Annotated in this window: 40 protein-coding genes; 27 read left to right on the top strand and 13 right to left on the bottom strand. The window is 66.0% G+C overall.

Annotated features, from left to right (window positions below):
- The 3 genes from Q4G50_RS08790 to Q4G50_RS08780 form a co-directional block, all read right to left on the bottom strand.
- The coding region (locus Q4G50_RS08790) for a (Fe-S)-binding protein (RefSeq protein WP_303377283.1) at positions 1 to 1,496 on the bottom strand (1,496 nt) is incomplete at its 3' end.
- A gap of 488 nt (positions 1,497 to 1,984) precedes the next feature.
- Positions 1,985 to 2,413, bottom strand: a complete 429-nt coding sequence (locus Q4G50_RS08785) for a pyrimidine dimer DNA glycosylase/endonuclease V (RefSeq protein WP_303377282.1) — start codon at positions 2,411 to 2,413, stop codon at positions 1,985 to 1,987.
- A gap of 479 nt (positions 2,414 to 2,892) precedes the next feature.
- A complete protein-coding gene (locus Q4G50_RS08780; RefSeq protein WP_303377281.1) occupies positions 2,893 to 4,293 on the bottom strand; it encodes an FAD-dependent oxidoreductase in 1,401 nt (466 codons plus the stop codon).
- 327 nt (positions 4,294 to 4,620) lie between these two features.
- Here Q4G50_RS08780 and Q4G50_RS08775 point away from each other — a divergent pair, with 327 nt between their 5' ends.
- Genes Q4G50_RS08775 through Q4G50_RS08745 form a run of 7 tightly spaced genes read left to right on the top strand, consistent with a single transcriptional unit; the run spans position 4,621 to position 11,032 of the window.
- Positions 4,621 to 6,294, top strand: a complete 1,674-nt coding sequence (locus tag Q4G50_RS08775; RefSeq protein ID WP_303377280.1) for a nitrite/sulfite reductase — start codon at positions 4,621 to 4,623, stop codon at positions 6,292 to 6,294.
- Entirely contained in the window at positions 6,291 to 6,539 is a 249-nt protein-coding gene (locus Q4G50_RS08770; RefSeq protein ID WP_303377279.1) for a hypothetical protein, read from the top strand. The genes Q4G50_RS08775 and Q4G50_RS08770 overlap by 4 nt, the downstream gene beginning before the upstream one ends.
- Positions 6,536 to 7,300, top strand: a complete 765-nt coding sequence (locus tag Q4G50_RS08765) for a phosphoadenylyl-sulfate reductase (protein WP_303377278.1) — start codon at positions 6,536 to 6,538, stop codon at positions 7,298 to 7,300. Before Q4G50_RS08770 ends, Q4G50_RS08765 begins: the two co-directional genes overlap by 4 nt.
- Positions 7,297 to 8,211, top strand: coding sequence for a sulfate adenylyltransferase subunit CysD (cysD, locus tag Q4G50_RS08760; RefSeq protein WP_303377277.1), 915 nt, complete (start codon positions 7,297 to 7,299; stop codon positions 8,209 to 8,211). The genes Q4G50_RS08765 and cysD overlap by 4 nt, the downstream gene beginning before the upstream one ends.
- Complete coding sequence (locus Q4G50_RS08755) at positions 8,211 to 9,479, top strand: sulfate adenylyltransferase subunit 1 (RefSeq protein ID WP_303377276.1); 1,269 nt, start codon at positions 8,211 to 8,213, stop codon at positions 9,477 to 9,479. The genes cysD and Q4G50_RS08755 overlap by 1 nt, the downstream gene beginning before the upstream one ends.
- Positions 9,479 to 10,114, top strand: a complete 636-nt coding sequence (locus Q4G50_RS08750; protein ID WP_303377275.1) for a sirohydrochlorin chelatase — start codon at positions 9,479 to 9,481, stop codon at positions 10,112 to 10,114. Before Q4G50_RS08755 ends, Q4G50_RS08750 begins: the two co-directional genes overlap by 1 nt.
- A gap of 9 nt (positions 10,115 to 10,123) precedes the next feature.
- On the top strand, positions 10,124 to 11,032 hold the full coding sequence (locus tag Q4G50_RS08745) for a sulfite exporter TauE/SafE family protein (RefSeq protein ID WP_303377274.1): 909 nt from the start codon (positions 10,124 to 10,126) through the stop codon (positions 11,030 to 11,032).
- Between the two features lies 1 nt (position 11,033).
- Here Q4G50_RS08745 and cobA read toward each other — a convergent pair whose 3' ends face one another.
- The gene (gene cobA / locus Q4G50_RS08740; protein ID WP_303377273.1) at positions 11,034 to 11,762 is read right to left on the bottom strand and encodes a uroporphyrinogen-III C-methyltransferase; all 729 of its coding nucleotides are present in this window, start codon (positions 11,760 to 11,762) and stop codon (positions 11,034 to 11,036) included.
- Positions 11,759 to 12,229 carry a hypothetical protein gene (locus Q4G50_RS08735; protein ID WP_303377272.1) on the bottom strand — a complete coding sequence of 157 codons (471 nt, stop codon included), beginning with the start codon at positions 12,227 to 12,229 and terminating at the stop codon, positions 11,759 to 11,761. The genes cobA and Q4G50_RS08735 overlap by 4 nt, the downstream gene beginning before the upstream one ends.
- A 124-nt stretch (positions 12,230 to 12,353) precedes the next feature.
- Between Q4G50_RS08735 and Q4G50_RS08730 the strand changes: the two genes are divergently transcribed.
- From Q4G50_RS08730 to Q4G50_RS08715, 4 genes are all read left to right on the top strand, one after another.
- Positions 12,354 to 13,952, top strand: a complete 1,599-nt coding sequence (locus tag Q4G50_RS08730; RefSeq protein WP_303377271.1) for an AbgT family transporter — start codon at positions 12,354 to 12,356, stop codon at positions 13,950 to 13,952.
- A gap of 16 nt (positions 13,953 to 13,968) precedes the next feature.
- Complete coding sequence (locus Q4G50_RS08725; protein ID WP_303377270.1) at positions 13,969 to 15,333, top strand: M20 family metallopeptidase; 1,365 nt, start codon at positions 13,969 to 13,971, stop codon at positions 15,331 to 15,333.
- 196 nt (positions 15,334 to 15,529) lie between these two features.
- Entirely contained in the window at positions 15,530 to 16,468 is a 939-nt protein-coding gene (locus Q4G50_RS08720; RefSeq protein WP_303377269.1) for a hypothetical protein, read from the top strand.
- Between the two features lie 11 nt (positions 16,469 to 16,479).
- The gene (locus Q4G50_RS08715; protein WP_303377268.1) at positions 16,480 to 17,058 is read left to right on the top strand and encodes a nucleosidase; all 579 of its coding nucleotides are present in this window, start codon (positions 16,480 to 16,482) and stop codon (positions 17,056 to 17,058) included.
- On the opposite strand, the gene Q4G50_RS08710 is transcribed toward Q4G50_RS08715, so the two are convergent.
- The 3 genes from Q4G50_RS08710 to Q4G50_RS08700 are packed head-to-tail and all read right to left on the bottom strand — an operon-like array spanning position 17,015 to position 22,428.
- Entirely contained in the window at positions 17,015 to 17,710 is a 696-nt protein-coding gene (locus tag Q4G50_RS08710) for an NAD(P)/FAD-dependent oxidoreductase (RefSeq protein WP_303377267.1), read from the bottom strand. The two genes, Q4G50_RS08715 and Q4G50_RS08710, sit on opposite strands and share 44 nt — an antisense overlap.
- Before the next feature lies 1 nt (position 17,711).
- On the bottom strand, positions 17,712 to 19,127 hold the full coding sequence (locus tag Q4G50_RS08705) for an AI-2E family transporter (protein WP_303377266.1): 1,416 nt from the start codon (positions 19,125 to 19,127) through the stop codon (positions 17,712 to 17,714).
- 34 nt (positions 19,128 to 19,161) lie between these two features.
- Complete coding sequence (locus tag Q4G50_RS08700; protein ID WP_303377265.1) at positions 19,162 to 22,428, bottom strand: bifunctional proline dehydrogenase/L-glutamate gamma-semialdehyde dehydrogenase; 3,267 nt, start codon at positions 22,426 to 22,428, stop codon at positions 19,162 to 19,164.
- Between the two features lie 365 nt (positions 22,429 to 22,793).
- Between Q4G50_RS08700 and Q4G50_RS08695 the strand changes: the two genes are divergently transcribed.
- The 7 genes from Q4G50_RS08695 to Q4G50_RS08665 all read left to right on the top strand — a co-directional run bounded on the left by Q4G50_RS08695 (position 22,794) and on the right by Q4G50_RS08665 (position 31,000).
- Positions 22,794 to 23,780, top strand: coding sequence for a hypothetical protein (locus Q4G50_RS08695; RefSeq protein ID WP_303377264.1), 987 nt, complete (start codon positions 22,794 to 22,796; stop codon positions 23,778 to 23,780).
- 37 nt (positions 23,781 to 23,817) lie between these two features.
- Complete coding sequence (locus tag Q4G50_RS08690) at positions 23,818 to 24,864, top strand: DUF4272 domain-containing protein (RefSeq protein ID WP_303377263.1); 1,047 nt, start codon at positions 23,818 to 23,820, stop codon at positions 24,862 to 24,864.
- 175 nt (positions 24,865 to 25,039) lie between these two features.
- On the top strand, positions 25,040 to 26,896 hold the full coding sequence (gene dnaK / locus Q4G50_RS08685) for a molecular chaperone DnaK (RefSeq protein WP_303377262.1): 1,857 nt from the start codon (positions 25,040 to 25,042) through the stop codon (positions 26,894 to 26,896).
- A complete protein-coding gene (grpE, locus tag Q4G50_RS08680; RefSeq protein ID WP_303377261.1) occupies positions 26,896 to 27,582 on the top strand; it encodes a nucleotide exchange factor GrpE in 687 nt (228 codons plus the stop codon). The genes dnaK and grpE overlap by 1 nt, the downstream gene beginning before the upstream one ends.
- Positions 27,583 to 27,721: 139 nt before the next feature.
- Positions 27,722 to 28,915, top strand: coding sequence for a molecular chaperone DnaJ (gene dnaJ, locus Q4G50_RS08675; protein WP_303377260.1), 1,194 nt, complete (start codon positions 27,722 to 27,724; stop codon positions 28,913 to 28,915).
- Between the two features lie 31 nt (positions 28,916 to 28,946).
- On the top strand, positions 28,947 to 29,345 hold the full coding sequence (locus tag Q4G50_RS08670; protein ID WP_303377284.1) for a heat shock protein transcriptional repressor HspR: 399 nt from the start codon (positions 28,947 to 28,949) through the stop codon (positions 29,343 to 29,345).
- 134 nt (positions 29,346 to 29,479) lie between these two features.
- The gene (locus Q4G50_RS08665) at positions 29,480 to 31,000 is read left to right on the top strand and encodes an aldehyde dehydrogenase family protein (protein ID WP_303377259.1); all 1,521 of its coding nucleotides are present in this window, start codon (positions 29,480 to 29,482) and stop codon (positions 30,998 to 31,000) included.
- Here the strand turns inward: Q4G50_RS08665 and Q4G50_RS08660 are convergent.
- Both Q4G50_RS08660 and Q4G50_RS08655 read right to left on the bottom strand, forming a co-directional pair.
- On the bottom strand, positions 30,970 to 32,130 hold the full coding sequence (locus Q4G50_RS08660) for an alpha/beta hydrolase (RefSeq protein WP_303377258.1): 1,161 nt from the start codon (positions 32,128 to 32,130) through the stop codon (positions 30,970 to 30,972). The genes Q4G50_RS08665 and Q4G50_RS08660 overlap by 31 nt on opposite strands.
- On the bottom strand, positions 32,130 to 32,369 hold the full coding sequence (locus tag Q4G50_RS08655; RefSeq protein ID WP_303377257.1) for a hypothetical protein: 240 nt from the start codon (positions 32,367 to 32,369) through the stop codon (positions 32,130 to 32,132). Before Q4G50_RS08655 ends, Q4G50_RS08660 begins: the two co-directional genes overlap by 1 nt.
- 91 nt (positions 32,370 to 32,460) lie before the next feature.
- Between Q4G50_RS08655 and Q4G50_RS08650 the strand changes: the two genes are divergently transcribed.
- Positions 32,461 to 33,264, top strand: a complete 804-nt coding sequence (locus Q4G50_RS08650; RefSeq protein ID WP_303377256.1) for a carbon-nitrogen hydrolase family protein — start codon at positions 32,461 to 32,463, stop codon at positions 33,262 to 33,264.
- Here Q4G50_RS08650 and Q4G50_RS08645 read toward each other — a convergent pair.
- Positions 33,247 to 34,416: an FAD-binding oxidoreductase gene (locus tag Q4G50_RS08645; protein ID WP_303377255.1), complete on the bottom strand. Its 1,170-nt coding sequence runs from the start codon at positions 34,414 to 34,416 to the stop codon at positions 33,247 to 33,249. The two genes, Q4G50_RS08650 and Q4G50_RS08645, sit on opposite strands and share 18 nt — an antisense overlap.
- Positions 34,417 to 34,521: 105 nt before the next feature.
- On the opposite strand from Q4G50_RS08645, the gene Q4G50_RS08640 reads away from it, so the two are divergent.
- Genes Q4G50_RS08640 through Q4G50_RS08625 form a run of 4 tightly spaced genes read left to right on the top strand, consistent with a single transcriptional unit; the run spans position 34,522 to position 37,551 of the window.
- Positions 34,522 to 35,328 carry an ABC transporter ATP-binding protein gene (locus Q4G50_RS08640; RefSeq protein ID WP_303377254.1) on the top strand — a complete coding sequence of 269 codons (807 nt, stop codon included), beginning with the start codon at positions 34,522 to 34,524 and terminating at the stop codon, positions 35,326 to 35,328.
- Complete coding sequence (locus tag Q4G50_RS08635) at positions 35,325 to 35,969, top strand: ABC transporter permease (RefSeq protein ID WP_303377253.1); 645 nt, start codon at positions 35,325 to 35,327, stop codon at positions 35,967 to 35,969. Before Q4G50_RS08640 ends, Q4G50_RS08635 begins: the two co-directional genes overlap by 4 nt.
- Positions 35,966 to 36,631: an ABC transporter permease gene (locus Q4G50_RS08630; protein ID WP_303377252.1), complete on the top strand. Its 666-nt coding sequence runs from the start codon at positions 35,966 to 35,968 to the stop codon at positions 36,629 to 36,631. Before Q4G50_RS08635 ends, Q4G50_RS08630 begins: the two co-directional genes overlap by 4 nt.
- Positions 36,628 to 37,551 carry an ABC transporter substrate-binding protein gene (locus tag Q4G50_RS08625; protein ID WP_303377251.1) on the top strand — a complete coding sequence of 308 codons (924 nt, stop codon included), beginning with the start codon at positions 36,628 to 36,630 and terminating at the stop codon, positions 37,549 to 37,551. The genes Q4G50_RS08630 and Q4G50_RS08625 overlap by 4 nt, the downstream gene beginning before the upstream one ends.
- A gap of 103 nt (positions 37,552 to 37,654) precedes the next feature.
- Here Q4G50_RS08625 and Q4G50_RS08620 read toward each other — a convergent pair whose 3' ends face one another.
- Both Q4G50_RS08620 and Q4G50_RS08615 read right to left on the bottom strand, forming a co-directional pair.
- A complete protein-coding gene (locus Q4G50_RS08620; RefSeq protein WP_303377250.1) occupies positions 37,655 to 38,722 on the bottom strand; it encodes an LLM class flavin-dependent oxidoreductase in 1,068 nt (355 codons plus the stop codon).
- Positions 38,719 to 39,873, bottom strand: a complete 1,155-nt coding sequence (locus tag Q4G50_RS08615) for an NAD(P)-binding domain-containing protein (protein WP_303377249.1) — start codon at positions 39,871 to 39,873, stop codon at positions 38,719 to 38,721. Before Q4G50_RS08615 ends, Q4G50_RS08620 begins: the two co-directional genes overlap by 4 nt.
- 150 nt (positions 39,874 to 40,023) lie before the next feature.
- On the opposite strand from Q4G50_RS08615, the gene adhP reads away from it, so the two are divergent.
- The 4 genes from adhP (at position 40,024) to Q4G50_RS08595 (ending at position 46,305) form a co-directional block, all read left to right on the top strand.
- A complete protein-coding gene (gene adhP / locus Q4G50_RS08610; RefSeq protein WP_303377248.1) occupies positions 40,024 to 41,055 on the top strand; it encodes an alcohol dehydrogenase AdhP in 1,032 nt (343 codons plus the stop codon).
- Between the two features lie 172 nt (positions 41,056 to 41,227).
- Positions 41,228 to 43,063 carry a hypothetical protein gene (locus Q4G50_RS08605; protein ID WP_303377247.1) on the top strand — a complete coding sequence of 612 codons (1,836 nt, stop codon included), beginning with the start codon at positions 41,228 to 41,230 and terminating at the stop codon, positions 43,061 to 43,063.
- Positions 43,064 to 43,100: 37 nt separating this feature from the next.
- Entirely contained in the window at positions 43,101 to 44,444 is a 1,344-nt protein-coding gene (locus tag Q4G50_RS08600) for a sodium/glutamate symporter (protein ID WP_303377246.1), read from the top strand.
- 127 nt (positions 44,445 to 44,571) lie between these two features.
- Positions 44,572 to 46,305, top strand: coding sequence for a hypothetical protein (locus tag Q4G50_RS08595; protein WP_303377245.1), 1,734 nt, complete (start codon positions 44,572 to 44,574; stop codon positions 46,303 to 46,305).
- Positions 46,306 to 46,536 lie beyond the last annotated feature (231 nt).

The raw sequence follows: 46,536 nt of genomic DNA, 5'->3' as shown, positions 1-46,536 counted from the left end.
TTACCCGCGCGGCGGGCGGGGTCACCGGTGCAGGTCTCGCCGGTGGACAGGACCGCGAATTTCACGCCCGCGGTATGCAGCAGCTCCACGACCGCGCGGGTGGTGCGCACCCCGTCCTCATCGAAGGCGCCAGCGCAGCCGACCCAGAAAAGGTACTCGGTGTCCGACAGGTCATCGATGTCATCACCGACGACGGGGATGGGGATGCCGTCGGCGCGCGCCGCATCCACCCAGGACGCGCGCTCGGCCTTGTTGCGACCCCACGGGTTGCCCTTGGACTCGAGGTTCTTGAACAGGCCGGTGAGCTCGGAGGGGAACTCCGAATCGGCGAGCACCCGGAAACGACGCAGGTCAGCGACGTGGTCGAGATGCTCAATGTCCACCGGGCACTGGTCGACGCAGGCACCGCAGTTGGTACAGGCCCACAGCACATCGTCGGAAATGACGTTGGCCATGCTCAGCACATCCTGCCCCGCGTGCGGGTTGAACGCCGCGTCGCGGATATCAGTCATGAGCAGCTTCGGGTTGAGCGGCTTGCCGGTGTTCCAGGCGGGGCACAGATCCTGGCAGCGACCGCAGTCGGTGCAGGTGGCGGTGTCGAGAAGCATCTTCCACGAGGCATCACCCAGCTTGCCGACGCCCAGCGTATCCTCCTCCTCCGTATTCTCCAGCGTGAGCATCTTCCCGCCCGAGGTCATCGGCTTGAGGCGGCCGGTGGCCTTGCGGCCGTCCGGGTTCGTCTGGAAGTAGATGTTGAAATAGGACAGGAAGCGGTGCCAGCCCACACCCCAGTCGAGGTTGCGGGCCATGAGCAGCAGGAACGCCATGCCGCCGAGCAGCTTGAGCAGCGCAAACCCCGACACCATCACCGGCGAGGCCGGCAGTAGGTTCGCCAGGTGCAGGGACACAAAGTCCGCCACCGGGTGGCCGCCCCCGAACGTGGCGATCTTGCCCGCCTTCACCAGCAGCATGCCCAGGCCCTCAAGCAGCACAATCGTCTCGATCGCGCGGGCCGCCGTGTGATTCGAGCCGAAGAAACGCGAAGCTCGGGAATCAGTTCCCTGCCGCAGCCGGATGACAATCAGCGCGACAATGCCAGCGATCGTGCCGACCGCCAGCACCTCCTCCACAAACCGGTACACACCCCACGACCCCAACCACGGCCACCCGCCCGCCGGATTGAACGTCTGGATGTACGCCTCAAACCACACCAGCACACCAAAGAGGAAACCGACCATGACCAGCCAGTGCGCCACATTGACCACCGGGCGACCCTTGAAATGCGTGTGCCCGAACACCTCGATGACCACGCGCGACAGACGCTGCCACGGGCTATTCGTTCGCCACCCGGCCGGCAGCGGCTGGCCTGTGCGCACAAAGCTGAACATCTTCCAGCCCGCGCGCAGAAACAGCAGCCACGCCGGAAGTGAGAGAACGAGGCCGATGACGCCCAACGCGATCGTGCTGGAGGAGGTGGCCTGATCAACCGGAATCATGTGCCTAGTCTAAAGGGAGGGGCTGACACGTCCTGCTTCGCCGCTTATCGACGCCGCGGTGCTCACCGTCTAGCCCGCAGCTCACACGGTGGATCGGTGGGGTGGGGGAGGGGTGAAAGAATTGTGTTAGCGGTGGCAGGAGCATCGAGTGGGTGATGAGTATAGAACATACTGTCGGGGCAGTGGCCGCAGCATGTTCGCTAACGGTCGTATCCTCCCGCGTACATACCAAGGACTGTTAAGGGAAAACTTTGACTCGCACTCGGCGGCAGAAGCGACTGGCGAAACTCCGGCAGGAGGAGAAGGCCCGTCTACCCGAATATGCGGAGTGTCCGACTCCGCTCAAGCGCAAGTACACCAATAGGGATGAAGCGGATCGCGCATTAGGGTTGGCGTGGCGGAAGCGGGGGTCATCACAGCTGCCTTTGCGGGTGTACAGGTGCGAGTGCGGGGCGTGGCATTTGACGAAGATGCCGAAGTAATGGGATCTACACCCGTTCCCAGTCCTCAACTGGGCCGGGGATGATCCGGAACAGCGGGTGCGGTTCTATTTCTTCGGGTGATGGTAGATCGACCACCCGCTCGGGAGCTCGCTGCACCAGCTTGTCCCGCAGATGGGCCAGCTCATGGGCGAGTTGCCCGTAGGTGACGTCGATAAGCGACACCTTGCCTCGGCGCAGAATCTTGCCCGCATCGAAGTTGTACCCACGAGCCACGGAATCCTCGTGGAGACCCTGCAGGTAGACACTGACGGCGAGGAGCGGATCCTCGTGAGCACGGAAACGGGTCAGCTGCGGATGATTCCGATAACCTCGAGTGTTTCCGGTGAGAACCTTCTGAGCGAGCAGTGTCTCCCGCCAGCACGCCACCAAACCCTTCTGATCCAGATAGCGGGGATGCAGCGACCACAATCTCATCCCGCGAGGTTACCTCACTGCGGGCGCGCTCCTCGGGAGGTTGGCGGGAGTCTCCCACTTCCCCTTGAAAGCACCTATCCCCGGCCGCTTTCATGAGCGGGGCCGGGGACAGGTGTCTTGGGGTGAGGAATAAAGAAGGCGGGCAGACTGTGGGTCTGCCCGCCTCCGGGAAACTACATTGCCGACATGATCCAGATGATCAGGGCGATGATCGCCAGGATGCCGACGATGGTCCAGATGAGTCCGCTTCCGCGCATGGTGTTTCTCCTTTTTATGTTTTGCTGTTGAACTTTCCGTACTTAAGGGTAACAGCCATCACATCAACAGTGCCGAATTTGAAGGGGTGCGCAGCGATAACAATTTGCTAACCTCGCCATTGTCGCAGGTCAGCGCGGCGCTAGAGGAAGAGTGAATCATGCAGATTCGCGCATGTGGCGGCTTGGGTGGGCGCCGATCAGCGTCCTTTCGGGCACATATCTCTACACGCGGGCCGGTGCCAGGTGGGCGTGCGAGACCATGTCCTCCCATTCGACGATCTTGCGGCGTTCGCGGCCTTCGATGCCGGATTCTTCGCCCAGGCGGCGCTCCTCGGCGTCCAGTCGGAGCCAGCCCTCCCAGGTGGTGACGGGGATGCCGCGGGCGTCGAGAAGCTGGAGAATGGCGTCGGCCGACTCGGTGGGTGCGGTGAGGTGACCGGCGGCGGCATCGGCCAGCAGAAGGTCGGTGGTCTCCTTGGCGTCGGACTTGGTGTTGCCGATCAGGCCGATCGGGCCGCGCTTGACCCAACCGGTGGTATACAGGCCGGAAACCGCGGTGCCAGCGTTGTGGAGAACGCGGCCGCCGTCATTGGGGATGACGTGCTCGGCGTGGTTGAACGGCACACCGGCGACCGGCTCGGAGCGGTAGCCGACGGCGCGGTAGATGGCCTGGACCGGCCAGTCAGTGAAGGTGCCAGTGCCGCGGACGTGGCCGGAGCCGTCGAGTTCCGTGCGTTCGGTACGCAGGCCGACGACGCGGCCTTCGTGGGTGAGGATCTCCACCGGCGATTCGAAAAGATGGATTTGGAGGGTATGCGGGGCGGGTTTCGGCTCACGGATGGCGTAGCCCTCGAGGATCTGGCAGACCAGATCCTGGGACTTGGAACTGCTGCGTGCCTGGATGCTGGCCTCGTCATAGTCGATGTCCTCCGGATCGACGACGACGTTGACGGTGGGGGAGTGGTCGAGCTCCTTGAGCTCCTGCGGGGTGAACTTTGCCTGGGCGGGGCCCCGGCGTCCGAAGACGTGGACCTCGGTGGCCTGGTTGGTGCGCAGCGTCTCGTAGACGTTCTCCGGGATCTCCGTGACGTTGAGTTCCTCGGCGGTCTTCGCCAGCACACGGGCGACGTCGAGGCCGACGTTGCCCACGCCGATGACGGCCACGGACTGTGCAGAGAGGTCCCATGTGCGGGGGAAGTCCGGGTTGCCGTCGTAGAAGCCCACGAAGTCGGCCGCGCCGTAGGAGCCTTCGGCGTCGGCACCCGGGATGTCCAGGTCCCGGTCCTGGTCGGCGCCGGTGGCGAACACGATGGCGTCGTAATGCTCCTGCAGCTCCTCGACCGTGACGTCCTTGCCGATCTCGATGTTGCCCAGGAAGCGGATCTCCGGGCGGTCGAGGACCTTGTGCAGCGAGGTGACGATGCCCTTGATGCGCGGATGATCAGGGGCGACACCGTAGCGGATGAGGCCGAAGGGGGCGGGCAGCCTTTCGATGAGGTCGATGTGGATCTCGCGACCGATCGATGTGGCGTTCTTCGACAGCAGATCGGAGGCGTAGATGCCGGCGGGGCCGGCGCCGATGACGGCGACGCGGAGGGCGGTCTCAGGGGTGGGATGGCTCATGGTGACCTTTCGGGTTGGTTCCTAGACTGACTGGTCTGTGAAACTAGCAGGGATCCGGAGAAATGCAACGAATCCGCTTTCTTTCATTCATCCCTGGCTTGGAGAAAAAGAGGAAAACAATTCAATTCAATGAATGAAAAGCGAACATAAATGCTGTTTGCAGCGCCGATGGGCTTTTCGTAGGTACCCCTTACAGGCGTGGCCGTTGTGGTGAACCAAGTTGTCTGCTTGACTGCCTGTCAATCGCTCTGAAGGGCGGAGTGCGGGACGTTGATAAGCGCACTGCTAACAAATTGAGTAGACAGATCGGTATATAGGGAGCATCTCATGACAACGGCCACCACCACGCGCCGCCAGCGGGTCCGCAAGCCGGAAGGCCAGTGGAAAATTGACGGCACCGCGCCCCTCAACCACGTCGAGGAGGTCAAACAGGACGGTGAGGTCCTCGACGTTTACCACCGCGTGATCGACATCTACTCGAAGCAGGGATTCGACTCGATCCCCGCCGACGACATCGCCCCCCGCTTCAAATGGCTCGGCCTGTACACCCAGCGCCGACAGGACCTCGGCGGGGAACTGACCGGCCAGGTGCCCGACGCCGAGCTCCAGGACAAGTACTTCATGATGCGCGTGCGTTTCGACGGCGGCCTGGTCACCCCCGAGCGTCTCCGCGCCGTCGGTGAGATCTCCCGCGACTACGCCCGCTCCACCGCCGACTTCACCGACCGCCAGAACATCCAGCTGCACTGGCTGCGGATCGAGGACATTCCGGCGATCTGGGAAAAGCTAGACACCGTGGGACTGAGCCCCCTGCTGGGCTGCGGCGACGTGCCGCGCATCATCCTCGGCTCCCCGGTGGCGGGCGTTGCCGCGGAGGAGATCATCGACGCCACCCCGGCCATCGAGCGCATTCAGCGCGAGCACCTGCCCAACCCCGAATTCCACAACCTGCCGCGCAAGTTCAAGTCCGCCATCTCCGGGCACTCGCGCCAGGACGTCACCCACGAAATCCAGGACGTCGCCTTCATCGGTTCCGTCCACCCAGAGCACGGACCCGGTTTCGAGTGCTTCGTCGGCGGTGGCCTGTCCACCAACCCGATGCTCGCGCAATCCCTCGGTGCGTGGATCCCGCTCGATGAGGTCCCGGACGTGTGGGCCGGTGTGGCCCGCATCTTCCGCGACTACGGTTATCGACGCCTGCGCAACCGGGCGCGGCTGAAGTTCCTCGTGGCGGAATGGGGAGTGGAGAAGTTCCGGGAGGTGCTGGAAACCGAGTACCTCGGGCACCAGCTTATCGACGGCCCGCACCAGCCCATCAACCCCGGTTACCGCGACCACATCGGCATCCACCCGCAGAAGGACGGCAAGTTCTATCTCGGCGTTAAACCCACCGTCGGTCACACGACAGGTGAGCAGCTCATCGCCATCGCCGATGTCGCCGAGCGCTTCGGCATCACCCGCATCCGCACCACCGCGGAAAAGGAGCTGCTCTTCCTCGACGTCGAACGCAGCGACTTAGCCGACCTGGCCGCTGCCCTCGACGAGACCGGCCTCTACTCGAAGCCCAGCGAATGGCGCCGCAACATCATCTCGTGCACCGGCCTGGAGTTCTGCAAACTGGCCCACGCCACCACCAAGTCCCGTGCCGTCGAGCTCGTCGACGAACTCGAGGAACGCATCGGCGACATCGATGTCCCCGTCCGCATCGCCCTCAACGGCTGCCCCAACTCCTGCGCCCGCACCCAGGTCGCGGACATCGGCTTCAAGGGGCAGACCGTCACTGACGCCGAGGGCAACCGCGTCGAAGGTTTCCAGGTCCACCTCGGCGGCTCCATGAACATCGGCGCCAACTTCGGCCGCAAGCTGCGCGGACACAAGGTCCTGGCCACCGAGGTCGGCGACTACGTCACCCGCGTGGTCACCCACTTCAAGGAGCAGCGCACCGCAGGTGAGACCTTCCAGGAATGGGTGCAGCGCGCCGCCGAGGAGGACCTGACGTGAGTTTCCGCCGTGCCCCCAACCCCAACCGCAACCACCCGCTGCACTGCCCGTACTGCGCCGGCGAGGAACTCTTCCCCGACGAAGCCGACGACTTCGCCTGGCTGTGCCGTGACTGCACCCGCGTCTTCTCCGTCCGCTACCACGGCCAGGACGACCCCGAGCACCGCCCCGCCCCCGCCCCCTCCACCAGCGAGGCTATCCAGGCCTCCCTGCACCGACACGGCCACCAGGAGGTGACCCGATGAACCTGCTCAACCTCGACGCCCGCGACCCGCAGCTCAGCCCACCAGGCCCCACCACCACCGGTGACCTGCCGGAGGAAGTGCGGGAGGAGAATGCGCGGCTCGTCGATAAGCATGCCGCGGAGCTGTACGACGCACCCGCCGCCACCATCCTCGCCTGGGCCCGGGAGCACGCGCCCGGCGCGATCGCGGTGACCCTGTCCATGGAGAACACCGTCCTCGCTGAACTCGCCGCGTGGCACCTGCCCGAGGCTGACCTGCTCTTCCTGGACACCGGCTACCACTTCCCGGAGACCCTCGACGTCGCGGCCGCCGTCGACGCCCGCTACCCGCAGACCCTGGTCACCGCCCGGCCGACGCTCACCCGCGGCGAGCAGGACGCGACCTACGGCGCGAACCTCTACCGGAACAATCCGGCCGCGTGCTGTCGCATGCGCAAGGTCGAACCCCTGGCCGTGAACCTCACCCCCTACGCGGGGTGGGTCACCGGGCTGCGGCGCGCCGACGGCCCGACGCGCGCCAACGCCCCGGCACTGAGCCTCGACGCGACCGGCCGCCTGAAAATCTCCCCGCTGGTCACCTGGTCGATGGAGGACACCGAACGGTTCATCGACGAACGCGACCTCATCATCCACCCCCTCACCCGGCAGGGCTACCCCTCCATCGGGTGCGCCACCTGCACACTCCCCGTCGCCGACGGGGAGGATCCCCGCGCCGGCCGTTGGGCCGGTCAGAACAAGACAGAATGCGGACTTCACTCATGACCACAGCCATTTCCACCCGACTCTCCCCACACCTGCAGGACCTGGAAAACGAGTCCATCCACATCCTCCGCGAGGTCGCGGGCCAGTTCGACAAGATCGGGCTGCTGTTCTCCGGGGGCAAGGACTCCGTCGTCGTCTTCGAACTCGCCCGCCGTGCCTTCGCTCCGGCGGCCGTCCCCTTCGAACTGCTCCACGTCGACACCGGCCACAACTTCCCCGAGGTGATCGACTTCCGCGACCGCCTCGTCGAGCGCACCGGTGCCCGGCTGCGCGTGGCCCACGTCCAGGACTGGATTGACCGCGGTGACCTCGTCGAACGCCCCGACGGCACGCGTAACCCGCTGCAGACCGTCCCGCTCGTGGAGACCATCGCCGAACAGGGGTACACGGCCGTGCTCGGCGGTGCCCGCCGCGATGAGGAACGCGCCCGCGCCAAGGAACGCGTCTTCTCCGTGCGTGACTCCTTCGGCGGCTGGGATCCGCGCCGCCAGCGACCCGAGCTGTGGCACCTCTACAACGGTGGCCACCTGCCGGGCGAGAACATCCGCGTGTTCCCCATCTCCAACTGGACGGAGGCCGACATCTGGGAGTACATCGGCGCCCGCGGCATCGAACTGCCCTCCATCTACTTCGCCCATGACCGCGAGGTTTTCGAGCGTGACGGCATGTGGCTGACCGCCGGCGACTGGGGCGAGCCCCGCTCCGGTGAGCAGCCCGAGATCCGGCGGGTGCGCTACCGCACCGTTGGCGACATGTCCTGCACCGGCGCGGTGCTCTCGGAGGCCTCCACCATCGACGAGGTCATCGCCGAGATCGCCACCTCCACCCTCACCGAACGCGGCGCCACCCGCGCCGACGACCGTCTCAGCGAGTCCGCCATGGAGGACCGCAAGAAGGAAGGCTACTTCTGATGACCACCGCCACCATCCTGCGCACCCGAGAAACGCTGCGCCTGTGCACCGCCGGCTCCGTCGACGACGGCAAGTCCACCCTCGTGGGCCGCCTCCTCCACGACACCCGCTCTGTCCTGGCCGACACCCTCGCCTCCGTGGAACGCACCTCCGCCGACCGCGGCTTCGCGGGTCTGGATCTCTCCCTGCTGGTCGACGGCCTGCGCGCCGAACGCGAACAGGGCATCACCATCGACGTCGCCTACCGCTACTTCGCCACCGACCGCCGTACCTTCATCCTCGCCGACACCCCCGGTCACGTGCAGTACACCCGCAACACCGTCACCGGTGTCTCCACGTCCCAGGTGGTTGTCCTGCTGGTCGACGCCCGCCACGGCGTCGTCGAGCAGACCCGCCGCCACCTCACCGTCGCGGCCCTGCTCGGAGTGCGCTCCGTTCTCCTGGCCGTCAACAAGATCGACCTCGTCGACTGGTCCGAGGAGGTCTTCCGGGGTATCGAGTCGGAGTTCCGCTCCCTGGCGGAAGACGTCGGTGTCGAGGACGCCCACGTCATCCCCGTCTCCGCTCTGCTCGGCGACAACGTCGTTGAACCCTCCTCCCACATGCCCTGGTACACCGGACCCACTGTCCTCGAGCTGCTCGAGAGCATCGACGTCCACCGCGGACGCGCCCATGACCTGGGCTTCCGCCTGCCCATCCAGTACGTCATCCGCGAGCACTCCACGGACTACCGCGGCTATGCCGGGCGTATCGACGCCGGCACCGTCGCCGTTGGCGACACCGTCCACCTCCCCGAGGGCCGAACCAGCACTATCACCCACATCGACACCGCCGACGGCCCGGTGGAGCAGGCCGCCACCGGGGACTCCGTGGTCCTGCGCCTGGCCGATGACATCGACCTCATTCGTGGCGACCTCATCGCCGGCGGGGACCGCCCGGAATCGGCCCGCTCCTTCGACGCCACCATCGTCGGCCTTTCTGAACGGAGCCTGCGCCCCGGGGATCCCGTGAAGGTGCGCTACGGCACTTCGCTCGTGCGCGGCCGGGTGACCTCGGTCGACCGGGTCCTCGATATCGACGGTCTCTCCGACGACATTGCCCCCGCCGCCTGCGGACTCAACGACATCGCCCACGTGCGTATCGACGTCGCCGCCGACCTCCCCGTCGAGCCCTACGCCGCCCGCGGCGCCGTCGGCTCCTTCCTGCTCATCAACCAGGCCAGCGGCGACACCCTCGCCGCCGGGCTGGTCGGCCACCGCCTGCGCTGATGACCGCCCTGCTCACCCTCTCCCACGGCTCCCGCCACCCGCGCGCCGCCGCCGGCATCGACCGACTCACCGCGGTCGCGGGGGAGAGGCTGGGCGTCACCGCCCGCGCCGCCCACCTGGAATTCAATTCCCCCTCGCTTATCGACGCCGCCGCCTCACTCGCCGCGGCAGGCCACCGTCGCGCCGTGGTCGTGCCGCTGCTGTTCACGGATGGCTTCCATGCGCGTCACGATGTTCCCGCTGCCCTGCAGGCGGCACAGGAGTTAAGCGGGCTCGACCTACTTCCGGCGCGCGGCCTGGGCACCGGCGAGGACATCGCAGAGGTCCTGGCGGCCCACACCCGCCCCGCGCCGGGTCGCAGCCTCACCCTCGCGCACGTCGGATCCTCCGATCCGACGGCGGAAGAGGCAGTAGGGGCGTTGGCCCAGCGTGTGGCCGCCCGCCTCGGACGGCAGGTGGGGGTGCGCCGGGCGACGGGTGACGTGACCTACGGGGAGACCCACCTCATCCCGCTGTTCGTCACCGAGGCCCTGCTCCTCGACCGCTTGCTCACCCCCGGCGTCAGCGCCGACCCGCCGCTCGGCGCCGCGCTGGCCGACATCGTCGCCGCGCGCTACCGCGCTGCCCTCACCTAGGACCCCACCATGACCACACTTTTGCTCATCGCCCTTGCGGGACTGGCCGCGCAACTTGTCGACGGTGGCCTCGGGATGGGCTTCGGCGTCACCTCCACCACCATCCTCATCGCCCTGGCCGGACTCGGTCCCGCGCAGGCCAGCGCCGTCGTGCACACTGCCGAACTGGGCACCACTCTGGCGTCCGGCTTCTCCCACTGGCGCTTCGGCAACGTCGACTGGAAAGTCGTCCGCCGCCTGGCCATCCCCGGTGCCATCGGCGCCTTCGCCGGCGCAACCGTGCTCTCCAATCTGTCGACGGAGGCCGCTGTCCCGCTCACCGCCACAATCCTCAGCCTCATCGGTGTCAACCTCGTGTGGCGTTTCTCCCGCGGCCGCGTCCGCCGCGGATCGGGGGGTGAGCACTCCCGGGGATTCCTCGGCGGGCTCGGCCTGTTCGGCGGTTTCATCGACGCCTCCGGCGGCGGTGGGTGGGGGCCGGTGACCACCTCGACCCTCCTGACGCTGGGGCGGACGGAGCCGCGCCGCATTGTCGGCACCGTCAATACGGCGGAGTTCCTGGTCACCGCGGCCGCCACCCTCGGATTTGTCTTCGGACTGTGGGATGATCTGGTGGCCAACCTCGCCGCGGTCGCGGCACTGCTGATCGGCGGCGTCATCGCCGCGCCGCTGGCTGCCTGGCTGGTCACCCGCACTAACCCGACGGTGCTCGGCGGGGTGGTGGGAACCCTGCTCGTGGCGATCAACCTGCCGAAGGTTCTGCCCGTCGGCGGGGTCGGGGTGCTCCTGGTGGTGCTCGTCGGTCTGGCACTGTCCTTCGTGGGGTACCGGCGTGCCGCCCAGGCGCGGGCCGCTCAAGGCGAGCCGGTCACGGGCTCGAGCAGTGAACCTCAGGGGCAGCAGGTGCGGGTGCGGTAACTCACAGCCCGGCGACGTCGCCGATGACGTAAACCGCCGGGGAGGAGATGCCATGCTCTTCCATCGTCCGGGCCAGGGTGCCCAGGGTGCAGCGGACGCTGCGCTGCTGATCGGTGGTGCCCTCCTGGATGACGGCGGCTGGGGTCAGCGGGGGCAGCCCGGCGTCGAGAAGCGCCTGCGTGATCGCGGCGACATGCTTGACACCCATGATCACAGATATCGTGCCTCCCGCCCGGGCCAGGGACGGCCAGTCGACGAGCGAATTGGGATGTCCCGGGGGCAGGTGGCCGGAGACAACCGTGAAGGAGTGGACCACGCCCCGCTGGGTGACGGGGATGCCCACCGCGGCGGGCACGGAGATCGCGCTGGTCACCCCGGGGATGACGGCGCAGGGGATCGCGTGTTCCCGGCAGGCCTCCACTTCCTCGTGGCCACGGCCGAAGACATAGGGGTCGCCGCCTTTAAGGCGCACGACATGGCGGCCGGCCTGGGCGTGCTCGATGAGGAGACGGTTGGTCTCCTCCTGCGCGACCTGGCGGCCGTAGGGGAGTTTAGAGACGTCGATGACGGTCTTGTCTGCGGTGTCGCAGAGTTGTCCGAGCTCGTCGGTGGGGCCGAGGTGGTCGGTGAGGATGACGTCAGCGTCCTGCAGGGCACGCATGCCGCGCAGGGTGATGAGGTCCCAGGCGCCGGGGCCACCGCCGACGAGGGTGACGTGGCCGGTGCTCACATGCACACCGGGACGCCGCGGGAGGACAGCTCGACTGCGGCCCAGTCGGTGCTTTCGGTGGCACCTGCGGTCCAGCCCTGCCAGGAGGTGACGGCGACGCCGCGGGCGTCGAGAAGCTCTAAGAGGCGCGGCGGGGTGTCCTGCGGGCGCTCGGGGAACACGGCGGCGGTGATCTCGGCGGAGGCGAGCGCCGCGGCGGGGGCCATGTCGGGGGTGACGACGGCGTCGTAAAGCTCGTGGAGCTCGTCGATGTGCACGTCGACGCCGACGCGCACGTTGCCAATCAGGCGCAGGCGCGGGGCCTGGTCGCCGACCGGTGTGGAGTGCAAGAGTCCGGCGGGGGCCGTGCGCGCGGTGATGAGGTCGACATAAACGGGCGCGGCGAGCAGGCTTTCGGCGAGGCACATGCCGGCAGCTCCGTCGCTGATGACTGCGATGCGCAGGGGCCGCTGGGTGGATGCGGGCATGGTCTCTTCCTTTCGCTAGACTGAACTGTCTACAAACAATAGTACAGAGCGGTCTATTTGGCAATGGGTGCATTCATCCAAAAGGTGCATGCGCTGGAATGTGACTTGTGCAACATTGGGAGGTATGACCACAAAGACCAGCGACAAGAAGCAGGGCGGGATCGGCGACCGGATACTTACCGGCATCGAGACCCTCGGCAACAAGCTGCCCGAGCCCTTCACCCTCTTCCTCGGGCTTTTCCTCATCACCGGCGTCGCCTCCACCATCATGGCGCTGCAGAACATCCAGGTCGCGGTGCCCGGCTCCGATGAGGACCTCATCATCCGCGGTCTGTTCACCGGCGAAGGCCTGACCTGGCTGACCACCACCATGGGCGCCAACTACATCGGCTTCCCACCCCTGGTCACTGTCCTGCCGATCCTGCTGGCCACCGGCGTCGCGGAACGCACAGGCATGCTCTCCGCGCTGATCCGTAAGCTCTTCGGCTCGGCGAAGAAATGGATCCTGCCTTACGCGGTCGGCATCGTCGGCGTCACGGCCTCAATCATGGCCGACGCCGCCTTCGTCGTCGTCCCGCCCCTGGCCGCCATGGTGTTCAAGGCCGCCGGCCGCCACCCCGTCGCCGGACTGCTCGGCGGTTTCGCGGCGGTGGGCGCCGGCTACTCCACCGCACTGGTCCCCACCAGCCTCGACGCGCTGTTCGCGGGCATCACCAACGCCGTCATGGAATCCCTGCCCGGGATCGCCACCACCGAGGTCAACCCGGTCTCCAACTACTACTTCAACATCGTCTCCGCCATCGCCCTCGGCCTCATCGCCGGTTTCGTCACCGACCGGGTCCTCGAACCGCGCATGGTCCGCCAGGAGATCCCCACAGAAGAAACGCTGGCCGACGGCGAAGACGCCGCCACCCGCGGCGACCGCGACGCCGAGGGCAACGAGCTCTCCGCCACCCTCAGTAAGCAGGAAACCAAGGGCCTGTGGGCCTCGCTGGTCGCCGCACTCTTCCTCACGGTGATATTCCTCTGGGCCTTCCTCATCCCCAACTCCCCGTGGCGCAATGAGGAAGGCGGCTTCCTCCCGCAGTCGCCGCTGCTGCAGTCGATCGTGTTCATCGTCTTCGCCTACTTCATGGTGCTCGGCATTGTCTACGGCCTGTTCGTGGGCACCGTGACATCCGTCGCCGACATCGTCGAGATGATGGGCCTGGCCCTCAAAGACATGATGAGCTTTTTGGTCCTGGCGTTCATCCTCGGCCAGTTCGTCGCCCTGTTCGCCTGGACCGGCATCGGCACGTGGACCGCAGTCAAGGGCGCGGCCTTCCTCGAATCCGTCGGGCTCACCGGCTTCGGCGCGATCCTCGCCTTCATCATCCTGGCGTCCCTGCTCAACCTGCTCATCATCTCCGGCTCCGCGATGTGGACCCTCATGGCCGCCGTCTTCGTGCCCATGTTCGCCCTCATCGGCTTCGAGCCCGCCTTCACGCAGGCCGCCTTCCGCGTCGGCGACTCCGCCACCCAGGTGATCACCCCGCTCAACCCCTACATGATCGTCATCCTCGGGCTGCTGCGCCGCTACGAACCCGACGCCGGCCTGGGCACCCTCATGTCCCGCCTGTTGCCGTACGTCATCCCGTTCTGGGTGGCCTGGGCTTCCCTCCTCGGCGTCTGGTACTTCCTTGACCTGCCGCTCGGCCCGGGCGCGCAGATCTTCCTCAACTAGGTAGCGTGGGATAACGATGACTTCTGGCGACACCACCACTCCGTCCACCGCTTTCCTCGACCACGCCGCCGCCGGCATCACCGCCCGCATGGCGGAGGTCGCCGAGGCTGCGACCACGGCCCAACCCCTGCTTCTCGACGCTTACCCCAGGCAAGATGAAGCGTGGAGGGCGGCGTCGATAAGCGCGGAAGCACTGGAGCCGACACTCACTGACCTGCTGTGCAACCTGCACGCCCACCCCGAGCTGGCCTTTGAGGAGGTGCACGCGCAGGCGACGCTGAGCGCGGTACTGGAGGCACGCGGTTGTCGCGTCGAGCAGGGCTCCCATGATGTCGGCACCGCGCTGCGCACCGAATGGACCTCGCTGGGGTATCGCGCGGGTGCGCACCGCACCGTCGCGATCATGGCCGAATACGACGCCCTGCCCGGCATCGGCCACGCCTGCGGACACAACATCATCGCCGCCGCCGGTGTCGGCGGCTTCCTCGCGGCCATCGACGCCGCGCAGGCCGCCGGTATCGACGGCCGCCTCGTGCTCCTCGGCACGCCCGCCGAAGAGGGGCACTCCGGCAAGGAATACATGATCCGCGGGGGCATGCTCGACGACATCGACATCGCCATCATGGTCCACCCCTTCGGCTACGACATCTCCAGCCACTACTGGCTCGGCCGCCGCACCCTGCACGCCACCTTCCGCGGCGTGGCGGCGCATGCCAGCTCCCAGCCATTCATGGGACGCAACGCCCTCGACGCCGCGACGCTCGCCTACCAGGCGATGGGCCTGCTGCGGCAGCAGATGGCGCCCTCGGACCGGCTGCACGCCGTGATCACCGACGGCGGGCAACGCCCCAGCGTCATCCCCGAACAAGCATCGCTGGACATCTACGTGCGCTCCCTGCTCACCGACTCGCTCGTCGACCTATCCGCGCGTGTCGACGACATCCTCGACGGCGCCGCCCTCATGACCGGCTGCCAGGTGGACAAGACCTGGGACGTACATCCCGCGACGTTGCCCATCCGCAACAACGAGGTGCTCGCCGAACGGTGGACGCGCACGCAGGCGCTGCGCGGGCGCATGGTGGTGCCGGCGGGCGTGGTGCCGGATTCCTTGGCGGCGTCGACCGACTTCGGCAACGTCTCGCAACTGGTGCCGGGCATCCACCCGATGGTGAAGGTCTCGCCGCCCGACGTCGCGCTGCACACCGCGGCGTTTGCCTCGTGGGCGGCGGGTGAGGAGGCCACCCGCGCGGCCGTGGATTCGGCCGCCGGGTTGGCGCAGGTCGCCGTCGATGTGCTTGCCGACGACGTGCTCGCCGCCGCGGCCGTCGCCGAGTTCGAGGCGGCCGGCGGGCGTTTCAGCGTGGCGGAGGAGCTGGGGTAGGGCTCGCCGGGGCCGAACCTCAGTTCTTACAGGGGCTAAGAGTACTTCTGGGTGGTTTGAACCACCGGTAAGTACGCATAGCCCCTGAAAGAGCTGTGACATAATTCCTGCCCCGGATTTTTCCCGAGCGGAGGGAACCTTTGATGCCTTGAGGCAGTCCAATAACTGTGGAACAACGGCACAGGAGGGCAGGGACATGGGGGACATCGGGGCGGGGTTGGCGCGCTGCACCAGACGAAGCGACGGGCTGCTGTTGCGCAACGAGCAGAAACACCTGCCAGACGCGTCAGCGGTACTGCGCGCGCTGGAGAGACAGAAGGTCATCGTGCGACTCGAGCGGGGTGTATACGTCGAGGCGGCGACATATGAGGAATTAAAGCCATGGGAGCGCTTTGACCTGCAGGCGAAGGCGCTGGGGATGGCATCGGGGCGCGTGTTGGCCGGGTACTCTGCCGCTGCGGCCTGGGGGTTGTGGCGGTACAGCGTGGTACCCCGCCAGCAGATGCTGTACCGGCGCAACGGCGGGCGCCCCCGGCGGGGGATCAAAGAGATACACCACAACCTTTCCGACGCGGAGGTTACCGGCACCCACTTCAATGCCACCACGATTGAGCGCACCATCGCTGACCTCACCCGGATCCACGGCTTCGGGGCCGGGTTTGTGGCTGCTTGTAGTGCGCTTAGGCAGAAACTGGTCACCCGTGAGGAGCTGGCGGCCTACGACACCACCGGCAAAGAGGGCCTGGCGCATTGGGCGCTCATCGTGGAGACAGCGACGGATGCGGTGGAGTCGGCGCTGGAGGCGGCGTTCCTGGCGCAGACGGTGCTCTTCGGGGACTTCACGCTCATCCCACAGGTGAGTGTGCGGGGCAAGAACGGGAAGGTCTACGTGGTGGACTTCCAGGTCGAGGGGACGGACAAGCTCATGGAGCTGGACGGGCGAGGGAAGTACGGGGACTCCGCGCAGGAGCAGGAGTTCAACCTGCAGAAGGAGAAGGAAAGATCCGACAACTTACCCACCCAGCCCGACCGTTTCGGGTGGAAGGAGGTAATCAGCCTGCAGGCGTACCGGACGATGCTGCACCGGCTGGGATTGTGGCACCGCTGGGATCTGCCGCAGATCCACCGTGAGTAGGATCGGGGCCCATGAGTGTTCTCTTTGTCGCCGCCGTGTCCGAGGAAGCCGCCCACCTGCCGGAGGGGGCGGATCTGCTGGTGACCGGCATCGGCACCCTGCCCGCCGCAATCACGCTCACCGAGGAACTGTGCGCGCGCCGGGCCGCGGGACAGCTGCCGGAGCGCATCATCAACGTGGGCACCTGTGGCGCGCTGCGGGATGAGATCCCCAACGGCGTCTACGAGATCGACCGCGTGCACAAGCACGACTTCAACGTGGAGTTCACCTCGGACATCGCCTTCGATGCTTTCCCGCGCGTGATCACCCCCCAGGTCACGGGCCTGTTCCCGACCGGGCAGCTGGCCACCGGTGACACCTTCGTCGAGGACTCCGCCACCCGCGAGCGCATCGCACAGGTCGCCGGCCTGGTGGACATGGAGGGTTACGCCCTGGCCGCCGTCGCCCACCGTTTCGACGTGCCCATCACCCTGCTCAAGCAGATCAGCGACCGCGCAGATGAGGACACCGCCCCCGAGTGGGCCGAGGCCGTGGAGGGTAGTGCGGTCAAGCTAGCAGATGCCGTCGAGCGGCTGCTTGCTGCTCTGTGACCCACGGGCGTAACTGCGCCTCGACCTCGTCCAGGGTTAATCCCTCCGTCAGGCCGCGTGCCACCTCGAACCCCATGACCAGCGCCACCGTCGTGCCGTAGCCGGTGGTGGCTCCGCAGGCGGCGGCCGCATCGCCGATGAGCATGACATTGCCGTGCGACCAGCGGGGGAGCACGATCTGGCAGATCTCGTCGACGCGCCAGGGATCCCCACCCGGGGACCCACCGGTGGGGAAGATGACCGGCCCGGTGAGAGGATCACCGCGGTAGAGGGCCAAGGAGCGGCCGGTGGGCACACGCCCGTCCAGGCCGAGACGCCCGCGGGTGGGGGAATCGATGCCGTCGGCGCCGAGCACCACATCCCAGCCCTCGTGGGGCACCGTTTCGGCACACACCCCGAAGTCGATCTCCCCAACATCCCGGGCCAGCAGGCGCACGAGGTCGCCGCGCCAGATCTCGACCGGACCGTCCGCTGTGGGGACGTCGATAAGCGATGCCAGCACCTGCTGCCCGCGCACCCCCACCCGCACCGAAAAGCCGGAGGTCCGCAGGCGCGGCGCTTCTTCGACTAGCCGGACATGCCAACCAAAACGGCGCAGGACCAGCGCGGCGGTGAGGCCGGCGGGTCCTGCGCCGATGATGAGCGCTCGCACGCTAAGAGGGGTCCGAGTTATTGACCATCCGCCAACGGGGCTTCTCGTTGTGCTCGGCGTTGCTCTCGACATCCTCATCCACGGTGCCGGCGTTCTTGCGGCGCCCCAGCGTCGGGGTCATGGTGACCAGGCGCTCGCGCACCGCGGTGAACGCCTCCCAGGAAGTGAGGTTGGAGCCCTTGGCGGTGGCGATCTCGATGTCATCGATGGTGATCTCGCCGGCGCGCAGGGCCACCAGCTCGGAGTGGTAGCGGAACCACACGGCGGCGACCGCGGCGATCGGCACGGCGAGGAACGCGCCGACGATGCCGAAGAGCGTTGAACCCAGGGTCACGGACAGCAGCACCACCGCGGCGTGCAGGTTCATCGCCTTGGACTGCAGCACCGGCTGGAGGATGTTGCCCTCGATCTGCTGCACCGCGATGATGAGCAGCAACACCAGCAGCGCGTTAGTCACACCGTTACTCACCAGCGCGATGATCACCGCCAGCGCACCCGCGGTGAACGCACCGACGATCGGGATGAAGCCGGCGAAGAACGTGATCACGGCCAGCACGAACGCCAGGGGCACGCCGAGGAGGACGAGGCCGATGCCGATGAAGACGGCGTCGACAAGCGAGACAATCGCCTGGGTACGGATGAAACCGGCCAGCGTATTCCACGAACGGGTCATCACCTCAGTGAGGTGCCAGCCGGCGTTCGAGCCGGTGAAACCGCGCATCCACGGCAGGAAACGGTCGCCGTCCTTGAGGAAGAAGAAGGTGAGCACGAGCATGACCACCATCGTCACCACAACCGACGTCGCCGCCCCCAGGCCCGTGAACACGCCCGAGGCGATCTGCGAGGAACGTTCCTGCAGGAAGCCGGTGATGTCGTTGAGCACCTGGTCGAACTGCGAGGTATCGACGTTGAGCGGCGGGCCCTGCACCCAGTCCGACAACTGGTTCATCCCGTCCTGCGCCTGCTTCACCAGCGCCGCACCCTGATCGCGCACGATGGGCGCCATCGCCGCGAAGATGCCGCCAATGAGCGCGAAGAAACCGACGAGCGTGACCACCGTGGCCAATGCCGCCGGGAACTTCAGCTTGTCGCGCAGGAACTTCACCGGCGGCCACAGCACGGTACACACCAGCAGCGCCAGCAGAATCGGCAGCAGTCCGGCCCACACGTAGCCGAGGATCCTGCCCAGGATGAACGCCGCCACCACAAAGATGATGAAGCGCAGCGCCCACCCGGCGGCCCACCGACCGTCACGGCCGATGAAGACCGCCCGGTCGGTGACTTCCGGGGCGTCGTTGGGTGAGTTGGCGTCGCGGGGTTCGTCGGACAGCTCGGCGTAGTCCGAGACCATCTCGGTCAGGTCGCGGGGGTCGGTGCCCTCGGGGCCCGGTTTCTGGGGATCAATAGGTGTGCTCATCAGAACTTCATTGTGCCCCAAAAACCTTCATTTATCACTGCCGGATGCTGCCCACTTTCCGCAGGACGCCGAAACGGTGCAGCGTCACCGATAGTGCCTGCTCGCGGAGGAAGGGCAGGAGTTCGCGGCGGCCGTCGGCCAGCACGGGGGCATCGAGGATGACGGCGCCGACTTCTGCGGCCTTCTCGTAGAGGTCCTCCGGCACCTCGCCGAGCGCCCGGATGCGGCCGCCGGGAACGAATGTCACATCCTCGCTTATCGACGTCCCCGCCCGCTCCGCCGCCAGCTTCAAACGCCAGATATCGCGCTCGTTTGCGCCCTTACCGATGTACACCGGCAGCGGCTCCGGCAACGGCCGGTAGCGCAGAATATTCGCCTCCGCGGCCAGCCCGGTGAGATCGTGCTCGCGGCTGAACTCCTCGCGCCACGCCGACTCATCGAGCTCCGCGGCGGCGCGCAGCCAAGGGTCGGCGGGGGCCTGCGCCAGCAGCTTCTCGACGCCCGCGCTCAACTGCACCTGCCCGTGGTCAAGATCACCGTCTACCCACGTGCCGAACTGCGCGACGTAGTTCGGGCCACCCGCCTTCGCGCCTGATCCGATGACCGAATCCTTCCAGCCGCCGAAGGGCTGGCGCTGGACGATCGCGCCGGTGATGCCGCGGTTGACATAAGCGTTGCCGACCTCGACGTGCTCGACCCAGTAGTCGACCTCGTCGTCGTCAAGCGAGTGGATACCGCCGGTCAGGCCGAAGCCCGTATCGTTTTGCCACTCCACCGCCTCCTCCAGGCTGGAGGCGTACATGATGCCCATCACCGGACCGAAGCACTCCGTGCGGTGGAACCACGAACCGGGGCGGACATTATCGCGGATGCCCGGGCTCCAGAACTTCCCCTCCTCATCGAGCATCTCAGGCTTGAGCAGCCAGGACTCGCCGTTATCCAGGGTGCTCAGGCCCCGCTCCAGCTTCTCGCCGGGCGCTTCGATCAACCCGTTCATCGTCGTGGAGATGTCGGTGCCGGGGCCGACGCGGAGGGTGGAGACGGCGTCGACAAGCTGTTCACGGATCCGCCGCGACTCGCCCGCCTGTCCGACGAGAATGAGCAGCGAACTGGCCGAACACTTCTGGCCCGAGTGCCCGAACGCCGAGTGGTAGATATCCGCCACCGCCAGATCCGGATCGGCGGACGGGGTGACGATGATAGCGTTCTTGCCTGAGGTCTCCGCACTGATATTCATCCGCGGATTCCAGGAGCGGAACAACTTCGCCGTCTCCGAGGCGCCCGTGAGAATGACGTGATCAACACCCTCATGCGAGATGAGGCGCTGACCAGCATCACCCTCATCTGCACGGAGGAACTGCACCAGATCGGTGTCGATGCCGTGGCGCACCAGGCCCCGGTGCACCGCCTGCACCATCACCTCCGCACACGCCACCGTCTGCGGCGCCGGCTTGATGATCACCGCCGAACCCGCCGCCAACGCCGCCGTCACACCACCCGTCGGGATCGCGACGGGGAAGTTCCACGGCGGCACCACCACCGTCAGGGCGTGCGGGGTGAAGGCGCTGCGGGCTCGGTCGAGATTGCGGGCCTGCTCGCCGTAGTAGGCGGCGAAATCGATGGCCTCCGAGATCTCGGGATCCGACTGATCCACCGTCTTGCCAGCCTCATGCGCCATGATGGTGATCAGCTCACCGCGTGCCTTCGCCAACTCATCCGCGATCGACTCCAGCACCTCCGCGCGCTCATGACCTGTGCGCCCCGCCCACTCGGGGGCCAGCTCGCGGGCGCGGGCCACAGCTGCGTCGATGGCCGTCGGGTCGCTGACCTCCTCAGCCTCCACGGAGTGGGGCTCCGCGGCCAAACGCTCCAACGCCCACTCCCGGTTGGCGCGCAGCGCCGGGTCCGTGTCCGGCTCGTTCTCAAAACGGCCCTGCACCGTGCGACCGGTCTCCGTCAGGCGATTCTGTGTGCGGCGCGGGGTGGTGGAAACGGGGTTGCGGACGGCGTCGATAAGCCACTGCTCCTGCGTTGACATCCCCTCGCCCGGGGCGAACAACGCGTGGAGGAAATTCTCCTCCGCCGCATTCTCCTCCAGGCGGCGGACCAGGTAGGACACCGCCACATCGAAATCCTCCCGGTGCACCACCGGGGTGTACAAAATCATCCGGCCGACGACCTCACGCACCGCCTTCTGCTGGGCAGGCGCCATACCCTGCAACATCTCCGCGTCAATCTGCTCGGTTACCCCGCGGGCCTGCGCCAACTCCCACGCCAGCGCCACCGTGTACAGGTTGTGGCTAGCCACGCCGATCCGCACATGCGGCGCGTGCTCCGGGGTGAGGATGTAATCCAGTAAGTGCACATAATTCGCGTCCACCTCCGGCTTCGACAAATACGGGGCCTGCTCCCAGCCGTGCAGCTCCGCCTCCACCTTCTCCATCGAGAGGTTCGCACCCTTGACCAGGCGGATCTTGATCGGCGTGGAACGGGTGGCGGCGAACTCCGCGAGCTCGACCAGAGCGTCATAACTATCCGGGAGGTAGGCCTGCAGGACGATGCCGGCCTCCAGGTCTGCGAACTCCTCCTCGCTGAGCAGTTCCGTGAACAGACGGATGGTCAGACGGAGATCCTGGTACTCCTCCATGTCCAGGTTGATGAAGGTCCCCTCCGCGGCGGCCGCCCGATACATCGGACGCAACTGCTCCTTGAGCCGCACGAGGTTGCCCTCCAGGTCCCACGGATTCAGTTGCGCGACCAGGCTCGAAGCCTTCACAGAGACATAGGTGACCTTCGGGTTGTTGATCAGCGCGAGGGTGCGCTCCGCGCGGCGGGCGGCTTCCTCATCACCCAGCACCGCCTCACCGAGCAAGTTGAGATTGAGCTGAACACCGTCTTCAGCGGCCTGATCGAGGAGTTTGTCCAGGGCTTTGCCGTCGGCGTCGAGCACCAGGTGGCCGACCATCTGACGCATCCGAGCCCGCGCCACCGGCATGACGATGCCGGGCAACTTCGGGCCGACAATCCCACCGAGCTGCAGAGCGGTCTGGTTGAAACGCCCCAGGAAATCCGGGGGCGTATCGAGCTTGCGCAGGGCGTTCGCCGCAGTGGCGTTATCCTCCGGGCGGGCCACCCGGTCGACGAAATCCATGGTGAAGGTGACACCGGCCGGGTCGCGGACCAGATCAGCGAGGCGTTCGGTGGCGGAGGTGCCGTCGGAATCGGAGGTGGCGGCGAGCCACTCCTGGGCGCGGGCGATGGCGGGATCGAGTACCTGCTCGACCGGGACATGCTGGGGCATCAGTGTTTCCTTTGCGGGGTGGGGTGGGCTGGGTCGGGTGTGGACTCAGCCGACCACCGGCGGGCGGTCACTGATGTGCCGGGTCCGGGTGCGTTGCGGGTTCACGTCGCGGGCCCTTTCTTATTCGGCGGGGATCGTACCGCGGGGTGGTGCGGCGTACATTCCCGCGAGGAATGTGATGGTAATTACTCTCCCGGCCAGTATAGGGATGGTTGGGGTGGAGGGGGTTGTCACAACGGTTCTTAAAGATCTTCAGGGCCCGAATCCGACCTGGGCTTTTAGAGGAGCCGGAAAATCTTCAAGAACCGTTATGACAGCCCCGCTCTTGCCCGGCGGGTCAGACCGATCCGTGGGAGACTGCCCTCATGAATCAGGTCGGGGGGCCGGTCATCAGCGTCGAGGGCATGACAGCCGCACAACGACGCCGGTTGTACCGGGAGTGGAAACAAGGCATCTACGTACGGATCGAGCGGGGGTTGTTCATGCTGCGTGAGGAATACGAGGACCTGGAGCCAGACGAGGAGGTGGAACTCCGCATCGTCGCTGCCGCTCACGTGGCCGGAAAATCCGTGGTTGTGGGGCGTTCGGCAGCCCTACTATGGGGGTTTCCTATCGTGGATTCTCCCCTCGCAGTGACTAGGCGCCCGGTCGAAGTCGCCGCGGAGCGAGCACGCACTAGGAATACCGCCAAGGTGATCCACCGCCCGCTAGCCGGGCATCACGTCACCGCGATCGAGGAGAAGGCCACCGAGTTCGGCACCGTCCGCGTCACGGACGCCCTGACCACCGCGCTCGACCTGGCGCGGTGGGGGAATGTGCAGGAAGCGGTGCGGGCCTTGGATTACGGCCTGCAGGAGGAGTTGTTCACGCCGACGGATATCCGAACCCGTGTGGCGGAGATAACGGGGGTCCATGGGATTGCCAAGATCCGGCAGGCGGCGTTATTGGCGTCGTTGGGTTCGGAGAGCCCGCGGGAAACTGATCTCAAACTGCTTTTTCATGAGCTGGGCGTGGGGGTGCCGTGGCAGCAGGCTGATATTTCTTCACGGAGTGGTCTGTGGATTGGCCGGGTGGATTTCTTCTTCCCGGAGTTGTGTCTGGTCATCGAGTATGACGGCCGCGAGAAATATGTCCTCGACGCTGCGAATCCGGACGCGACGCGGGCAAAGGAGCACCGCCAGGGTGAGGAGTACCGCATCAACGGGCTCACGACGCTGTATATCTGTGATGAGACGTTGCGCAATGGCACGGCCGCTCGACTTATCAGTGAGCACATCGAGCAGCTGCGCGGAGTGGCTGTCCCTTATCCGGATCACCTGTGGACGGGGCTGTGTCTGGCCTGGGAGTGCTGAGCGTGCCGCGATCAGGAGGTTCTGGTTGCATGGGTGCATGGATGTCCTCGTGTTCTCCACCGTGCCGATGCCGGTCGCCGTGTCGGGTGAGGTGTTTACCTCCCCGCAGGATCTGGGGGTGTTCATTGAGGAGGCGCTGCGTGACCTGGCGGAGGCTGGGTTGACGGTGACAGGGCCTGACGTGGTGCGGGTACACCCGCTGGCGCGGCATATTTCTCGGTCGCAGGTGGTGTACCGCTTTTATCGTGATGAGGAATATTCGGCGCGGCAGTTGACGGAGTTTGCTGGGTGGGGGCAGTTTTGTGTGTTTCGGGTAGGAAATGGGCCGTTCCGCAACATAGATGGGGAGAATTTGGCGGCTCCGGGCAAGGGGGTGAAGGTGCCGGTGCATCCGGTGGCGTATCACCGGCGGCAGAAGAATCTGCGCACATTGCGGCAGTCGGGTCTGGTGCTGGATGAGGAGATCCCGGTGGTTCCGGCGGAGGAGGAGGTGCGGTTGCGGGAGCATGTGCAGGTGGTGCATCGGCTGGCGGCGTTGCGTGTGCTGGTGGGCGCCGCGCGGCAGGTGAGCGCTGGGGCTGTGCCGCAGGCGGATGATCTGGTGGCGGCCCGGGAGCTTATCGACGCCTCCCTCACCCCACGTGAGCGTGACTTCCTGGGGGATGTCGGGGTGGCGCGGGCGCAGGCTTTTGAGGCGGGTGGGCGGGTGGAGTTGGCGGATTCGCTGCGGGCGGAGGCGGAGCTGTTTGCTCGTTCGGCGTGGGCGGTGGAGGCGTTGGCGTGGGTGGTGGGGTTGGTGGATTTGCCGCCGCAGCGTACGAGGGCGTGGGATTTTGCCGAGCGGGTGTTCGTGGAGGCTGCGCCGACTGTCTTGGAGGGGGAGACTGCGGCGACGTTGTTGGTGCGCTCGCCGGGATTGCGGGGGCGTACGCAGGTGTTGGAGGCTTTCGACCTGGTGCACATCCTGCACCATGGGTGGGATGACGACGGTCAGGTGGCCGTCATTGCTGCCCAGTGGACGAAGGCGTTGGCGTGGGTCATTGCGCCGTGGAGTGCGTGGGGAGAGGCGGAAAGGCTGCTCTGAGCTGGGAAAAGAAAAATAGTTGAGCCGGGTGGGAACAACTCTAGAAGGTCGCCCGTTGTAAGGGATGTCAGGTTGAGTGCTCCAGGCTCAAGGCTTCTGGTACGTTGGTCTCCAGAAGTTGAGTTGATGGCAGTCAACTTAAAGAAATCCCGCATAACAGGAGGAAATGAACAATATGGGACGCGCAGTAGGAATTGACCTCGGCACCACCAACTCTGTGGTGTCGGTGCTGGAGGGTGGCGAGGCCACTGTTATCGCCAACTCGGAGGGTTCGCGGACGACCCCGTCCGTGGTTGCCTTCGCCAAGAACGGTGAGATTCTGGTTGGTCAGCCGGCCAAGAACCAGGCCGTGACCAACGTTGATCGCACCATCCGCTCCGTCAAGCGCCACATGGGCACTGACTGGTCGGTGGAGATCGACGATAAGAAGTACACCGCGCAGGAGATCTCCGCTCGTACCCTGATGAAGCTGAAGCGTGACGCTGAGGCCTACCTGGGTGAGGACATCACTGACGCCGTCATTACCGTCCCCGCCTACTTTGAGGACGCTCAGCGTCAGGCCACCAAGGAGGCCGGCCAGATTGCAGGTCTCAACGTCCTGCGTATCGTCAACGAGCCGACCGCCGCTGCTCTGGCCTACGGCCTTGAGAAGGGCGACAAGGAGCAGACCATTCTGGTCTTTGACCTGGGTGGCGGTACCTTCGACGTCTCTCTGCTGGAGATCGGCGACGGTGTCGTCGAGGTCCGCGCGACCGCCGGTGACAACCAGCTGGGTGGCGATGACTGGGATCAGCGTGTCGTCGACTGGCTGGTGGAGAAGTTCCAGGCCTCCAACGGCATTGACCTGACCAAGGACAAGATGGCCCTGCAGCGTCTGCGCGAGGCCGCTGAGAAGGCCAAGATCGAGCTGTCCTCCTCCCAGCAGGCCAACATCAACCTGCCGTACATCACCGTTGACTCGGACAAGAACCCGCTATTCCTCGATGAGACCCTGTCCCGCACCGAGTTCCAGCGCATCACCCAGGATCTGCTGGACCGTACCAAGGAGCCGTTCAACCAGGTCGTCAAGGACTCCGGTATGTCCATCTCCGAGGTTGACCACGTCGTTCTCGTCGGTGGTTCCACCCGTATGCCGGCCGTGACCGAGCTGGTCAAGGAGCTCACCGGAGGCCGCGAGCCGAACAAGGGCGTCAACCCGGATGAGGTCGTCGCCGTCGGTGCTGCCCTGCAGGCCGGTGTCCTGCGCGGTGAGGTCAAGGACGTGCTGCTCCTCGACGTCACCCCGCTGTCCCTGGGCATTGAGACCAAGGGTGGCGTGATGACCAAGCTCATCGAGCGCAACACCACCATCCCGACCAAGCGCTCCGAGACCTTCACCACCGCCGAGGACAACCAGCCCTCCGTGCAGATCCAGGTCTTCCAGGGTGAGCGTGAGATGGCGTCCGCCAACAAGCTGCTCGGCTCCTTCGAGCTGGGTGGCATCGCCCCGGCCCCGCGTGGCGTGCCGCAGATCGAGGTCACCTTCGACATCGACGCCAACGGCATCGTCCACGTCACCGCCAAGGACAAGGGCACCGGCAAGGAGAACACGATCAAGATCCAGGACGGCTCCGGCCTGTCCCAGGAGGAGATCGACCGCATGATCAAGGATGCGGAGGTCCACGCCGAGGAGGACAAGAAGCGCCGCGAGGAGCAGGAGACCCGCAACAACGCGGAGTCCATGGTCTACCAGACCCGCAAGTTCCTGGAGGAGAACTCCGACAAGGTCTCCGAGGACATCAAGACCAAGGTCGAGGATGCTGCCAAGGAGGTCGAGGAGGCTCTCAAGGGCGAGGACCTGGAGGCGATCAAGTCGGCCGTCGAGAAGCTGTCGACCGAGTCCCAGGAGATGGGTAAGGCCATCTACGAGGCCGAGGCCAACGCCGGTGCCACCCAGGCACAGGCTGGCGAGGAGGCTGCTGACGACAACGTCGTCGACGCCGAGGTCGTCGAGGACGAGGCTCCGGACACTGACGGTGAGGAGAAGAAGTAATGACCCATCCCAACCAGATGCCTGACAACCCGGGCGATCCGGAGCACACCGACCCGGAGGCCACCTCGGCCGACCGCGCGGAAGCCGCCGCCGAGGAGGCCGCCCGTACCCAGGACGAGGATCCTGAAGCCACCGTCGAGGAGGAGCCTGTCCCAGCGGAGGCCATCGACCCGGAACTGGAGGCAGAGATCGAGGAGGCATTGGCCGACATCGATCCGGATGCCGACGGTGACGGGGAGGTCTCCGACGTGGAGGCGCAGCTGGCTGAGCGCACCGAAGATCTGCAGCGCGTGAGCGCGGAGTACGCCAACTACCGGCGGCGTACTGAGCGTGACCGCCAGGGCATCATCGACACCGCCAAGGCGTCGGTGCTGGCCAAGCTGCTGCCAATCCTCGATGACCTCGATCTGGCCCGTCAGCACGGTGATCTGCAGGAGGGCCCGCTCAAGGCCTTCGCCGACAAGTTCACTGACACGGTCACCGGCCTGAAGCTCATCCCCTTCGGCGAAGAAGGTGAAGCTTTCGACCCGGAGATCCACGAGGCTGTCCAGGATCTGTCCTCCGGCGAGGACAAGGCGCTGGGTACCGTCCTGCGCCGCGGTTACCGCGTGGGCGACAAGGTCGTCCGCAACGCGATGGTCATCATCGCTGATCCGGCCACCGGGGCAGCTGAGGCCACCGAGTAGCGGGGAGCTTCCCCGCCCACCTGCACCGCCGTCCGAGACGCATCTTCAGTCGCCCTCGGGCGGCGGTGCTCCCTTTTAGTTAGCGATAAAACATAATTAGAAACAACAACTTTCTCATCCTGAAAGGAGGAGATGCCCAGTGAGCGTGCAACGAGAATGGGCAGACAAGAATTACTACGCGGATCTGGGGGTCTCCTCGTCCGCCACTGCCGACGACATCAAGAAGGCCTACCGAAAGCTGGCGCGCGAGAATCACCCCGATAAGAACCCGGGTGACAAGGCTGCCGAGGACCGTTTCAAGAAGGCCGCTGAGGCCTATGACGTGCTCGGTGACGAGGATAAGCGCAAGGAATACGACCAGCTGAAGGCGATGCTCCGCTCCGGCGGCGGCTTCGGAGGCTTCGGCGGAGGCGGAGGTGCCGGGTTCCCCGGCGGGTTTCGCCAGGCGCAGGAAGGATTCGACGCCTCGGACATCTTCGGACGAGGATCCGGTGGAGGATTTTCTGCGGACGGCGGTCTGGGCGATATCTTCGGTGGCATTTTCAACCGCGGCGGCGCTCCTCGCCACGCAGCTCGGCCGACGCGGGGAGCGGATGTCGAGACCGAAATCACCCTTGACTTCCGTGAAGCGGCCAAGGGCACGACGATCCCGCTCCAGCTGACCGGCGACGCACCATGTAACACCTGCCACGGTTCCGGCTCGAAGTCCGGTAACCCCGAGACCTGTGCACAGTGCCAGGGTTCCGGTTTCACCTCGGAGAACCGCGGTGCTTTCGGGTTCAGCGCGCCGTGCACCGGATGCGGTGGCACGGGCCAGGTGATCACCGACCCGTGTGGCACTTGCCATGGTTCCGGCACGGTCAGGCGCACCCGCTCCCTGACGGTGCGCATCCCGGCCGGTGTCATCGACGGCCAGAAGGTGCGCCTCGCCGGGCAGGGTGAGGCGGGCCCGCAGGGCAAGCCGGCGGGAGACCTGTTCGTCACCGTCCACGTGCGTGACGACGCGGTGTTCACCCGTTCCGGTGATGATCTCGAGGTCACCGTTCCCGTCTCCTTTGCCGAGCTGGCGCTCGGTGACACCATCACAGTGCCCACCCTCGATGCGCCGGTGCGCGTCAAGGTACCCGCAGGCACCCCTAATGGCCGGACCCTCCGGATCCGGGGCCGTGGCGTGCCCAAGACCGGCAGCAATGCCGGTGACCTGATGGTGACGGTGGAGGTGGCCGTGCCGAAGGATCTCGACGCTGCCGCCACCAGCGCCCTGCGTGAATATGCGCAGGCCGAGAAGAACTCCGGTTTCAACCCGCGTGCCGGGTGGGCCGGCAACAAGTGACGCGTAACAAGGCGGTGCGCGAACCATGACCATGAGAAAGGACAAATCATCGACGGATGACCTGGGAGAGGTGTTCGTCATCTCGGTGGCCGCCGAACTCGCCGGGATGCATGCGCAGACCCTGCGTACCTACGATCGGATGGGGTTGGTGTCGCCGGAACGCACCCGCGGTGGCGGGCGCCGCTACTCCCGCAAGGACATCTCCCTGCTGCGGCGCATCCAGCAGCTCAGTCAAGAGGAGGGTGTCAACCTCGCCGGGATCAAGGCGATCATTGAACTGACCGAAGAGGTCGACCGCCTGCGCGCCGAGGTGGAACAGCTGCGTGAGCGCAGTGAACAGCAGCCCCGGCCGCGGGGTGAACTTGTCCATGTACCACGTTCGACAGCGTTGGTGATGTGGGAGCCGCGGCGGCGGACGCGACGTCGATAAGTAGGGCCGCCCGGTCCCCTGAACAGGGGGAACGGGCGGTTTTGTGATTGCACAGAAGAAAGTTCACAAAAGTGGCACGGGTCACTGTATGGTGTGGTGCAGACCACTTAAACCATCAGTGAAAGGGCATGACCATGACTGTGTATGCGAACCCGGGTACCGAAGGCTCGATCGTCAACTACCGCGAGCGCTACGACAACTTCATCGGCGGCGAATGGGTCGCCCCGGTCGACGGTGAGTACATGGACAACATCACCCCGGTGACCGGCGAGGTCTTCTGCCAGGTCGCGCGCGGTAAGGCCGCCGACATGGAGCTCGCCCTCGACGCCGCCCACAAGGCTGCCCCCGCCTGGGGCCGCACCTCCCCGGCGGAGCGCGCGCTCATTCTCCACCGCATCGCCGACCGGATGGAGGAGCACCTCGAGGAAATCGCCGTCGCCGAGACCTGGGACAACGGCAAGGCCGTCCGTGAGACCCTCGCCGCCGACATCCCGCTGGCCATCGACCACTTCCGCTACTTCGCCGGCGCCACCCGCGCCCAGGAGGGGCGTCTGTCCCAGATCGACCACGACACCGTGGCGTACCACTTCCACGAGCCGCTGGGTGTGGTCGGCCAGATTATCCCGTGGAACTTCCCCATCCTCATGGCCACCTGGAAGATTGCGCCGGCCCTGGCGGCTGGCAACGCGATCGTCCTCAAGCCGGCGGAGCAGACCCCAGCCTCCCTGCTCTACCTCGTGGAGATCATCCAGGATCTGCTGCCGGCGGGTGTGCTCAACATCGTCAACGGGCTCGGCGAGGAGGCGGGCGTCGCACTGTCGACCTCGGATCGCATCGCCAAGATCGCGTTCACCGGCTCCACCGCGGTGGGCAAGATCATCAACAAGGCCGCAGCCGAGAAGATCATCCCCGTCACCCTCGAGCTGGGCGGCAAGTCCCCGTCCATCTTCTTCGGCGACATCATGGATGAGGATGACGCTTTCCTGGACAAGTGCCTCGAGGGCTTCGCCATGTTCGCCCTCAACCAGGGTGAGATCTGCACCTGCCCCTCGCGTGCGCTGGTCCACGAGTCCATCGCCGATGAGTTCCTGGCCAAGGGCATCGAGCGCGTGAAGAAGATCAAGCAGGGCAATCCGCTGGACACCGACACCCAGATGGGCGCGCAGGCCTCGCAGGAGCAGATGGACAAGATCTCCGAGTACCTGGAGATCGGCCCGAAGGAGGGCGCGGAAACCCTCACCGGCGGCAACATCAACAAGATCGAGGGCCTGGACAACGGCTTCTACATCGAGCCGACGGTGTTCAAGGGCACCAACGACATGCGCATCTTCCAGGAGGAGATCTTCGGTCCCGTGCTCTCCGTGGTCACGTTCAAGGACTTCGATGAGGCCATCAAGATCGCCAACGACACCAACTACGGCCTCGGCGCCGGTGTGTGGTCGCGCCACGGGCGTACCGCCTACCGCGCCGGCCGCGAGATCCACGCCGGTCGTGTCTGGGTGAACCAGTACCATAACTACCCTGCTCACGCGGCTTTCGGCGGCTACAAGGAGTCCGGTATCGGCCGTGAGAACCACCTCATGATGCTCGCCCACTACCAGCAGACCAAGAACCTCCTGGTCTCCTACTCCGACAACGCGCTCGGCTTCTTCTGAGCCCAGCCCTGCAGGACACCCAGCAGTAGGGGATCCTCCCAGTAGCTGCTGTGGGTGCCCTCCGGGTCCCCGGACAGCACTCGCGCCCCGAACCCCGGGGCCGCGGGGTCCGGGCCATGCACCCCTCCGACCAGTTTCACCGGGTCGGAGGGGTTCGTCATGGCGTGGATCTGCGGATCATCGCCGAGCAAGGTCAGCTGCGCCGCCTTATCGACGCCCACCCCCGGGCTCCCCACGAACACCAGCCGATCCGCGTACATGCCCTCCCCCCGCGCCGCGGCCTGTGCGGCAACCATCCCACCGTAGGAGTAGCCGAGCACGATACGGCGCTGGCGGGGGAAACGGCGGGTGAGTTCTTTCTGGAAGGCCTGCAGCTCGCCGCCCGCCGCCCGGGCCGGTTCCTGGGCCAGCGCGTGGGCCACGCCGGGCGGGGCCGGATAACCCAACCACACCACTGCCGCCCCACCGGTGGCGGCCGAAATGGTGCGGGCGCGGTCCAAGTGCACGGGCAGGCGCTCGGCTGCGGAGGAACCGGTGCCCAGCACGAGGGTGGTCACCGATTCGGCGTGCTCGAGATCACCGACGGCGGCGACGAGGCGGTGCCCGTCAACCTCCAGCAGTTGCACGTCAGGGGGTAAATCTAAGCCGGATTCCAGGCGGTTGCGTTGGTCGAGAGCAGCTAGCCCTAGGTCCGGGTCGGCGGACCAGCGGCGGGGTGTGTCCACCGGGATCTCAGTGCACAACAAGTCAATGCTGCGAGCGCAGGTGGCATCCAGCACATCCCCCAAGCCCCTTAAGTCGCGCATGAGCAGGGCCAGCGCACCCGCCGCAGCCGGGTGTTGTCTGGCCAGCAGCGCAGCCCGGGAAGCCGCCGCGTCCAATTCCTCCTGCAGGGCGGCGGTCACCGACAGCACGTGCGCGACCCGCAGCATCTGCTCCGGGGGCCGGGAAAGGGGGGTCGCCAGCCGATGCAGTCGGCCCACGGCCGCGGTGGCTGCGGGCCCGGAAAACCCCGTCCCCTCCAGGGCGTCGAAGGAACGGGCCAGCCAGGAATGCTGCTCGCTGAGCCAGGCGGCATGGTTGGTGAGCTGGTGGGAGAGGCGGCGGAGGGAGGTGACGTCGAGAAGCATCAGAACAACCCCCGATCAACCTCGACGACGCGCTCGGCGAAGCGCCGCACGTCCCGGGCGTGATCAAGTAACGCGGACTCGGCGCGCTGATGCGCGTCGGACCAGCTCAGGCCGGCGCGTTCCAGCGCAGCGGCGGTGCGCGAACCGGGGGCCAGGGACGGGGTGGATGGGGAGGTGGTGCGGGCGAGGAGGGTTAGCAGGTGATCGGCGATGGAGGGGGACAGGTGCAGGTGGTCCATGGCGCCAGTGTCCGGCCAAGTGGCGGATTAGTCGAACGCGGGGTGCGCCAACCTGTGGATAACTACCAGTTATCCACATAGTGTGGGTGCCATGAAGATCGCAGCCGTGCAGATAACCAGCGGACCGGATATCCTGAACAATTTGGCACTTGCCAAGCAGAAGATGCGCGAGGCCGCCGAGCAAGGCGCGCGCCTGATCGTATTCCCCGAGGCCACGAGCCAGGCTTTCGAATCTGGGCGCCTCGATAAACACGCCCAGGAGCTCGACGGGGAGTTCGCCACCGGGCTTCGCGACGCCGCACGCGAGCTCGGCGTCACCGTCGTCGCCGGCATGTTCCGGCCCGCCGACACTGTCGAGCGCGAGGGCAAGAAGATCAACCGCGTGTACAACACTGCGCTGATCACCGGCCCGGAGCACCACGAGGGCTACGACAAGATCAACACCTTCGACGCCTACTCCTATCAGGAATCCGACACCGTCAAACCCGGTGAGGACCTGGTGACCTTTGACGTTGACGGCGTCACCGTCGGTGTGGCCACCTGCTACGACATCCGCTTCCCCGAGCAGTTCCGTGACCTGGCGCGCCAGGGCGCGCAGGTCATCGTCGTGCCCACCAGCTGGATGGACGGCCCCGGAAAACTCGAACAGTGGCGCATCCTCACCGCCGCACGCGCTCTGGACTCCACCGCGTGGATCGTCGCCGCCGGCCAGGCCCGCCCCGGCGGTGCCGAAGACGGCGGTGAACCCAGCGGACCGACCGGCATCGGGCATTCGTGCGTGGTGGGGCCGACGGGGCGTCGAGAAGCAGAAGCCGGCTACGAACCAGAAATCCTCACCTACGATCTCGACATGGAAGAAGTCGACAAAGCCCGGAAATCACTGCCCGTCCTGTGACGGCCACTGATCGGCGCGCGCCCACACCTCCGTCTGGATGAGCTCGGGCGGGGTCCCACCCGCCACCAGAGTGCGCACCGAATTCTCCACCTGCTGCGCATTACCCACCACCAGCACATCCCGGTCCGCCCACGCGCCATACGAAGACACCAACTGGCACACGGACGCCGTCTCCTGCTGGTGCAGACCGAAAGGCGCGCGGGAATGCTCCGTCGCGCCGACCCACCACGGGTCCTTCTCGTGCTGGACCACCGGCACCACGGACAGCCAGTGGCTAAAGATTGCCAGGTTCCACAGTCCCATGAGGTCATAGAGCTCACCCGGGTACTCCGCCGCGAAAAATAGGTGCACGCGGGGACGATGCTCCCACGTGAGCATGTCGTAGAGCATCGCCCGCAGCGGCGCCAACCCCGTGCCGTGGGCGATCATGAGGACATCCCGCTCACCCGTCAGCTGCAGCGTGCCGCGCGGCTGGCCGAACAACCAATAGTCCCCGGGCTTCGGGGTAGCCATGAGCTGAGAAATATCCGAACCCTCCAGCATGCGGATATGGAACTCCACCTGCCCGAACTCATTACTCGGCAGCGCGGGGGAGAACATCCGCCACACACCCGGCAGATAAGACGTGGTCACCGGCAGGTGCTGGCCGGCGCGGTAAGGGATAGGTACGCCAGCCTCCAGGCGGACGACGGAGAGGTGGCGGGTGCGGCGCTGCACCTCCAGGACCTCCGCCGAAAATGCCGGGGCCAGCCCCTGATGATCCGCATCCTGGGCGGCAGCCGCCATCACCGTGCACACTGTCTCGAGCACCTGGGCGGCAGCATCAGCCTGCGGGAAATCCAGGGAGTGCAGGCCATGAGAAAGCGCAACCGCGAAAGCAGGGTAAATCTCTGCCGGGAAACCGTGGCGACGATGATCCCGACCGAGGCCCTGCAACCGATCGAGAACTTCCTGGGGCACCTCACCCGTGGCGGGGGTACGCTCCAGAACCCAGGCACACGCAGCGGCGAGCTCCAGGTGCGTGTGGAGCAAAGAGATGGGAAAGACCTGCCGGGACTCAAGAACATCCTGGTAAAGACGCTGTTGGACGGCATCCCGGAACTCTGTGCTGCGTTCGCGGAGGGCGGTGCCAGTCTCGGTCAGGGTCTGCATGGACTCTATTGTGCCCGGCTGGGGATGGAGGTGGTCAAGGGGGAGGGGGCTGAAGCGTGGCTAGAATTGCATGAACATGTCCCCGACCCGGCAAGGTGCCCCGCGATGATCGAGTTCGACCGCGTCTCCCGCACCTACCCGGGCAGCTCCCACCCGGCGGTCGCCGACTTTACCCACCACGTCGAATCCGGTTCCACCACCGTCTTCGTCGGGCCTTCCGGATGCGGGAAGACGACTCTGCTGCGGATGGTCAACCGCATGGTGCCTGCCGACAGCGGCACCGTCCGCGTACGCGGAAAAGACGTCAGCCAGGTTGATCCGGTGCAGCTGCGGCGTTCCATCGGTTACGTCATGCAGCACTCCGGGCTTCTGCCGCACCGCACGGTGCTGGACAACGTGGCTGCCATCGCCCAGTTGAACGGCACGCGCAGGAAGGAGGCCCGGGAGCGCGCCGCCGAGATGCTTCGGCTCGTCGGCCTCGACCCGGCGCTGGGCGGGCGTTACCCGGCGGAATTGTCTGGCGGGCAGGCCCAGCGCGTCGGCGTGGCCCGCGGCCTGGTCGCCGACCCGGACATTCTCCTCATGGATGAGCCCTTCGGCGCCGTCGACCCCGTCGTGCGCCGCGGCCTGCAGGAGGAGATCCTCTCCCTGCAGGAACGCATGGCGAAAACCATCCTCATGGTCACCCACGACATCGACGAGGCCTTCCTCCTCGGCGACACCGTCGTCCTCCTCGGCGAGCAGGCCCGGATCGAACAGGTCGGGGCGCCGGAGGAGTTTCTTACTAGCCCCGCCAACGAGCAGGTCCGCGAGTTCACGGGGGCAAAGGGACGGCGGTTGCGCGTCGAGAAGCGGGACGGGTGCCAGGTCGTCGTGGACAGCAGTGGCCGGGTACGCGGGGTGTTGGAATGAGGTGGAATTGGGTCGTCGACAATGCCGGGCGGATCGGGGATCTCGCGTGGGCGCACTTTTCGCTGTCGTGGCCGGCGATTGTGGCGTCGTTTGTCATCGCCTTGCCGATCGGCTGGTTCGCGCACCGGCACTGCTGGGCGCGCGAGGTGATCGTGGTGCTCACCGGTCTGCTGTATGTCATTCCTTCGCTGGCGTTATTCGTGGTCATGCCGCTTTTTCTGGGAACGTCGATCCTTTCTCCGCTCAACGTCATCGTCGCCATGACACTTTATGGCCTGGCGCTGCAGGTCCGCGCCACGGCGGACGCCTTCGGCACCGTGCCCGGTGATGTGCGGCAGGCAGCGATCGCCACAGGCTATCCGGCGTGGAAACGCGTGCTCAGCGTTGAGCTGCCCCTGGCTGGACCAGCGCTACTGGCTGGCATCCGGGTTGTCTCGGCGTCGACGATCTCGCTCGTCTCCGTCGGCGCGCTCATCGGTGTCGCCTCGCTGGGCACGCTGTTTACTGAAGGCTTCCAGCGTTCGTTCCCGACGCAGATCATCGTCGGCCTCGTCGGCACCGTCGTCCTCGCCATGCTTATCGACGCCGCACTCGTCCTCGCAGGCCGCCTCCTCATGCCGTGGGCCCGGAGGGTGGGATGAATCAACTGCAGCCCATGTGGGCGTTCCTCGCCGATGCGCAGCGGTGGCCGCTTATTCTCTCCCGCACCCTGGACCACCTCGGCTATACGGCACTGGCGGTGGGGTTATCCTTGCTCATCGCTTTGCCGTTGGGCCTGTGGGTGGGGCATACGCGGCGGGGTGCGGACGTGGTGTTGTCCCTCGCCGGTGCGTTGCGTGCGTTGCCGTCGTTGGGCCTGCTCACGTGGCTTACCGTGTCCATGTCGATGGGTGTGCGCCTACCGTTGGTTCCCGCGACGATTGTGCTCATCATTCTCGCTGTTCCCCCCTTGCTGGCGGGCATCGTCGCCGGAATGGTCGCCGTACCCCGCCAGGTCGTGGACTCCGCGCGGGCCACCGGATACAGCGAGGCGCAGATCCTGCGGCGCGTCGAGGTCCCGCTGGCTCTGCCCGTCATGATCGGTGGCCTGCGCTCGTGTGTGGTCCAGGTGCTGGCGACCGCCACTATCGTCGCCTACATCGGGTTGTCCGGCCTGGGCCGCTATCTCATCGACGGCCTGGCCCTCCGCGATTACCCGCAGATGCTGGCCGGGGCGGTGCTGGTCACCGCGCTGGCTCTCATCGTCGATCTCATCCTGGCCCTTGTGCAGAAATCACTCCAACCGAAAGGACAAATCATATGAAACTGAGACTCACCACCACCCTGTTCGCTGTCGCCGCCCTCGCGCTCAGCTCCTGCTCCTCCGCGGATGACCCCTTGGCGACCACGCCGGAGGCAGATACCGAAACCATCACCATCGGCACCGCCAACTTCCCCGAATCGGAGATCATCGGGCAGATCTGGGCCGCCGCCCTCGAGGACGCCGGATTCGACGTCGAGGTCAACTCCGGCATCGGCTCCCGCGAGGTCTACCTCCAGGCCCTCGAAGAGGGCAGCATCGACCTCGTTCCCGAGTACTCCGGCAACCTCGCCCAGTACTACGGGGCGGAGCTCGAGGCGGGGACTGCGACCTCGCAAGCCCTCGCCGCTCTCCAGGAAGTTCTCCCGGAGGGCCTTGTCGCCGGAGACATCGCCGAGGGTGAGTCTAAGGACTCCTACCGTGTCACCCGGGAGCTCGCCGAGGAGTACGGGCTGGAAACTCTCGGTGACCTGGATAAACTCGAGCAGGTACGCATCGCCGCTAACCCGGAGTTCGCCGAGCGCCCCTATGGTCCGCCTGGCCTGGCCTCGGTCTACGGCGTGGACGCAGACAAGGTCTCCGTGGTCCCGATTTCTGATGGCGGTGGACCGCTCACCATCGCCGCCGTGGTGGAGGGAGCGGCTGAGGTCGCCGATATCTACACCACCTCCCCGCTTCTCGACGCCGCCGGCAACGAGGTCGACCTTGTCACCCTCGAGGATCCCGAGCGGCTCATCCTCCCCCAGAACGTCCTGCCGCTCATGCGCGCCGATGCCATCCCCCGGGAGGCGATCAACGCTATTAACGGTATCTCGGCGGAGCTGAGCACCGAGGTGCTCGTCGATCTCAACCTGCGGAACATCGGCGAAGAGAAGGCCGAGCCCCCGGCCATTGCCCGCGACTTCGTCAACGAGCACGCCTAGGCCCCTCCCCTCGGTGTTCCCACGCACATAAGGGCGGGCCCTTTAATGCGACCTGCGGAAACGTAGCGCGGTGGATAAAGGTACGTGGGAACACCGAGGGGGTTTAGGCCACCGGGTAACCCTCCACGCGTCCCTTGGTGGCCGGGATCCAACCCAGTGCCGGGGCGACGTGCTCGGCGAAGGACTGCAGGATCGACAGGTTGACCTCCACGCCCATCTGGTTCGGAATGGTCAGCATCAGTGTGTCGGCGGCCATGATGGCGGCATCGGCACGCAACTGCTCGATGAGTACGTCCGGCTCGGCGGCGTAGGTGCGGCCGAAGGTGACGGGCGTGCCTTCGCCGAGGGAGCCGATCTGGTCGCGGCCGGTGGCCTGCATGCCGAACATCTGGCGGGACTGGTCATCCACGATGGGAAACACCGAGCGGGAGACGGACACGCGCGGGGTCCAATCGTGTCCGGCCTCGACCCATTCGGCGCGGTAACGAGCGATCTGCTCGGCCTGGAGGTCACCGAGGGAGGAGCCGTCGGCCTCGGAGACGAGGGTGGAGCTCATGAGGTTGACGCCGTCGCGGGCGGCCTGCTCGGCGGTGGCGTGGGAGCCGGCACCCCACCAGACGTGGCGGCGCAGCCCGGGGGAGTGGGGGAACACCGGCAGTGGGGTGCCGGGTTGGTACATGCGCGGGTACTGCTCTTCCGCGGGGGCGGCCTCGGTGACGGCGTAGCCGTCGATGGCGTTGAGAAACTGCTCGAACTTGGCGCGGGCTATATCCGAACCGTTGGGATGTTCGGCGTGATAGCCGAAGGCTTCCCAGCCGCGCTGGGCGGGTTCCGGTGATCCGCGGGAGACGCCGAGGGCGAGGCGGGCGTCGGAAAGCAGGTTGAGTGCGGCGGCCTCTTCGGCGAGGTGCAGCGGATTCTCGTAGCGCATGTCGAGGACGCCGGTGCCTACCTCGATGTGTTTGGTGGCGCCGACGATCGCGCCGAGCAGCGGCATGGGGGAGGCACCTTGCGGGGCGAAGTGGTGGACGCGGAAGTAGGCGCCATTGACGCCGATCTCGTCGGCGGCGACGGCCAGCTCAAGCGCCTGCTGGAGGGTGGCGGCGGCGTCGGGGCCGGGCTGGTTGCCGATGGCGTAGTGGCCGAAGCTTAAGAATCCGAAGGCTTTCACGAGGCTGAGTCTACTTTCTGTTTCAGGAGGTGGGCGGCACGGCGTCCGGCGAGACGGCCCGCCCGGGTGGCGCCGACGGTGGAGGCGGTGGAGCCGTAGCCGACGAGGAGGACGCGATTGTCGGCTGCGGGGGTGACTTCGTCGAGCATCCGGATCCCGCCTGCCGCGCCGCGCAGTTTCAGGGGTGCGAGGTGGCGCAGCGCGGGGCGGAAGCCGGTGTTCCAGAAGATGACGTCGACGTCTATCTCCGTGCCCACCGGCAGCGGGTCCCAGGATTCCGGGACCTGGAGTCCATTGCTTTTCGACGGCCCGTAACCCGCCGCCGCTTCACTTTTCGGCGGTCCGAACACGACGCCGTTTTCTGTGATGCGATCGAACATGCCCCGGGAGATTAAGGTGCCGTCGGCGACCCCCTCGAGGTAGGCGGGGATCTGTGGGATGCCGGTGGTGCGCACCACGGAGGCGGGGCGCTGCCCTGCGAAGGTGCGCTCCCGGACGGCATCCTCGACGGCCAGGCCCCAGCCGGCGTCGAACTCCCGCCTGGTGAAGTTCGGTGGGCGGTGGGTGGCCCAGATCGTGTCGGTGACGGGGGCGAGTTCGAGGAGGAACTGCACGGCGGACAGCCCGCCGCCGACGACCAGCGTGCGCTGGCCGGCGAAGTCCTCTTTCCGCACGTAGTCCTTCGTGTGCAGCTGGCGGCCGCGGAAATTCTCGATGCCGGGGACGTAGGGGATGAAAGGGTTGTCCCAGGTGCCGGTGGCGTTGAGGACGAGGTCGGCGGTGAAGACGCGGTCGTCGATAAGCGTGACGGTGAGGGGGAAGCCGGGCGTGACACGGCGGACCGGGGCGGGGCGCAGTACCTGCATGTCGAAGGTGTCTTCGTAGGTGCCGTAGTAGTCGGCGACGAGGTGCGAGGCCGGGGTGTGCGGGTCGGGGCGGTCCATGGGCAGGCCGGGGAGGTCGGCGATGCCGTGGGCGGTGCCGAGGGTGAGGGAGTCCCAGCGGTGGCGCCAAGCGCCGCCGGGGCCATCGTTGGCGTCGAGGATGAGGACATCGCCTTCGGGTCCCAGGGAGAATCCGCGGCGGTGGAGTTCGTGGGCGGCCGCCAGACCCGCCTGGCCGGCGCCGATGATGATGGCGCGGTAATGCATGGCTTCTACCGTACCGCTTGTTGGTGATATGTCAACAAGAGGGCGAAACCTGAATCTTTTATGTGAATTGAAAAATGTGATTGTGGTCATACCTCGACCGCATTAGTGTGGTGCGCAACACATTCCCTGCACCTTCTGAAAGGAAACTACATGTCTGCACCCACTTCCTTCCGCGCCGCCGTCGTCGACGAGTTCGGCCCCGAAGTTAATGTTCGCGAGGTTGAACTGCCGCAGCCGGACCGCCACCAGGCCCTGGTCAAGCTGCATGCCTCCGGCGTCTGCCACACCGACCTGCATGCCGCCGAGGGTGACTGGCCAGTGAAGCCGGAGCCGCCGTTCGTGCCCGGACACGAGGGCGTCGGCGAGATCGTCGAGCTCGGCCCGGGCGAGCATGATGTCAAGGTAGGTGACATGGTGGGCAACGTCTGGCTCTGGTCCGCCTGTGGCACCTGCGAGCACTGCCGCACCGGTTGGGAGACCCTGTGCAACGAGGCCGAGTACGGTGGCTACACCGTAGACGGTTCCTTCGGCGAGTACATGCTCGTCGATACCCGCTACTGCGCCCGCATCCCGGAGGGCTCCGACCCGGTGGAGGTGGCCCCGATCCTCTGTGCCGGCGTCACCGTCTACAAGGGACTGAAGGTCGCGGAGACCAAGCCCGGCCAGTTCATGGTCATCTCCGGTGTCGGCGGCCTCGGCCATATCGCCGTTCAGTACGCCGTCGCCATGGGCATGCGTGTCATCGCGGTTGACATCGCTGACGACAAGCTCGAGCTGGCCACTCGCCACGGCGCAGAGTTCACAGTCAACGCCAAGCATTCCGACCCGGCCGAGGCCGTCCAGGAGTACACCGGTGGCGGAGCGCACGGCGTGCTGGTCACCGCGGTCCACGAGGCGGCGTTCGGCCAGGCCATCGGCATGGCACGCAAGGGCGGAACCATCGTGTTCAATGGCCTGCCGCCGGGGGACTTCCCGGCCCCGATCTTCGAGATCGTGTTCAAGGCGCTGACGATCCGTGGTTCGCTCGTCGGTACCCGCCAGGACCTGGAGGAGGCGCTCGACTTCTACGCCCGCGGCATGATCAAGCCGACCGTGTCGGAGTGCTCGCTTGATGACGTCAATGCCGTGTTCGAGGAAATGCGCCACGGCAAGATCGAAGGTCGCATGTCCATCAAGTACTAAGCTGCTGCGCCCGCGTCCCGTCTCCTCGCTGGGGAGGCGGGACGTTGTGCTTGTAGTTCGAAGTTGTCGTTGTTACTGGTGTGTCTATCTTGGTTGCGCTCAGCACTTGCTACTCTCCGTATAGTTTCCTGAATCCAATCTGGAAGTCCGGACCTGTACGAAGGAGTTTTCTGTGAGAAGGACAATCTCGGCTGTGGCGGCCACCGTCGCCCTGATAGCAGGATTAGCCGCCCCAGCCCATGCCACCACGATTGACCCCCTGGGATTGAGCAGTCTCGACGGAGCGCAGCTGCTTCGGCCCACTCAGTCAGAAGGTGAAGACGAAGAGGTTCTGGACGCGACCGTCGCAGTCCGGATCACCCCCACCGTGTTTTCCGTTGATACCAAGACAGGTCGGGCGTTGAGCGGTGCCACCTACAATGTGCAAAGAAATGACCTGCTCACGGGTGAGGACGGTGCGTCTGTTGGCCCCTACCGCGGCAACATCGACGGAACCTGGCTCTGGAGAGAGATCGAGTTCCAATCCAGCGGAGACGGTCTCATCGACGGTGAGCCCGCTGACGAGTTTGTCCTCACTGGCGTGACTCCTCCTCCTGGCTACCTGCCGCTGACAGAGCCGGTGACCATCACCGCCACTGTCGATGGGTGGGAGGCCGCGGGGCCTGTCGAGGAAATTGCCCCCAATGTCTTCGTCATCAATTACCAGCCCGGTGAGGCCTCGGACCCCACCGGGGCAACGGAGGAGGATCCGATTCGGCTCGGGCGGAACCATGGCCCGACTTTCGTGGCCGTCGACTCTGCGACTGGCCAGCCGATAGCTGGTTCCTACTGGGGCGGAGAGTCCTGCACACGCTTCGGTAATGAACCCGACTGGACCTGCATTAGTTTGGACGACTATCGCCTCCACATGGATGTGGACGGTTCGTATATCGTTGACAACATCGATTTAGAGTACAACCAGCCCCACGAATTCCGCCTCGAGAACCGAATGGCGCCTCCCGGGTGTTCGCTCGTCGAGGAACCCGTGTATTGGGAGCAGGACGCGGACGGCGTCACCGTTTACGGCGGTGGCGTGTACCAGTACGGGGACACCGTCGAATCTGAGGGTGACGACCCGAATCGGCGCACCCTGCTGGCTATTCCCTTCGATTGTTCCACCCCCACTCCGGTGTGTAGTGCTGGGGATCGCCCGGTCCACGAGGTGGAAACTGACTCGCGCTATGACGGAGGTGATACCGCTTTCCGTCTCGGCCCCAGCGTGGTGCGTACCGATGCCGCGGGTCGCATCGTGAGCGGTTCCGTTTTTGAGGTCAACGTCTACGCGGAACTTGAGGATGGTTCGTGGACTCACATCGCGCAGGACCAGCTGATCGACATGGAGGCTAACGGTACCTTCTATACCCGCGACGTGCCGCTGCGCTCGGGCAATTACATGGTGGAGGCTCGTGAGGTGCGTTCGGCGATCGGTACTACTCTGCGCGAGCAGACGTATGTGTTCGTGGGGTCAGCCGCAGGAGAGAGCAATGATTGGGAAGCTTTCGAGGGGGCGACATTGGTGTTCGACGAGAGCACCGGCGACCTCAAGATCAATACCGACGAGGTCGTTCTCGATCCGCAGCAGCAGACTCTCTACCGCGTCAACGAGAGCGATTTTGCCATCGGTGAACCCCTCGATTGCCCTGTTTCGGGTGGCTCCAGCGGAAGCTCCCTGTGGCCGCTACTTCTGCTGCCTCCGGCACTGATCGGTTCCAGCATTGCGGCCAGCTCGCTGCTGCCGGGTGCGCCGGAACTGGACAGCTCCGCGCACCCGGAGCAGGCTCCGGCTCCGCAGGCCCCGGCGCAGACGACCATTGCGCCTGAGCCTGCACCTGAGAAGGCTCAGCCCCAGGTTCAGCCGGCTGAGGAGCGTCAGCTCGCCCGCACGGGTGCGGATGTCGCGGTGCTCCTGGCGTTGGCCGTCGCGCTTATCGTGGTCGGTGGGTTCGTGGTTCGCCTGCGCCGGGTGTAAGGCAACCGAATAGCGAGCTTGGCATAGTCTGAGAGGTATGGATTACACCCCGTACAGCTTGCTTATCGACGTCGGCTGGATCTCCCTGCTCATGATCATCGGCAACCTTCTGCGTAGGAAGGTGGGGTTGTTCCAGAAGCTGCTCCTGCCGGCGTCGATCACCGCGGGCCTGCTGGGCTTGGCTTTCGGCCCGCAGGTGCTGGGCTGGATCAATTTCTCTGATCAGATCGGTACCTACACCGGCATCCTCATCGCCTTCGTTTTCGCGTCGATGGCTTATGGAATGGATCTGACTCCCTCGGTGCGTACCGGTGCCAGAAACATGTGGTCGTACTCGACCGGTATGTTTCTCGGGCAGTGGGGGCTGTTTATCCTGCTTGGCGTGTTCCTGTTCAAGCCTCTCTTCGGTACTGAAGATTGGTTCGGAATGATGCTGCCCGTCGGCTTCGTCGGTGGTTTCGGTACCGCCGCCGCCGTCGGCCACTCCCTGGAGGAGGCCGGCGCGGTGGCCGCCAGCTCCCTCGGCTTCACTGCCGCGACGGTGGGTACCCTGGCCGCCATCGTCGGTGGCCTTATCTTCGCCAACTGGGGAATTCGCACCGGACGTGCCTCCACCATGCCGGGTGAACTGCCCTGGGACCTGCGTTCGGGTTACATCGATAATGTCAAGGAGCGCCCGTCGATCGGCCGCGCCACGACCAACCCCTCGTCTATCGAGCCGCTCGCCCTCCACCTGGGCTTCGTCCTGCTCACCGTGCTGGTCGCCTACCTGGTCAACGGCGGCATCAACGACCTCTTCCCGAGCGTGTCCATCCCGCTGTTCGCCATGTCCTTCGTCATCGGCCTGCTGGGCCGGGGGCTGCTCACCGGAGTCGGGCGCAAGGACTTCCTGGACAAGAACACCGTGAACTCCATGTCTGGTGCGGCGACTGACTATCTCATCGCCTTCGGTGTCGCGTCCATCGTTCCTGCCGCCATCGCTGATTACTGGGTACCGCTGCTCATCCTGTTCGTCCTTGGTGTGGTCTACTGCCTGTTCATCTTCTTCGTTCTCTCCCCGGAGTTCTTCGGCGAGAAGTGGCTGGAACGTGGAATCTTCTCCTGGGGCTGGGCGACCGCGGCCGTCGCCACGGGTATCGCGCTGCTCAAGATCGTCGACCCGAAGCTCAAATCCGGCACCCTCAACGAATACGGCGTGGCCTATGTCGGCTTCGCTCCCTTCGAGATCGGCATGACCATCCTCGCGCCGATTGCGGTCCTGGCGGGGCTGACCGCAGGCCTGGGTTGGGCGTCACTGCTCATCGGCGTGGCGGTGATTGTCGTCCCGATCATCACCAAGAAGACCCCGGGGGCGGAGAAGCGGGCGGCCGCCTCGGCCTGATAATCGGCTGAGAAATGCCGGTCCGGCCGCTGCGGAATAGTGTGGACAACATGTTAGGGTGAGCGCGTTCATGCGGTGAGCGATGCTGTGACGTCGCACACCGCTTCGCTTCACCTGAGGAGAATCCATGATTCGCCGCCTGGCCACCGCGCTCACCGCGACGGCCCTGCTCTTCGGGCTCGCGCTCCCCGCGTCGGCCGACCCCGCCGCGGGACCTGAGCGTGCGCAGATCGCCGCACAGAGCGAGTTTGAGCGGGCGCCCACCGTCATCGCCGTTGACCGAGCCACCGGCCGACCCGTCTCGGACGCCGCCTACAACGTCCAGGTGAACAACCTCATCACCGGGGAGCAGGGCACGCCGAGCGGGCCCTACAGCGTCAGTGTCGATGGCGCCTGGATCGCCCATGATGTCGCGTTCTCCTTCCCGGATGGGCTGCGGGATGGCGTTCCCGTCGATCAGTTGGTGCTGACGGAGGTCAACCCGCCGGACGGCTACCTCCCCGTCGCAGAGCCGATCACCCTCACCGCCACCGTCAACGGGTGGCAGGCCACCGGACCGGTCCTGGAGGTCGCGCCGAACGTCTTCGTCATCGAGTACGACCGCGATGACGCAGGGCAAGGCGTGCCCGGCACCGAGGACAATCCCATCGTCCTCGAGCAGCGTCACTATCCGACGTTCGTGGCCGTCGACGCCACGACGGGGCAGACCCTCTCCGGCTCCTACTGGGGTGGCGAGTCGTGCACCCGCTTCAACAATGATCCGGACTGGACCTGCACGTCGCTCGATGACTATCGCCTCCACATGGACCGGGACGGTCGGATGCTCACCAGTAAGATCGACATGGAGTTCGACGCCCCGCACAATTTCGAGCTGATCAACCGCATGGCTCCCCCAGGCTGCCGCCTCAAGGACGAGTCCGTCTGGTGGAAGGCTGATGCCGAGGGTGCCAAGGTGTATGGCGGCGGCGTCTACCAGCTGGGCGAGACCCGCGAGCGGGTCGACGCCGACGGCAACGTCTTCCGCCAGACACTCATGGCCATCCCCTTCGACTGCGAGAACCCGACGCCCGTGTGCACGGCCGCTGATCGCCCGGTGCACGAGGTGGCCGCCGGCTCGCGCTATGACCAGGGCGAGCGCGGTACCCTCGGGGCCGGCCCGAGCGTGGTCCGCACCGACACCTCGGGCCGCATCGTCAGCGACTCCCTGTGGAGCATCGACGTCTACTGGCAGCCCGCCGCAGGTGCTCCCTGGGAGCAGATCGCAGCGGAGCAGGCCATCGAGCTGCCCGATGACGGCAGCGCCTATACCCGGGATGTTTCCGTCAGGCAGGAAGGTAGATTCGTCTCCGTCTTCCGTGAGCTCCGCGCCGCACAAGGGACCACCCTGCGCGAGCGGACCTATGTCTTCGAGGGGGACTCCGCGACCGGCTGGACCGGCACGGAGGGTGCCACCGTCGCCTTCGATGCCGCCACCGGTGAGATCCAAGTGATCCGTCCGGAGCAGCCGCCCGCGCAGCCCACCCTCTACCGCGTCAACGGCGGAGACTGGGCGATCGGCGAGCCCCTCGGGGGCCCGGCCTGCCAGCCGACCCCGCCGCCGGGTGGATCCTCCCTGTGGCCGCTGCTGCTCGTGCCCCCGGCGCTGAACGCCTCGAGCAACCCGGGTCCGGCGACCCCGGAGACTGTCGCGACCCCGCAGCCGCAGCCGCAGCCGCAGACCCAGACCCAGCAGCAGCCCCAGCCGACGGCAGCCCCGCAGCGTGAGCTGGCCCGCACCGGCGCGGATGTCGAGGTGGTCCTGGCCCTGGCGCTCGCTGCGCTCGTGGCCGGTGGAATCCTGGTGCGCCTGCGTCGCGCGTAGCTGACAAATCCGTGCGGCGATGGCTCGCATCGTCGACGACAACTACAACTGCTACTGTGCCCGCGACATGTGGGCCGAGGTCGACGGTCAAGGCGACAAGGTTGCTAGTGGGCTTAAAGATGCAGGTCCCTGATGTGTTTCGATGGTTGTGGAGGAACTCTCATCTTCACATTTGGGGCTCTTCACGATTTAGAGTGCGTTGATCCGGTTGTGCAGCTGTCCGGAGTGGAT

This window comes from Corynebacterium sp. (genome assembly GCF_030538285.1).
Taxonomy (GTDB): Bacteria; Actinomycetota; Actinomycetes; order Mycobacteriales; family Mycobacteriaceae; genus Corynebacterium.
This window is presented reverse-complemented; position numbering and strand designations above follow the sequence as displayed.

Coding starts and splice junctions, on each gene's coding strand:
- Q4G50_RS08785 (WP_303377282.1), bottom strand. CDS start 2,413: ATGAGATTGTGGTCGCTGCATCCCCGCTATCTGGATCAGAAGGGTTTG.
- Q4G50_RS08780 (WP_303377281.1), bottom strand. CDS start 4,293: ATGAGCCATCCCACCCCTGAGACCGCCCTCCGCGTCGCCGTCATCGGC.
- Q4G50_RS08775 (WP_303377280.1), top strand. CDS start 4,621: ATGACAACGGCCACCACCACGCGCCGCCAGCGGGTCCGCAAGCCGGAA.
- Q4G50_RS08765 (WP_303377278.1), top strand. CDS start 6,536: ATGAACCTGCTCAACCTCGACGCCCGCGACCCGCAGCTCAGCCCACCA.
- cysD (WP_303377277.1), top strand. CDS start 7,297: ATGACCACAGCCATTTCCACCCGACTCTCCCCACACCTGCAGGACCTG.
- Q4G50_RS08755 (WP_303377276.1), top strand. CDS start 8,211: ATGACCACCGCCACCATCCTGCGCACCCGAGAAACGCTGCGCCTGTGC.
- Q4G50_RS08750 (WP_303377275.1), top strand. CDS start 9,479: ATGACCGCCCTGCTCACCCTCTCCCACGGCTCCCGCCACCCGCGCGCC.
- Q4G50_RS08745 (WP_303377274.1), top strand. CDS start 10,124: ATGACCACACTTTTGCTCATCGCCCTTGCGGGACTGGCCGCGCAACTT.
- Q4G50_RS08735 (WP_303377272.1), bottom strand. CDS start 12,229: ATGCCCGCATCCACCCAGCGGCCCCTGCGCATCGCAGTCATCAGCGAC.
- Q4G50_RS08730 (WP_303377271.1), top strand. CDS start 12,354: ATGACCACAAAGACCAGCGACAAGAAGCAGGGCGGGATCGGCGACCGG.
- Q4G50_RS08725 (WP_303377270.1), top strand. CDS start 13,969: ATGACTTCTGGCGACACCACCACTCCGTCCACCGCTTTCCTCGACCAC.
- Q4G50_RS08720 (WP_303377269.1), top strand. CDS start 15,530: ATGGGGGACATCGGGGCGGGGTTGGCGCGCTGCACCAGACGAAGCGAC.
- Q4G50_RS08715 (WP_303377268.1), top strand. CDS start 16,480: ATGAGTGTTCTCTTTGTCGCCGCCGTGTCCGAGGAAGCCGCCCACCTG.
- Q4G50_RS08705 (WP_303377266.1), bottom strand. CDS start 19,127: ATGAGCACACCTATTGATCCCCAGAAACCGGGCCCCGAGGGCACCGAC.
- Q4G50_RS08700 (WP_303377265.1), bottom strand. CDS start 22,428: ATGCCCCAGCATGTCCCGGTCGAGCAGGTACTCGATCCCGCCATCGCC.
- Q4G50_RS08695 (WP_303377264.1), top strand. CDS start 22,794: ATGAATCAGGTCGGGGGGCCGGTCATCAGCGTCGAGGGCATGACAGCC.
- Q4G50_RS08690 (WP_303377263.1), top strand. CDS start 23,818: ATGGATGTCCTCGTGTTCTCCACCGTGCCGATGCCGGTCGCCGTGTCG.
- dnaK (WP_303377262.1), top strand. CDS start 25,040: ATGGGACGCGCAGTAGGAATTGACCTCGGCACCACCAACTCTGTGGTG.
- grpE (WP_303377261.1), top strand. CDS start 26,896: ATGACCCATCCCAACCAGATGCCTGACAACCCGGGCGATCCGGAGCAC.
- Q4G50_RS08670 (WP_303377284.1), top strand. CDS start 28,947: ATGAGAAAGGACAAATCATCGACGGATGACCTGGGAGAGGTGTTCGTC.
- Q4G50_RS08665 (WP_303377259.1), top strand. CDS start 29,480: ATGACTGTGTATGCGAACCCGGGTACCGAAGGCTCGATCGTCAACTAC.
- Q4G50_RS08660 (WP_303377258.1), bottom strand. CDS start 32,130: ATGCTTCTCGACGTCACCTCCCTCCGCCGCCTCTCCCACCAGCTCACC.
- Q4G50_RS08655 (WP_303377257.1), bottom strand. CDS start 32,369: ATGGACCACCTGCACCTGTCCCCCTCCATCGCCGATCACCTGCTAACC.
- Q4G50_RS08650 (WP_303377256.1), top strand. CDS start 32,461: ATGAAGATCGCAGCCGTGCAGATAACCAGCGGACCGGATATCCTGAAC.
- Q4G50_RS08645 (WP_303377255.1), bottom strand. CDS start 34,416: ATGCAGACCCTGACCGAGACTGGCACCGCCCTCCGCGAACGCAGCACA.
- Q4G50_RS08640 (WP_303377254.1), top strand. CDS start 34,522: ATGATCGAGTTCGACCGCGTCTCCCGCACCTACCCGGGCAGCTCCCAC.
- Q4G50_RS08635 (WP_303377253.1), top strand. CDS start 35,325: ATGAGGTGGAATTGGGTCGTCGACAATGCCGGGCGGATCGGGGATCTC.
- Q4G50_RS08630 (WP_303377252.1), top strand. CDS start 35,966: ATGAATCAACTGCAGCCCATGTGGGCGTTCCTCGCCGATGCGCAGCGG.
- Q4G50_RS08625 (WP_303377251.1), top strand. CDS start 36,628: ATGAAACTGAGACTCACCACCACCCTGTTCGCTGTCGCCGCCCTCGCG.
- Q4G50_RS08615 (WP_303377249.1), bottom strand. CDS start 39,873: ATGCATTACCGCGCCATCATCATCGGCGCCGGCCAGGCGGGTCTGGCG.
- adhP (WP_303377248.1), top strand. CDS start 40,024: ATGTCTGCACCCACTTCCTTCCGCGCCGCCGTCGTCGACGAGTTCGGC.
- Q4G50_RS08600 (WP_303377246.1), top strand. CDS start 43,101: ATGGATTACACCCCGTACAGCTTGCTTATCGACGTCGGCTGGATCTCC.
- Q4G50_RS08595 (WP_303377245.1), top strand. CDS start 44,572: ATGATTCGCCGCCTGGCCACCGCGCTCACCGCGACGGCCCTGCTCTTC.